Here is a 56,429-nt window from a genome sequence, read left to right on the forward strand (position 1 = left end):
TCGACCTCCAAGCCACCTGGTTCCTGGCACAACATCTTCAGCGCCTATCAGATCGAGCGCCGCCCGCGCGGCGCATCGCGGATAAATCCGCTCCTACAGTTTGTTTCGGGCCAGTCCCTCCTGGGGGGGCACCGCTGTCCGCCTGTTTTGTCCCATTCGAAGGACCGGCACAGGCTTACACTGCAATCCGCTCAAACCAGCGAGGCCGCGCCGCCGGCAGGTGCGGCACCGCATCGAGCAGGGCTCGGGTATAGGGATGGCGCGGCTGCCCGAGCACCTGCGCCACCGCCCCTTGCTCCACCACCCGGCCCCCTTGCATCACCAGCACCTGGTTACTGACCTGCTCCACCACCCCAAGGTCATGGGAGATGAACAGGCAAGCCAGGCCCAACTCCGCTTTCAGTTCCGCCAGCAACGCCAGAATCCGCGCCTGCACCGACACATCCAGCGCCGACACCGGCTCATCCAGCACCAGCACCTTGGGCTTCATCGCCAGCGCCCGGGCAATCGCGATGCGCTGTCGCTGCCCGCCAGACAGTTCCAGCGGACGACGGTCGAGCAGCCCCGCCGGCAACTGCACCCGGTCCAGTAACCTAGCCGCCTCGGTACGCCGCAACCCACGCGGCACACCCGCCTGGGCCAGCGCTTCGGCCAGCACTCGCAACACGGTATATCGAGGATCGAACGAGGCCAGCGGGTCCTGGAACACCACCTGTATGCCCTGTCGTGCCTGACGTTGCTGGACGGCAGACAGCGCCAGCCAGTCTTGCCCGGCCAGCTGCACGCTCCCCTGCTCCGGGCGCTCCAGTCCGAGCAGGATGCGCCCCAGCGTGCTCTTGCCAGAGCCGGATTCACCCACCACGCCGAGTGTCTGACCGGCACGCAATTGCAGTGACACATCGTTCAGCACCTGACGCGCCTGGCCATCCGGCCCGACGAAAGCCTTGTGCAGGCCACGCGCCTCCAGCACCACCGGTTGCTCGTTCACAACAGCCTCCACCAGCGAAAGCGCCGGGACCGACGGGCGCTGAAAATGCACCGCCCGTGCCGCGCTCAGCAGGCGTTGAGTGTAAGGGTCCTGCGGGTCCTGCAGGATCTGTTCGACCGTGCCCTGCTCGACCACCACGCCATGGCGCATCACCGCCACCCAGTCGGCCAGACGCGCCACCACGGCCAGGTCATGGCTGACCATCAGCAGGCTGCTGTCGCGGGCACGCAGGTGTTCAAGCAGGTCGAGGATCTGCGCCTGCACCGTGGCGTCCAGTGCGGTGGTGGGCTCGTCGGCGATCAGCAGGCGCGGCTGGCAGGCGATGGCCGAGGCGATCAATGCCCGTTGACGCAGGCCTCCGGACAGCTGCCAGGGGTACTGCCGGGCGCGAACTTCAGGTTCAGGTACACCGACCTGGCGCAGCAGTTCGAGTACGCGCAAGCGACGCTGCTCGGCGCCCAGGTCGGTGTGCAACAGCAACGGTTCTTCGATCTCGGCCCCCACCCTTCGCAGCGGGTCGAGCGAACCCAGCGCATCCTGCATGACGAAGCCGATGCGCCCACCGCGCAGGCGCTGCCAGTCAGCCCCGCCAAGCCGGCGCAGGTCCTGCCGGGCAAACGCCAGGCGCTGGGCCTGCACCTGAGCGCCGGCACCGGTCAGGCCAACCAGCGTGCGGGCCGTCACGCTCTTGCCCGAACCCGATTCGCCCACCAGTGCCAGGCACTGTCCGGCGTGCAGTTGCAGGTCGACGCCGTGTACCACCGGCACGCCGTTGAAGCTCACGCGCAGGTCGCGGATGTCCACCAAGGGGGCTGGGTGCTGTTCGAAGATGCTCATGGGTTTCTGCCCTCGCTACGGCGCAACCAGTCGCGGCCGATGACGGTGATGGAAATGACGGTCAAGGTGATCGCCAGCGCCGGCCAGGCCATCAGCCAGGGCGCATTGGCCATGAAATTGCGCGCCACGGCCATCATCGCCCCCCACTCGGGCGCAGGCGGTGGTGCGCCGAAGCCCAGGAAGCTCAGCGCGGCGGCGGCGGTGATGGCGCCGCCCAGGCCGATGCAGGCCAGGATCAGCACCGGTTGCACGGCATTGGGCAGCACGTGGGCCAGCACCACCGCCGAGCGTTTGCGGCCCAGCGTGACGGCGGCTTCGACGAAGCCGGCGTGGCGGAGGGTCAGGGTCTGGGCACGGACCAGGCGGGCGTAGCGCGGCACTGAAGCGATGCCGACGGCGAGGATCAGGTTGCTGGTGCCCTGGCCGAACAGGGTGATGATGACCAGCGCCAGCAGCAGGTCGGGGAACGCCAGCAGGACGTCGACGGCGCGCATCAGCAGGTTGTCCAGCCAGGCGGGAGCCAGGCCTGCGAGCAGGCCGAGCGAAGTGCCCAGGCCGAGCCCGACCAGGGTGGCGGCCAGGCCGATGTAGAGCGATGGGCGGGTGCCGTGGATCAGGCGGCTGAGGACGTCGCGGCCGTTTTCATCGGTGCCGAGCCAGAAGGTGGCGTTGGGTGGGAGGTAGGCCAGGCGGGCGTCGGCAGCCAGCGGGTCGGTTGGGGATAGCCAGTCGGGGAAGGCTACGGCCAGCAGGATCAGGGCCAGGATGAGCCAGGCCAGTGTGATACCTGGGCGAAGCCGCGAATTGCTGGTCAGGAGGGTGGGTGGCAGTGCAATCGTGTTCATAACTGTCCTTCTTGGCGCCTTTGCCGGCCTCATCGCGGATAAATCCGCTCCTACAGGGGCACCACAGGGCCCAGGCCTGTGCGGTACTTGTAGGAGCGGCTTCAGCCGCGAACAAGGGCGCAGCCCTTGCCATGCGGGCTACGGGGCCGGGTTGGGAATGCGGCGGTGCACGGCCTGGATCTCGGCCAGCACCTCGTCGGTCAGTTGCACATCCAGTGCACTGAGGTTCTCCTGCAACTGCAGCAAGCTGGTCTGCCCGGTAATCGCACTGGCCACGAACGGCTGGCGAATCACGAAGGCCAGGGCCAGTTGCGCTGGCGTCAGGCCATGCGCCTGCGCAATCTGCACATAGCTGGTGGCTTCCTCGCTGCCATAGCGATTGAACGTGCGATACACCGACGACAACCGCGAACCCTCAGGCCTGGCACCGTTCAGGTACTTGCCGGTCAACGCCCCGAACGCCAGCGGCGAATAGGCCAGCAGGCTGATCCCTTCGCGATGGCTGAACTCCGACAGGCCGTTTTCGTACAAGCGGTTGAGCAGGCTGTACGGGTTCTGGATGCTGGCGATCCGCGCCAGGCCCTTGTGCTCGCTGTGCCGCAGAAACTGCGCCACACCCCACGGCGTTTCGTTGGACACACCGATATGGCGGACCTTGCCAGCCTTGACCTGTTCATCGAGCACTGCCAGGGTTTCTTCGATGGCAATGGTGTCCGGGTGGTCATCGGCATAGGGATACTCGCGGACGCCGAAGAAGTTGCTGGTGCGATCGGGCCAATGCAGCTGGTACAGGTCCAGGTAGTCGGTGTTCAGCCGGCGCAGGCTCCCTTCCAGAGCGGCGACGATGTTCTTGCGGTCGTGGTGCGACAGGCCATCGCGGATATGCGCCTGGCCGCCGGGATCACGCGCCGGACCGGCGATCTTGCTGGCCAGGATGAGCCTGTCGCGGTTGCCACGGGCTTTGATCCAGTTGCCGAGGTAGCGCTCGGTGGTGGTCCAGGTTTCAGCGCGGGTCGGCGTGGGGTACATCTCGGCGGTGTCGATGAAATTGACCCCGGCGGCGATGGCGGCGTCCAGTTGCTGGTGGGCGTCCTGTTCGCTGTTCTGATGGCCCCAGGTCATGGTGCCGAGGCTGAGCAGGCTGACCTGGAGGTCGGTGTGGCCGAGTGTGCGGTAACGCATTGGACATCTCCTGAAAAATACGGAATCTGGACTAAGCGGCGAACTGGTTCACGGCCTTGGGCAAGCCAAGGTGGTCGCGCAAGGTGGTGCCGGTGTACTCGGTGCGGAACAGCCCGCGCTTCTGCAGCAGCGGCACCACTTCCTCGACGAACACCCGCGCGCCCGACGGGAACATGTCAGGCATGATGTTGAAGCCATCCCCGGCACCCGCCAGGAACCACTCGGCCAAGGTATCGGCGACCTGCTCCGGGGTACCGACAGCCAACCGATGCCCCACCAGGATCCGCCGCGACAGTTGGCGAATGGTCAGGTTCTCGCTGCGCGCCAGGTTCAGCTGGGCTTGCAGAAACCCGTGCGAGCCGCGTTCGAAATCCGCCACCGCGCCAATCCGCTCCCAAGGCAACGGCGCATCCGGGTCCAGCTCGCTGGCATCGATGCCGATACGCCCCGCCACCTGCTGCAGCAGGCCATGCTCGCCGTGCCAGGCGTTGAGCTGGTCGAAGCGGGCATGGGCCTCGGCCTCGGTACTGCCGATCACGGTCGACAGGCCGGGCATGATCTTCAGATGCTGGGGGTCACGTCCCCAGGCCTTGGCGCGGGCTTTCATCTCCTGGTAGAACGCCTGGCCGTCGGCCAGGGTGGTCTGGGTGGTGAAGATCGCGTCGGCATAACGTGAACCCAGCGCTTTGCCGCCTTCGGAGGAACCGGCCTGTACCAGCACCGGCCGGCCCTGGGGCGAGCGCGGCAGGTTCAGCGGGCCCTTGACCTGAAAGTGCTTGCCCTGGAAGTCCAGGGTGTGGACTTTGCGCGGGTCGGCGAAACGGCCGGCGACGCGGTCGCCGATGATCGCGTCGTCTTCCCAACTGTCCCACAGCTTCAGGGTCACCTCGACGAACTCTTCGGCTCGCCCGTAGCGGTCGACATGCAGCGGCGCGCCCGCCAGGCCGAAGTTCTGCGCTGCGGCATCACCGGCATTGGTGACCACGTTCCAAGCCGCGCGGCCACCGCTGATATGGTCCAGCGAGGCGATGCGCCGGGCCAGGTTGAACGGTTCGTTGTAGGTGCTGGAGCAGGTGGCGATCACGCCGATGCGCTCGGTGGCGGCGGCCACGGCGGTGAGCAGCACAGTCGGCTCCAGGCGTCCACCGGGTTGTGCGGACACATCCGGCGGCAGTGCCGGGCCGTCGGCGAGGAAGATCGCGTCCAGGCAGCCGCGCTCGGAGATCCGCGCGATGTCGCGGTAGTAATTGACGTCGATATAGGCGTCGAGTGCCGCCTCGCCCTGGCGCCAGGCGCCGGCGTGCGAGCCAAAGCCGAGGATGTTCATGCCCAGGCTCATCTGTTTGCTGCTCATGCGGTTCTCCTGATCAGACTGCGCTGGCTTCGTCGCCGCTGCCCTGCCCTTCACTGGCGGCAGCCTGGCGGGCACGCCAGGCCTGGGCCGGGCTGATGCCGTTGAGGTAGTAGTCGCCCAGCGCCTGCTCGCGGTAGATCGCCGGGTTGTGCGAGGCCAGGGTGCGTGCGTTGCGCCAGTGGCGGTCGAGACGCCGGGTGTTGCTGGTAGCCGAGGCGCCGCCGACCTCGAACAGCAAGGTGCTGGCCTGCAGCACTTGCGGCAGGACGATCTGCTGCGCCTGGAACGCGTGGATCTCGGCGTCGGTGTAGAGCTGCTCGGGCACCTCGCCTTGCTGCCCTGCTTCGAACACCGCCTGCAGGCTCTGGCCCACCGCAACCACCTGGGCCTCGGCGGCGAAAGCGAGGCTCGACAACCGACCGATCACCGCCTGCACCAGCGGGTCGGCGGCCGGTTGCGACTGCCCAGGCACACCAAAGGCGCGGGTGCGGCCCTTGACGAAGGCTACTGCGTCGGTCAGCACCGCACGGCTGATGCCGGCCAGCGTGGCCAGGTGCACCGCCTGGTAGAACGCGGTGAGATACGACTCGGCGCGCAACTCCCCTTTGGCGAAGCGGCGCAACAAATGCTCAGGCTGTACCTTCACTTGCGTGAACCGCGTGGTACCACTGCCGGTCAGGCGCTGGCCGAAGCCATCCCAGTCATCGACCCGCTCCACGCCTGGCGCACCGGTTGGTACCGCCAGGCTGACGAAGTCGTCGCCGTGGTTGGCCACCGCCGCGACCCAATCGGCGTAGAGGGTGCCGGTGCAGTAGTACTTCTCACCGTCCAGGTGGTAAGCGCCCTCGCCCCCGCTGAGCTGCACGGTATTGCCGGTGCTGTCGGTGCGCTCGGCCATGGCCGCGCCCCACAGCTCGCCGGCCGCCACTCGGGCGAACCAGTAGTCCTGGGAAGCGGCGTCGTTGGACGACAGTCGCCCTTCGACAAAGCCGAAGTGGGCGCGGAAGATCTGCGGCAGGTTGGAATCGGCCTGGCCCAGGCGCACCAACTGGCGCAGCAACTGCGGCAAGCTCGCGCCAAGGCCGCCGTGGCTGCGGGGCACGCGCAGGGCGCCAAGGCCGGCTTCGCGCAGCCAGGCCACCGGTTCATGGGCCAGGGTGCGTTGCTGCTCGCGGGCCACTGCGCCTTCGGCAATGCGCGCGTAGATCGGCGCAAAACGCTCATCCAGATCGGCATCGGTAATCGAGGTTTGACTCATGGCAGTTCCTTTCTCGTGAATTCAGGGGCGTGCGGTGCGCGGGTCGATGGCCTGGGTCGCCAGGTCCACCAGCAGGTTGACCAGCACGTAGAGCGCCGCTGCCAGCAAGGTCACGCCGAGCACCAGCGGCACGTCCTTGGTGGCGGTGGCGTCGAGCATCAGCCGGCCGATGCCCTGGCGGCCGAACAACAGTTCGAGCACCACGGCCCCCCCAAGCAGGCTGGCGAACACGTAGCCGGCCAGGGTCACCAGCGGCACCAGGGCGTGGCGCAAGGCATGGCGCAGGCGCACGGCGGTATCGCCCATGCCGCGGGCGCGGGCCTGGGTGATGAAGGGTTGTTCCAGTACCTGCTCCAGCGACTGGCGCAGCACCTGGGCCAGCACCGCCGCAATCGGCAAGGCCAGGGCCAAGCTCGGCAGCACCAGCGAGCGCCATCCGCTTGAGCCAGACGGCGGCAGCACATGGAAGTAGAAGGCGAAGGCCAGCAGCAGCACGGTGCCAATCACGAAATTGGGCGCCGAGGACAGCACCAGTTCGATGCCCGATACCAGCGCGCGCAAGCGTCGCCCGCGGTTGGCGGTGAGCAGCGCCGAAGCCAGTGCCAGCAGCACCGCCAGCAGCGCCGCGCTGGTGGCCAGGGCCAAGGTCGCGCCGGCCTGCTCGGCAATCGCCTGGCCGACCGGAATGCGCAAGCGGTACGATTCGCCCAGCTCGCCCTTGGCCAGCCGCAGCAGGTAATGGCCGTACTGCACCCACAGCGGTTGATCGAGGCCGTACTCGGCACGCACCTGGGCCAGCATGGCTTCGCTCGGCATCGCATCCGGGCCGCCGAGAATCGCCAGGGCGGTGTCGCCACCACTGTGCTGCATGCCGAGGAAGGTCAGGCTCGCCGCCGCCCACAGCACGATCACGCCGTCGCGCAGGCGGCGCAGCAACGTTGCCAGCAATTTCATGGTTGCTCCTTCGCCAGCCACACGCTGGTGAACAAAGGCACGTTGTGCGAACCGTCGAAGAGCACGCCGCCGACCACGTTGCGGTAGGCCAGCAGCATCTGGCTTTCCACCGAGGGCACCGCCGGCACGGTCTCGCCCAGGCGCTGCTGGGCTTGGCGATAGAGCATGCGACGGTGTGCCGGGTGGGTGCTGCGCCGGGCGTCACCGAGCAGCTGGTCGAGGCTGTCGTCGCGGAAGTGGCCGACGTTCTGGCCGATCATTCGGGCGCTGGGGATCGACTGGCTGTGGTAGAGGATGTACAGGCCGTCGGCTGTATTGGTGTGCCAGTAGCCGCCGCCGAGGGCATCGAAGTTGCCGCGGTAGCGCAGTTCCATGACCTTGCTGATCGGCAGCAGCTCGATGCGCAGGTCGAAGCCCACTTTGCGCAGGTCGGCCTGGGCCGCCACCGAGACATTGGCCGGGAATGCCGGGTTGTCGTAGGTCAGCAGCGTCGCCCCGAGGCGCTGGCCGTCGCGGGTGCGGTAGCCCTCGGCATCACGCCCGGTCCAGCCGGCGGCATCCAGCAGCCGGCCCGCTTCGGCGGGGTCGAAGGCCAGGGCATCGCGTGCCACCGGGTCATAGCCGGGAGTGTTCACCGCCAGAAAGTCACCCTTGGCCAGGTACTCGCCGAAGCCGGAGATCCACGCCAGGCCGTCGCGGTCGATGGCCTTGGCCACGGCCTGGCGCACCCGCACGTCATCGAACGGTACGCGCTCGACATTGAAGGTAATGCTGCGCGCCGGGTTGCCCTTGCGAATGCGGTTGCGCAGGGTCAGCTGCGGGTTGGCGCGGATCGCTGCAGCGTTCTGCGCCGGTGCGTCCAGGGCCATGTCGCTGTCGCCAGCTTCCAGCGAGGTGTAGCGGATCATCGCTTCGGGCACGTAGCTCAATTCAATGCCGTCCAGGTAAGCCTCGCCCTGGTGATGGATCGCAGCTGGCGCCCAGTGGTAGCCCGGGCGGCGGGCGAAGCTGGCGCGTTGGTCTCGCACCCAGCCGGTCAATACGAACGGCCCGGTGCCGATCGGCCGACTGGCGATGGTCGCGGGCGCCTCGATGATCTGCCGTGGCGAGATCATCCCCAGCCAGGCTTGCGACAGCACATCGAGAAACGGCGCATAAGGTGCGCGCAAGGTGGCTTCGAAGGTGAACGCATCGACCACCCGGCCGTTCAGGTACGGCGCGATGTAGGCAGCCGCCAGCGGCGAGTGGGTCTTCGGGTCGCGCATGTGTTCGAGGTTGACCCGCACCGCTTCGGCGTCGAAGCGCTCGCCGTCGCTGAAGGTGACGTCGTCGCGCAGGTGGAAGGTGTAGGTCAGGCCGTCGGCGCTGATCTCCCAGCTCTTCGCCAGCCACGGCGTGAGGGTGCCATCCTCGGCCTGGTAGACCAGGCAGTCGAACAGGGTGCGGCCCATCCACTGCATGTTGCCGTGGGACAGCGCATGGATGTCGAAGCTGCCAGCATCAGTCGCTGCCGATACGCGCAAGGTGCCGCCGCGCTGGCCGCGCTGCTGCTCGACGAAGTCGCTGGCCGGGTAGCGCATCACGCCGTTCACCTCACTAACCGCTTCACCCTTGAGGGTGGACTGGGTCTGCGGGGGCGTGGCGGGTGAACAGGCGGCAACTAACAGCGCACTGGCCAACAGGCATGCATTGAATAATCGGACGTTTGGCTGCACAGCAAGCTCTTTATATAGACGGCTACATAAAGTGCTGTTGCAGATGTCATGCCAGCCTTGTTTCCACGTATTTACTGGGCGCCAGCAGCCTTCCAGACGCGCTAACCGCACAAACTGCCCAGTTACTGTTGGAATGCAGACAGTCAGCCAATAGAGGGCCCTGTGGGAGCGGGTTTACCCGCGAATGCGGCGGTGGCCATGCCAGAGCATTCGCGGGTAAACCCGCTCCCACAGGTTCGCCGGCTGATCTGGATATTTGTATATAACCCACACTGTTTCAAATACAACACGGCCACAACAAAACTTGCTGTTTCGTTCATCTTCACACACTCAATTACTTGGCAAAGCCGCAACTTCCGGTCTTTCGTCAGCTGGCACAGAATCTGCTCTTACCGCTTTCGACAGGCCTGACTATTCCCATAGAACGCCGAGGACCTACGATGACTCTCAAGGAATACGACGATGCGTGCGATTCACCCCCACCCACTGCGCCTGGCCATCCGCCACGCTGCTCTGGCCACCCTGCTGGCCCCGGCCACGGTACTGGCCGCTGACCCTACCCTCGGCACGGTGACTGTGCAGGCCGCCAAGCAGACTGAAGTGCAACAGGCCGCCAGCGCCCTCGCCGAGGTACCCGGTGGCACCAGCGTGGTCGACAGCGAAGAAGTCGCCAAAGGCCGTACCGCTACCCTGCAGGACACCCTGGCCTACCAGCCCGGTGTATTCGTACAGTCCACCGGCGGCAACGACGCGGCAAAGATCTCGATCCGTGGCTCCGGGGCCAACACCTCGCCCGGCTACTTCCGCGAAGGCATCAAGTTCCTCTTCGACGGCCTGCCACTGACTGGCCCTGGCGGCACCCCGTACGAATTCCTCAATGCCAGCGGCGTCAACTACACCGAGATCCTGCGCGGCGCCAACGCCTTCCAGTATGGCGCGCTGACCCTCGGCGGCGCGGTCAACTTCGTCAACCACAGCGGCTATAGCGCCCCCGGCCTGCGCGTGCGTGCCGAGGCCGGCAGCTACCACTACCAGAAGCAGAGCATCAGCTACGGCGGTGTGGAAGGTGGCCTGGATTACTACCTGCAGGCCGACAACTACCGCAACGACGGCTACCGCGACTACAGCCTGTCGAAAAGCTCGGGCATCGTCGCCAACGCCGGCTACCGCTTCAACCCGAAGCTGGAAACCCGCCTGCTGCTGCGCTACCGCGACGAGACCCACAACGACCCCAGCGCCACCACCCTCGACAATGCCCTGCACCACCCGCGCCGGGCCAGCGCCACCGCAGAAAGCAGCGGCGCTGGTGCACGCCGCCCGGGCAGCATCTGGGCCGGCAGCAAGACCACCTACACCTTCGACGACGACGCGCGGCTGACCTTCGGCCTGTCGTACCACGACTACCGCCACACCAACAGCCCGCGCAGCCCGAGCAATCCCAGCTACTGGGACTGGCACGACCTTGGCCTGCTGCTGGGCTATGACCGGGTCGACTACCTGTTTGGCCACGAGAGCCGCAGCAATATCGCCTTTACTTCGACCCAGCACCTGCGCGGTGGGGTGGATTCGGCCAACGGCAACAAGGTGTCGCTCAAGCAGGTCAACTACAAGGACTCGTTCGGCCGGGTGATCGCCCTGGGCAACGACATCAACCTGGTCGACAACCTGTGGCTTACCAGCGGCGTGTCGTTCATCAATGTGCGGCGCAAGGTCAACATCGACTACGCGGTCAACCCCAACACCACGACCTTCCCGCAGCATGTCGACTATGACAACTGGAGCGTCGCCCCGCGCATCGGCCTGCGCTACGAGATCAACCCCGAGCTGCAGGTATTCACCAACTTCAGCCGCAGCATCGACCCGCCCGCGTCATGGGAATACTCCGGCTCCGGCCCGACCCTGCCGTACATCCGCCCGTTGGTGGAGCAGAAGGCCAACACCTTCGAAGTCGGCATCAAGGGTTCGCACGGCATCTTCGACGGCAGCCTGGCGCTGTACCGCTCGTGGATCCACGACGAACTGCTGAACGTGCAGATCATCCCTGCTACCTCCACCGCAGCAGCGGTTACCGGCGCGTTCAACGCTTCACCAACCATCCACCAGGGTGTCGAAGCCGGGCTCAATACGCGCCTGTGGGACAACACCCAGGGCGACCTGGTGCGCTGGCGACAGTCGTACACCTACAACGACTTCTACTACCGGCATGACGACACCTTCGGCGACAACCAGCTGCCAGGTGTGCCCAAGCATATCTACCAGGGCGAACTGCAATACCAGGACCACAGCGGCTGGTACACCGGGGTGAACGTGCAATCGGCATCGCGCACGGCGGTGGACTATGCCAACAGCCTGTATGCGCCGTCGTACACGATCTGGGGGGCGAACCTGGGGTATGAGGCGCCGAAGGGCAACTGGAAGGTCTCGCTGGACCTGAAGAACCTGGCCAACAAGGCGTACGTGACGGCGGTGACGCCGGTGTACAACGCGCGCGGGCTGGATACCGCGTCGTTCTGGCCGGGGGATGGGATCGGGGCTTATGTAGGGGTTGAAGTTCGCTACTGATTTTTCCTGTGGCGGCCTGTCGCGGATAAATCCGCTCCTGCACGGAGCAGATTTATCCGCGAACAGGCCGGTACTGGCTTACGCCGTCCGCGGCATCAGCTCGTAGGGATGCTTCCACCCCGGCACCGCCTGAATACGCTGCTTCCACGCCTCGATGTAGCTGAAATCGGTCAGCACGATCCCGGTGTCCTCCGGCATGAACACATACCCCGCCAGCGACAGGTCGGCAATGGTCAGCCGCTCGCCGACCATGAACGGCGCCTTCGCCAGGTGCGCATCGACAATCCGGTACGCCGCCGTGGCCCGCTCCCGCAGGAAGCCGGTCACTTGCGTCTCACCTGTCTTCTTCAGGCACAGCAGGAAACGCAGCGCCGCGTAGTAGCTGGTGAACTTGTGGTTGTCGAACAGCATCCAGCGCCAGATCTCGCGCTTTTCATTGTCGTCACGCGGGCCGAACTGGCCGGTGCGCTCGGCGAGGTATTCAAGAATCAACGCCGACTGGGTCAGCCGCTGCCCAGCGTGCTCCAGCACCGGCACCTCACCCTGCTCGTTGACCTCGTCACGCCATTGCGGGTCGCGGGTCTGGCCGTTGAAGAAATCGACGAACACCGGTTGCCAGTCCTGGCCAGTGAGTTCGAGCATCAGCGCAGCCTTGTAGGCGTTGCCGGATTCGGCGAAGCAATGCAGCGTATAGTCGGGCATGGGCGGACCTTCAGTTTCCTTTGAATGATCGATTTGGGCATTCACGGCAAATCCGTAACGGCGCTCCCACAGATTACACAAAAATAAGCTTAAATTTCCCGATCAACCCGCCAGGAAGGCCTGCAATGCCCTACCCCGATCTGCCTCGTACCCTGTCCACGCCGCGTACCCTGCTGGTCCGCCCGGCGCCGGCGTTTGCCCAGCAACTGCAGCAGGCGCTGCTCGACAGCTACAGCCTGCACCAACCGTTCCTGGCCTGGGCCAAGCCCGACTGGACCTTGAAGGAGGTGCAGGAAACGCTGCAACTGAGCGCCGAGGAGTTCCTCGACCCAGCCAAGGAAAAGCGCTATTTCATCCTCGCACCGGACAGCGGTGAAGTGATCGGCTGCATCGGCCTGCGTCCTGGCGATGACCAGTACGAAGTGGGCTATTGGGCGAGCCAGGCCAGCAGCGGCCAGGGCCTGATGCGTGAGGCGCTGACCTGCCTGCTGGACGCCGTCGATGCCCCGGTGTGGCTGACCACTGATATCGATAACCATGCCAGCCAGCGCCTGGCCGAAAGCGCCGGGTTCGTGCGGGCTGGCAGCCAGCTGACTGAATTCGACCCCAGCACGCCGAGGCCTGTGTACCGACGCGTTCCTGCGGGAAACCGGTGAGCCAACTTCTCCATCGGCTGGAGCAATTCGCCTTTATTTCTTGCGCTGCATCCAGGCGGCCCCAAGGCCACTCAGGCAGATGATGGCAATGCCCAGCAAGCTCGCGCTGTCCGGCACCTGGCCGTAGATCAGCAGCCCCAGCAACCCGGCAAACACGATCTGGCAGTAGCTGAACGGTGCCAGCAGCGCTGGCGCAGCATGGCGGAAGGCCTGGGTCAGCAGCAGGTGCGCGCTCATGCCGAAACCGCCCAGGGCCAGCATCAGCAATGCATGGTCCCAGCGCGGCACTTCCCAGAAGAACGGCACCAGCACACTCATCACCAGGGTGTTGCAAAGCCCCGCGTAGAAGTTGCTGGTGGTCGGGCTGTCGTATGCCGCCAGGATGCGCGTGAGCAGCTGATAGAAGCAGAAGCCCAGTGCCGAACCGAACGGATACAGGATCGCCGGGGTGAACATCGCGCCACCGGGGTGCACCACCACCAGAACACCGATGAAGCCCAATACCACCGCCACCCATTGCCCTGTCGTCACCCGCTCCTTGAGCAAGGGCGCCGAGAGCGCGGTGACCAGCACCGGGGCGAGAAAGTTGACCGAGGTTGCCTCGGCCAGGGGCAGGTATTGCAGGCCGCTGGTGAACAGCAGGCTGGTGCTCAAGAGGCTCAGTGCACGCAAGGTCTGCAGCAGCGGGCGACGGGTGCGCAAGACATTGAGCCCGGACTTGGGCAGGAAAATCCCGGCCATCAACAGCGTGTGCACCACATAACGGGCCCACACCACCATGACGATCGGATACAGCCCACCGAGGAACTTGGACAAGGCATCGTGACTGGCGAACAGGAAGGTCGCCACCACTACCAGGGCAATGCCACGCAGGGGTTGGTTGACTCCGGACAACGGTGTACTGGAACTCATGGCGTTCTCGTCGGCGGCGCGGCTCAGTGCTGCGTCAGGGGCAGGTGCGACAGCACGGATTCTAGAAGAGATACGACAACTTAAGGAAGTTCAATTCCAGGCTTTGCCTGGGACGTTCGCCATTCCGTTCGCTGATCGACCACTTTCTACCCCGACTGCATGGCCTGTGCCTGGCAAAGCGCGCACCATCGCCTGCGGACCCTCGACCTCGAACAAGGAGTTTTCATGCAACGGCTCACTACCCGCAACGGCCTGGACCTGCCCTGCATCGGCCTGGGCACCTGGCCAATGACCGGCGACGCGTGCACCCGCGCCGTGCACCAGGCGCTGGAGCTGGGTTACCGGCACATCGACACCGCCACTGCCTACGCCAACGAAGCCGCTGTCGGCCAGGCCCTGCGTGACAGCAGCGTGCCGCGTGAGCAGATCCACCTGACCACCAAAGTCTGGTGGGACCGCCTTGAGCCCAAGGCCATGCGCCAGTCGCTGGAAGACAGCCTGCGGGCGCTGGGCACCGAGCAGGTCGACCTGTTCCACATCCACTGGCCCGCCAAGGACTGGGACCTGGCCCGCAGCATCGAAACCCTGGTGGCATTGCGCGACGAGGGCAAGGCGCGCTGCATTGGCGTGGCCAACTTCCCGCTCGGCCTGCTGCGCCGTGTGGTCGAGGAACTGGGCGCGCCACTGTCGGCGATCCAGGTCGAATACCACGTATTGCTCGACCAGCAACCGCTGCTCGACTACGCTCGCCAGCATGACATGGTGCTGACCGCCTACACCCCGCTGGCCCGTGGCCGCGCGGCGGAGCAGGCGGTGATCCGCGAGATTGCGCGCAAGCATGGCGTACTGCCGAGCCAGGTGGCGTTGAACTGGTTGCTCGATCAAGCGGGCGTAGCGGTCATTCCCAAGGCCAGCTGCCGGGACAACCAGCTGGCCAACCTGGCGGCGCTGGAGGTGCGGCTGGATGATGCCGACCGCGCGCTGATTGCCGGGTTGCCGAAGGGGCAGCGGGTCGTCAGCCCGGACTTTGCGCCGGACTGGAACAGCTGAGTCCTGACGGGGCCCTCGAACGACTACACACAAACCTGCTTCAGGCGCTCACTGGCCGGCGCCGGCCGCCCGTACAGGTAGCCCTGGAAGTGCGAGCACCCTTCTGCCCGCAGCCGTTGCATCTGTTCTTGCGACTCCACGCCTTCGGCTGTGGTCTTGATCATCAGGCTGTTGGACAGCTCGGTGATCGCACGGATGATCGACATCGCCTCGCGGCTGTCGCACATGTCATGGACGAACGACTTGTCGATCTTGATCCGGTCGAACGGGAACGAACGCAGGTAGCCCAGCGACGAGTAGCCGGTGCCGAAGTCATCCAGCGAAATCGACACACCCAGGTCCTTCAGCGCCCGCAGTGTGCGCACGTTCTCTTCACTGTTGCCCAGCAGCACCGACTCGGTGATCTCCAGCTCCAGGCGCTGCGGTGCCAGGCCCGAGTCGGCCAGGGCCAGGGCCACGCTGTGAACCAGGTTGGCGTTCTTGAACTGTACCGGCGACAGGTTCACCGACACGGTCTGCTCGGTGCCCCAGCTGGCCGCCTCCTGGCACGCCAGGTTCAGCGCCCGGGTACCGAGCTCGTGGATCAACCCGGTTTCCTCGGCGATGGGGATGAAGTCCATCGGCATGACCATGCCGCGGGTCGGGTGCTCCCAGCGCAACAGCGCCTCGTAGCCGGTCACACTGTTGGTCTGCTGGTCCACTACCGGCTGGTAATGCAGGTGCAACTGCCCCAGGTGCAGCGCGGTGCGCAGGTCGGTTTCCACCAGGCGGCGCTGACGGGCGGCGACATCCAGCTCCAGGTGGAAACACTCGTAACGGTTACGGCCGTTGCGTTTGGCCTCATACAGCGCCATGTCGGCGTAGCCGAGCAGTTGTTCGGCCTGGTCGTTGTCGTCGGGGGCGATGGCGATACCGATGCTGAGCCCCACCGAGAACTGATGGCCCTCGATCTGGAATGGCGGGCAGATCGCCTCGATCAGGCGCCTGGCGGTGTTGCAGGCGGCCTCGCGGCTGTCCAGATGGGTCAGCACCACGGCGAACTCGTCACCGCCCAAGCGGGCCAGGGTGTCGTGCTCGCGCAGCTCGCGGCGCAGGCGCTTGCCGAGCGCGCGCAGCAGCTTGTCACCGAAGGCATGGCCGAGGGAGTCGTTGATGTTCTTGAAGTTGTCCAGGTCCAGGCACAGTGCGGCAGTGAGCTTCTCGTTGTCGTGACCGCGCACCAGGGCCTGCTTGAGGCGCTCATGGAACAGGGTGCGATTGGGCAGCCCGGTAAGGGCGTCGTGGTGCGCCATATGGTGGATCTGCGCGTGGGCGGCCAGCTCTTCGGTGGCATCTTCGGCCACGAATAGCACGTAATCTGCCTGGCCGTCACACTGTTGGCTGAGCAGCGCGCGGCTGCGCAGGGTGCGCGGGCCACAGGCGGTGTCGACCCGGGTTTCGGCGGCAAAGCCCTTGCTGCTGCGCGCCCCACGGCTGAGCTGGGTTTCCAGGTAATCTGCCGCGGCCGGTGCCAGGCACTCTGCGGGCGTGTGGCCGATCATTGGCTTGGCGCCACCACCGAACAGGCGCTCGGCCTGTTGGTTGGCGAGCAGGATGCGCTGGCTTTCCAGGTCCTGGACGATGACGCTGGCAGGGATGTTGGCAATCACCGAGTCAAGGAACTGCGACAGGTTGGCCATTTCCTGGCTGTACTGCTCGGCCAGTTCCTTGGCTTGCAGCAGCTCCAGCTCCTGCTGGCGGCGCTCGGAAATGTCGCGGGTGACCTTGGCGAAGCCGACCAGCTGGCCGTGGTCGTCACGTACCGCCTCGATCACCACATGGGCGTGGAAGGCCGTGCCGTCCTTGCGCAGGCGCGCACCGATCTCTTCGAAACGGCCGCTGCTGCGGGCCTGTTCCAGGTTCTGCTCAGGCAGGCCGGCCGCGCGCTGGTCTTCGCTGTAGAACAGCGAGTAATGCTGGCCGACGATCTCCTCGGCGCGGTAGCCCTTGGCGCGCTGTGCGCCGGGGTTCCAGTTGGCGACAATACCGTCGGGGGTGAGCAGGTAGATGGCATAGTCCACCACGCTCTGGATCAACAGCCGGTACATGATGTCGGGGCTTGCGACTAACGACATGAAATTTACCTGAACCTGCGACGCGCACGAAAGAAACCCCGGGCCAGGGCGGCCGGGTCTTGTAAGGCAGTGCTGGCATTATGCCTTGCGAGTGAACTTTGTGAAGTAGGTCACAGAATTTTGCTGCGGGTCAGTGAAAGACGGAGGTCACCTGGTAGGTGAGCAGGTCAGGCTCGTCGGCGGGGAAGATCTGTTGCACAGGCCGGTGCAGGTCGGCCACCACGGCCTTGCAGAACGCCACCGCGATGGGATCCAGGGCGTAGCAACGCAGCAGCCAGTCGCCGGGGCTGGCGAGCAACTGGTTGGCCACGGCACGGCCAATACCCTGGCGCCGATAGCGCTTGAGGATGAACAGGTCGGCCAGTTCCAGCGCGTCGAAACCGGGCAGTTCGCTGCGCTCTACCAGCACGAAGCCGGCGATGAAACCGTCCGCCAGCACCAGGCTGGCGCTCCAGCCTGGGGACTGCCAGTAGCGCTGCAGGTGCTCTTCGTGAATGTAGAAACGGCCGTCCACTTCGACATCTTCCTGCTCCCAGTCGGAGGACTCATAGGCATAGAACTGGTAGAGGTTACGGATCAGTTCGGCCTGATCGGGGGTGGTGGGCAGCAGTTCGATGGGCAGCATGGCTGGAGTGGCTCGGGCAAAACGTCATTCTAAGGCTTTTGTGGTGCCTCTGATGGCCTGTTCGCCGGCTTGGGTGGCATTGGCCAGCGCCTGGCGGGCCTGGCCTGCAAAATCGGGCGGCAGCTGCCCATTGGCATCCTCCCCGCCCTGCCCGGCGATAAACAGCAGGCGGCTGCCGCTGGTGGGCTCGAGTTAGGTACAGGTCAAGCTGTTGTAGGAAACTTCTTTATCGCCGTGCAGAACCTCAACCACGTGTATGTAGGATTGCGCCGCACAGTTCGCTAGATTGCAGTTCCCGGCACGGAGGCCAGCACTGCGGCGTAGCGCCGCTTCACTGAAGGAAAAGCCATGAGCAAGCCCTATGCGTTCCAACTCGCCTACACCATCAGCCCGGTGAACAATGACCATGAAGGTGACGCCGCGATAGCGCGAACCCACCTGCGCGAAGAAATGGGCTGGAAGACCTCCGGCAAAGTCGAAACGACGCTGCACGGTGAGGTTGTCCTGTCACCGGGTACGCCTGACGAAAAGCGCAAAGAAGCCAGCAAGGCGATTCGTACCCGCATCCGTGACGCGTTCAAGGCACTGGAGGTAGAGGACACGGTCAGCTTCGCCGGCAGCCTGATGGTCAGCGGCCTGGACCCGGCCATCAAAATCGGCATCACGCCCGACTGAAGCCACCGGTATCAGGCGCCATGCGCCTGATACCGCCGCCGTCATTTCTCCTCCAGCACCGCCCTGCCCTTCACTGCCCGCGGCCCACGCCAAGCCCAGAACAGCAGCCCCGGGAACGGTGCATAGACCACGAACACAACCCACAGCATCTTGCGCTCTGCGCGCCGATCGCTGCCGATGATGTGCCAGATGGCAAAGATCTCGAGCAGGATGACCAAGGCCGCGACAATGATCCAGATCGTTCCGATTTCCATGAGCACTCTCCCGTTGGCATGTACTGGGTTGGGTTGCTGCCAGCGCTGAGGGTTCAGTTGGATTTGCTGCGTGCGTTCAGTGACAACCCGCGCGTCTCAAGCCGCCGAGTGTCGGGCGGCCTGGACGATGAGGGCGATCAGTTGCGTCACCTGCTCGCTCAAGAGCACGTTGGCATGGTGCACCAGGCCGATGTCGCGATGGAAGGTATGTGGGACGATCTTCATCGCTCAGCTGTACGGCATCGACCTGACGCTATCCCAGCAGATTCTGCTGGATGTCACGATGGTGCTCACCTCCAAAGGCGCCACAGGGGTACCCGGCTTTGCAATCATCACCCTCTCGGCGACATTGGCATCGGCCGGGCTGCCACTGGAAGCGGTGGCACTTGTGGCCGGCATCTTCCGCGTCATCGAAAGCGGTACGACCACGCTGAACGTGCTTGGCAATGCCATTGCGCCCCTGGTCATTGCCCGCTGGGAAGGCGTGGCGTTGAAGGGTGAAGGCGGCCCGCTTCCGCTGCGTAACTGAACGGTCAGAACCCTGTCACAGACAGGGCTCTGACGCATCATCAGTGCGTCGGCACCCCGTCCAGGGCCGCCTTGAGCGCCACGGCATCGGCAAAGGCCTGCTCGCTCACCAGCACCCCATCCTTCAAGCGCAGCCATGAAACCTGCCCCGCCTGCCCCGCATAGCGACTGGCAATACGCCCTTCGCGGTCGAGCAACACCCGGTAGCTGTAATCACGCATCGCCGGAATGGCGAACAGCTTGCTGATCAGCGCCGGCATGCGGTGGATATCGGCGACAAACACCGCATCGCGCGCCTCCAGGTAGCCCTTGGGCGCGTCGGCCAAGGCGGCCTTGACCAGCTTGGCACCCTCCATGTCGCGGGCCACCAGCAGGAGGTGAGTGTCGGTTTTCAGGCTGTAAGGCTGATCGTACTGATCAAGCAGCGTCCAGGGTGCCAACCGCTCGCCTGGCTCCAGGGCGTGGGCCAGCAACGGCAGCAGACCGAACAGTAACGCGATGGCGTATTTCATCGAAGTTCTCCAGACAGAAGCGCCAGCATAGTCCACTTGCCTCAACACGACCTGCACCACGACACGCGCGCGCCGGCGATTGTCTTTCCCGCACGCTGCCGCCACACTCTGCTGGCCAGCCAGGAAGCGGAGTCCAGAGTGCCCACCCCACGTCAGTTCAGCAAGAAGACCAGCACCAGCAACATGCTGCGGCTCAAGGCCAGCGCCGGGAGCCCCGAGGCCCCCTACCGCGTCGACTTCATCCTGCTCGAGCACTTCTCGATGGCCAGCTTCACCGTGGCCATGGACGTGCTGGTCACCGCCAACCTGCTGCGTGCCGACAGCTTTCGCTTCACCCCGCTGTCACTCAAGGGTGACCGGGTGCTCAGCGACCTGGGCCTGGAACTGGTGGCCAGCGAACTGTCCGCCAGCGACCTCAAGGAACTCGACCTGCTGATCGTCTGCGGCGGCCTGCGCACGCCGCTGAAATACCCCGAGCTCGACCGCCTGCTGGATGAATGCGCCGCCCACGGCATGGCCCTGGGCGGGCTGTGGAATGGCGCCTGGTTCCTCGGCCGCGCCGGTGTGCTCGATGATTACGGCTGCAGCATCCACCCCGAACAGCGCGCCAGCCTGTCCGAGCGCAGCCCGCAAACCCGCATCACCCCAGCCAGTTTCACCCTCGACCGCGACCGCCTCAGCGCTGCCAGCCCCAACGGCGCCATGGAGCTGATGCTTGGCCTGGTGCGCCGCCTGTACGGCGACGGCTTGGCCGAAGGGGTGGAAGAAATCCTGTCGTTCTCCGGCGCCCGCTACCGTCAGGTCGGCCCAGGGGCGAAGAAGTCGATGAGCTTGCACCTGCGCACCATTGTCGAGCTGATGGAGAACAACCTCGAGGAGACCCTGAGCCTGGACCAGTTGGCCGCCTACAGCGGTCGCTCGCGTCGTCAGATCGACCGCCTGTTCCAGGCCCAGCTCGGCACCTCGCCGCGGCGCTATTACATGGAACTGCGCATCACCAAGAGCCGCCGCCTGCTGCAGTACTCCGACCTGTCGGTGATGGAGGTGGCAGTGGCCTGCGGCTTCGTCTCGGTATCGCACTTCAGCAAATGCTACGCCGCCTACTTCGGCTACCCGCCGTCACGCGAGCAACGGCTGGGCGAGTAAGCGGGTTCACGCGCGGATGTAGCTGAGCACCACGTCGCAGATCATCTGCCGATGGCGCAGCTTGACCTGCTCGTCGGCCAGGTCGATCTGGAAGATGTCGCCGAAGGTGTGGCGGTTGGACACCCGATAGAAGCAGAACGAACTCATCAGCATGTGCAGGTCGATGACCTCGATGCCCGGGCGGAATACGCCCTCCCTGACGCCACGTTGCAGCGTGCTGCCCAACGCCTGCAGCACCAGGCTGCTCATCTCGCGAATGGCCGGCGACTTCTTGATGTACTCGCCGTAATGGATGTTTTCGGTACACACCATGCGCACGAAATCGACGTTGCGGTCGTGGTGGTCGAAGGTGAACTCGGCCAGCCGGCAAATCGCCTGTTCGGGCGGCAGCGACTCCAGGTCCAGGCTCTGCTCGGTCTTGCGGATATCGCCATACAGCTTGACCAGGCACTCGACGTACAGCTGCTCCTTGCTGCCGAAGTAGTAGTAGATCATGCGCTTGGAGGTTGCCGTACGCTCGGCGATGGCGTCCACCCGTGCGCCGGCCAGGCCCTGCTGGACGAACTCGTTGATGGCGGCCTGGAGGATGTCCTCGCGGGTTTTCTCGGGGTTGTTCTTGCGCGGTTGGCGCGTAGCCGAGGGTTCAGGCGTGCTGAGGGGGGCTACGGGGTTGCTCATGGCGGCTCACGGAGTGTCTTATTGGGATTTGCCGGGATTATCCGTGAGTGGTTCGCCCTGCGGCAAGCGACGGAAGAACAAGGTGATCTGCCCGACCTCCACGCCGAGCGTGCTCATGCGGGTGAGATGTATGGCAGTCTGTGTAGGCCGAAAGGTTTGCAGCGCCTATGAGACCGAGCGCCGCCCGCGCGGCGCTCGATCTCATAGGCGCTGAAGATGTCAGGGCAGGCACCTTTCAGCCCTTACACCCTCTCATGGCAAGCGCCTATCAACCCCGCCCTCCCACTCACAAGCGCCACCTCGCAATCACAGCACCGGCTTGCGCGCCACCCCGCTCCGCCGCTTGGCCATGGCCGCCAGGCGCACCGCGACGTTCGCCGCGCCATACCCGGCATAGCCACCCTTGCGCTGGATGATCTCGAAGAAGAAACGCTCCTCGAACGGCTCGGTATACACATGGAACAGCTCGCCGCCCTGGGCATCACGGTCGTACAGCACGTTGTAGTACGCCAGTTCGCTGAGGAATTCGTCATTGAAATCGAACCGCGCCGCCAGGTCGTCGTAGTAGTTCAACGGGATTTCCAGCAACGGCACACCCGACTCCTTGGCCCGTGCCACTTCGGCGAAGATGTCCGCGCAGTCGAAGGCGATGTGGTGCACACCCGAACCGCGGTAACTGGACAGCGCATGGGCGATGGCGGTGTTGCGGTTCTCCGAGATGTTCAGCGGCAAGCGCAGGCTGCCGCACTGGCTGCGCAAGGCGCGGCTCTTGACCAGGCCATACGGGTCGGGCAGCACCACTTCGTCATCGGCAGCAAAGTCAAACAGGCTCTTGTAGAACAGCACCCAGCTGTCCAGCGACTCGGCAGGCAGCGCCAGGGCCATGTGGTCGATGCGCTGCAGACCGCCAGTGACAGTGGCCGCCGGGTCCAGGCGGAAGTCGGTGTCGTAGAGCGACGGCCCTTCCTTGCCCTGCTCCACCAGGTAGATCAGGCTACCGTCCGGCGCACGCACGGCCGGCACTTCGCATTCGTTGGGGCCGACCAGGCCACGGAATGGCTGGCCGCGGAAGTCGGTGGCGCGTTGCAGCGCGGCGTGCTCATCCTTCACCCGCAGGGCGGTGGCGCACAGCGACGGGCCATGGGCCTCGAAGAAGTTGTGGCCAAACGAGTACGGCTCGGCGTTGAGCACGATGTTGATGTCGTTCTGGCGCAGCAGGCGCACCTCCTTGCTGCGGTGCTTGCCGGCTTCGGCAAAGCCCAGGCGCTTGAGCCAACTGCCCAGGCGCGCGCCGACGGCTTCGTCGACGGCAAACTCAAGGAACTCCACGCCGTCGTAGGCGCTGGCAGCCGGCGGGGTGAACAGCACGCCCGGCTCGAGGGTGGTGCCTTCCTGTTCCAGGCGCAGGCGGGTCTGTTCTTCGAGGTACAGCAGCGAGCGCAGGCCGTCGGCGGCGTTCTGCCGTGGCGGTGCTGCACGGAAGCCATCGTTGAATATTTCCAGCGACAGCGGGCCGCGGTAGCCGGTGGCCAGGATCGGCGCGAGGAAGCCGGCCAGGTCCATTTCGCCCTGGCCTGGGAAGTTGCGGAAGTGGCGGCTCCACTCCAGCACGTCCATGTTCAGGATCGGCGCATCGGCCATCTGCACGAAGAAGATCTTGTCGCCCGGGATGTCGCGGATCGCCGCTGGGTCACCTTTGAGCGACAGGGTGTGGAAGCTGTCGAGGATCACCCCCAGTGCCGGGTGGTCGGCCTGGCGCACCAGGTTCCACACTTGCTGGTAGGTATTGACGTGGCGGCCCCAGGCCAGTGCTTCGTAGCCGATCCGCAGGCCGCGCTTGCCGGCGTGCTCGGCGAGCAGGCGCAGGTCGTCCACCAGGATCTGTTCATCGCCCAGGGCATCGGCCTGGACGTTGCTGCACACCAGCACCAGGTCGGTGCCCAGCTCCTGCATCAGGTCGAACTTGCGCTCGGCGCGGTCGATGTTCTTCTGCAGGCGGTCGCGGCGGCAGCCTTCGAAGTCGCGAAATGGCTGGAACAGGGTGATGGCAATGCCGAGGTCAGCGCACATCTGCCGTACTTCGCGCGGGCTGCCGGCGTAGTACAACAGGTCGTTCTCGAAGATCTCGACGCCGTCGAAACCGGCGGCGGCGATGGCTTCGAGCTTTTCCGGCAGGGTGCCGCTCAAGGACACGGTGGCTATCGAACGCTGCATGAAGAAGTTCCTTGTTATTGGACGGACAACGAGCCGAGAACCCGTTGGGGTTTCTGGCACTGTTGATTATTCGCAGGTAAAGTCGGGCGGGCAATCTGTTTGTACGAAATGGTTAGTTTTGCGTTCGATTACCGCACAAAACCGATTTTGGCGAATTGATTCACTGCCAACCCTAAGCAAACATGGACCCAGACGCAGGCCCACCGACCGCCCTCTTCTGCCCTGAGGGTCGTTTGGCAGAACCTGCGCAGACAAGCCCAACGTCACAACATAATAAGTTCAATAAACCGGGTACCGACCTATGCACACCTCCATCGCCTTGCGATCCGCACCTGCTCGTTCGTCTTCCCTCTGCAGACACCGCCTGCGGTCAATCGCGCTATAACCGCCCTACTCCCGAAAAGCGATCGCACCCCTCTGGCCGCCCCTGGGCGACGCCAGCCGTGCGGCGACCTACAAGAACAACGGAGACAACGATGGCTCACTCAAGCTCTCAAGCCAAGAAAGCGACCGCCAGTGGATGGATTGGCTCGGCACTCGAATACTACGATTTCTTCATCTATGCCCAGGCAGCGGCGCTGATCTTCCCGCAGATATTCTTCCCCAACACCGACCCGAAAATGGCCATCATCGCCTCGTTGGCCACCTACGGTGTGGGTTACCTGGCGCGCCCTGTCGGTGCCTTCGTGCTCGGTCACTGGGGTGACACCCGCGGGCGCAAGAACGTGTTGCTGCTCTGCATGTTCCTGATGGGTCTGTCGACCATGGCCGTCGGCCTGCTGCCGACCTACCACGACATCGGCCTGCTGGCGCCGGCCTTGCTGGTGCTGCTGCGCCTGGTCCAGGGCTTTGCCGTGGCCGGGGAAATCTCCGGGGCCAGCTCGATGATCATGGAGCACGCTCCGTTCGGCCGACGCGGCTACTACGCCAGCTTCACCTTGCAGGGCGTGCAGGCCGGCCAGGTATTGGCGGCGGCGGTGTTCCTGCCGCTGGCCTACTTCATGCCGAGTGAGGCGTTCAACGACTGGGGCTGGCGCATTCCGTTCCTGTTGAGCGCCGTCGTCCTGATCGCGGGCTTCATCATCCGCCGGGAAGTGCACGAAACCCCGGCATTCGTGAAGGAAGAGAAGCAGGACAAGGTCGCCAAATCGCCGATCAGCGAAGCCTTCCGGCACAGCTGGAAGCACATGGTGCTGGTGATGTTCATGGCGCTGATGAATGTGATCCCGGTGGTTGCCACCATCTTCGGCGCCGCCTATGCAGTGCAGCCGGCCTACGGCATCGGCTTCGACAAGAGCGTGTACCTGTGGATCCCGGTGGTGGGCAACATCGTCGCGGTGCTGGTGATTCCGTTCGTGGGCAACCTGTCCGACAAGATCGGCCGCCGCCCGACCATGATCGCCGGCTGCCTGGGCTCTGGCCTGCTGGCCTTCGTCTACCTGTATGCAATCAGCATCCAGAACGTGCCACTGGCCTTCGCCACCTCGATCGTGATGTGGGGCATGGTCTACCAGGGCTACAACGCGGTGTTCCCAAGCTTCTACCCGGAGCTGTTCCACACCCGCTACCGCGTTTCGGCCATGGCCATCGCGCAGAACATCGGCACCATGCTCACCGCCATGCTGCCAGCCCTGTTCGCCCTGGTGGCGCCACCGGGTTCGGACAACATCCCGCTGGTGATCGGTGGCCTGGCCTTCTTCATCACCTGCGTGTGTGCGCTGGCGGCCTACATTGCCCCGGAGACTCACCGTCTGGCGATGGAAGACCTGGGCAATCCGGATGCCAAGCCGATGGACAAGGGCGCCTTCGAAGCCAGCCGCAAAGGCAGCTTTCAGGCGGTGAGCCACTGACAGATCGCTGGGGCCGCTCAGCGGCCCCGGCACCTTCAGCCTTTGACCACTTCCTGCAGGTTGTGCCAAAGCTTTGCCACATGCTCCCGCTCGGTCGGCAGTGCCCCCACCGAAACCCGTACCATCCACCGCCCTTCCAGCGTCGCCGGCGTCACATACGCCACCCCGGACGCATTCAGCCGCTCGGCCCACGCCCTGGTGTGCGTATCCAGCGCCTCTCCTTCCAGCCCCGCCGGCCGATGGCGAATGCACAAGGTCTGCAGTTGCACCGGTGCCAGCACTTCCCACTCCGCCGCCGCTGCAACCTGCTCCGCCAGCCAGCGGGCATTCGCCAGGTCACGGCGCAAGCGCTGCTGCAAGGCCTCCACGCCTTCGCTGCGCAACATGAACCACAGTTTCAAGGCACGGAAGCGACGGCCCAGCGGGATCCCCCAGTCACGCAGGTTCTTCACCTCGCCATCCACCGCCGACTGCAAGTAGCTCGGGTTGGTGCTCATCACCCGGATCAGGTGCTGCGGATCACGCACGTAGTAGATCGAGCAATCGAATGCCACGCCCAGCCATTTGTGCGCGTTGACCACCACAGAATCGGCCAGCTCGATGCCATCCCACATCCAGCGACATTCCGGGAGGATCATCGCCGAACCGGCCATGGCCGAGTCGACATGCAGCCACAGCCCGTTGGCCTGGGCGATTTCGCCGATCGGGCGCAGCGGGTCGAGGGCGGTGGTGGTGGTGGTGCCGGTGGTGGCGACCACCGCACAGGGCTGGTTGCCGGCGGCCAGGTCTTGCTCGATGGCAGCCTGCAGCGCCTGCGGGCGCATGGCGAATTTCTCGTCGGTCGCGATCAGGCGGATGTTGGCGCGGCCGAAGCCGGCCAGCAGTGCAGCCTTGTCCACCGAGCTGTGAGCATGGGCACTGACATAGACGATCAATGGCTTGGCCTCGGCCTGCAGGCCGCCGCGGACCAGCGCATAGTCGGTGGCTCGTTCGCGGGCACTGATCAGCGCCACCAGGGTACTGGTGGACGCAGTGTCCTGGATCACCCCGCTCCACTGGGCCGACAGCCCGAGCAACTGACGCAGCCAGTCGAGGGTGGTTTCCTCCAGCTCGCTCAACGCCGGGCTGGATTGCCACGACAGGCCGAGCACGCCAAGGCCGGTACTGAGGAAGTCGCCAAGCACCGACGACAGGGTGCCGTTGGAGGGGAAATAGCCGTAGAAGTCTGGGTGCTGCCAGTGCGACAGGCCAGGCATGACCCATTGGTTGACGTCGTCGAGGATCGCCTCGAACGACTCGCCTCGCTGTGGGGCGGCCTGTGGCAGCTGCGCCTTGAGGTAGCCGGGCTCGACCTGGGCCATGACCGGGCGTTCGCCGACGGATTGGCGGTAGTCGGCGATCAGGTCGATCAGCTGGTGGCCGTACTGGCGGAATTGTTCTGGGGTCACGCGCGCGCTCCTGAGGGTTATCCAGTGCCCCAAGTCTAGGCGCCTGCGCCCCTGCGAATAACCCCGCTTCGCGCATACCTGCTATGGCAAACCTGCAACCCCGCCCTGCACCCCGAATTGTGACTGGCGCCACTGCTCGAACACCCGGTTGCGCAACCAGCGGTGTTCGGCCGAGGCCTGCAAGCGCTGATGCCACACCACCCAATAGCGCTGGGTATGCTCGACAAACCCTAACGGCCGCCACGCCAGCCCATGCAGGCGGCACAATTGCCGGGCGATGTGCTCGGGCACCGTGGCCAGCGCCTGGCTGTTGCCGATCACCTGCACGGTCGCCGAGAAGAACGGTACTTCCAGGCTGATGCGCCGCTGCAAACCCTGGGCGCGCAAGTGGCGGTCGATAAAGCTGTCCTTGTCGCCGCCACCGGAAATGCGCACATGCTTGCAGGCCAGGTAATCGTCCTGGCCCAGCACGTCCAGCGCGGCCAGCGGGTGGTCCTGGCGCATCAGGCACACCGCGCGGTCTTCACCGAGCAGGCGACCATGCAGGTTGGGCGGCGACTCGTCGAACAAGGTGGTGGCCAGGTCGATCTCGCCGCTGGCAAGCAAGGCGTATTGCCCGGCCTGCCAGGTGCGGTAGTCGATGGACACACCCGGTGCCTCTTGCTCCAAGGCAGCCACCAGCAGCGGCAGCATGTGCTCGGCCACGTAATCGGAGGCGGCCAGGCAGAACCGGCGCTCACAGCGGGCCGGGTCGAAAGCGGCGGGTTGGCGCAGGGCCTGGAGCTCTTCGAGCACCTGGCGCAGGGGCTCGACCAGGGCTTCGGCATACTCGCTAAGCACATAACCGCGGCCTTGACGCACCAGCAGCGGGTCGTCGAAGGCTTCGCGCAGGTGGGCCAGCTGGCGGCTCAGGGCCGATTGGCTGACACCCAGGCGGTCGGCGGCGTGGCTGAGGTTCTTCAGCTGCAGGAGGCAGTCGAGGGTGCGCAGGTGGGCGAGGCTGAGGGAGGCGAAAGTCGGGTTCATGCAGGCTCCCTTGCGTGGTTTTTGCAGGCCCATTCGCGAGTAAACCCGCTCCTACAGGGCATGCACAGGCCTGTAGGAGCGGGTTTACCCGCGAATGGGCCGCAAAGCGGCCCCAGTTTTCAGGCGGTCAGGCCCACGTAGACGTTCTGCACGTCATCGTGCTCGTCGATCGCTTCGAGGAACGCTTCAACTTCAGCCAGCGCCTCGGCACTCAGGCTGGCCGCGCTCACCGGGTTCTTCGGGGTATAACCGATCTTCGCCGATGTGACGGTGAAGCCATGCTCAGGCAGGGCCTTCTGTACCGCATCCAGGTCAGTGGTGTCAGTGATGAACAAGGTCGACCCCTCTTCTTCACCTTCCTCGAAATCCTGGGCACCGGCTTCAATGGCGGCCATTTCCGGGTCGGCATCGCCTTCCGGGGTGGCTTCGATCAGGCCGACGTGGTTGAAGTCCCAGGTCACCGAGCCGCTGGCGCCGAGCTGGCCCTTGCGGAACAGCACGCGGATCTGCGCCACGGTGCGGTTGACGTTGTCGGTCAGGCACTCGACGATCAGTGGCACCTGGTGCGGGGCGAAGCCTTCATAGCTGACGGCATGGTACTGCACGGCATCGCCGTCCAGGCCAGCGCCTTTCTTGATGGCACGCTCCAGGGTCTCACGGGTCATCGAGGCCTTCTTGGCCTGGGCGATGGCCAGGCGCAGGCGCGGGTTCATGTCCGGGTCGGCGCCGGACTTGGCCGCGATCTGGATTTCCTTGGCCAGCTTGCCCATGATCTTGCCCTTGGCATTGGCAGCTGTTTCTCTATGTTTGGCTTTCCACTGTGCGCCCATGTCGACTCTCTTTGTACCAGGCGGCCGGTTCAGGAAGCGACCGGCCAAAAGTGGGTGCAGTTTATACGCCCTCGGGCAGTGGATCGACAAGTAATCTCACGCTTCGTCGGCCTTGCTCGCCGCCCTTCAGGTACGCAGTGGCTTGATCGCCATGCTGGTGTTGGGCGCCACGTCGTTGGCCGCGGCAGTGCCGGCCGGGCGGCTGTTCCAGTGAGGCAGCAGCACCAGGGCCGAGAACAACGCACAGCCGGCAAACACGATGAACACCGTGACGCTGTCGAAGTAGCCCGGCAGCAGGCCGCCGAGCACCGCGCCCACCGAGCCGCAACCGTTGACGAAACCTGCCGCCGTGGCGCCGGCCTTGGCCGTGCCGAAGTCGATGGCCGCCGCGCCGCTGATCATCGAATCCGGCCCGTACAGGGTCAGGCCCATGACGAACAGCAAGGCCACCACCATCACGATACTGCCGCTGTGCATGGCCGCCATGAACGCTGCCAGGGTCACTGTCAGCAGCACCAGGCTGATCACGCAGGCCGGCATGCGCCGGGCGCCGAACAGCTTGTCCGAAGCCAGGCCGATGATGATCGGGCCCAACAGCCCCGCCAGTTCGAAGGCCGTGGGGATGATCGCCGCGCCGACCTTGCCTACCGAAGGCATCTGCTCGAAGACGATCACCGGCCCCCACAGCAGGATGGCGTAGCGCGCGGGCTTGAGCAGGAAGTACGCCAGGCCCAGGGTCAGCACCGTGCGGTTGCGCAGGATTTCGCGCAGCGGCGCCCACACGCTGCACAGGTTACCGGCCGGGGCCATGCTCTGCGGCTCGGGTTCGACCGCAGCAAGGCCGACGTCCTCCGGCTTGTTGCGCTGCAGGAAGAAGAACAGCACGGCCACCCCGGCCACCACCGCGGCACTCGAGAAGAACGCCGCATGCCAGGTGCCGACCAGGGTATAGGCCCACCAGCCAGCGAACGGCGAAGCGACCAGGCCGCCGAAGGCGTAGCACGAACTCCACAGCCCCAGCACCCGGCCGCGCTGCGAAGCCGGGAAGAAGCTGCCGATGTTCTTGCACAGCCCGGCCCAGCCGGTGGACTGCGCCAGCCCCTGGACCAGCATGCAAGTGGCGAAGACCGGGAAGGTCGCCAAGCTGCCCATCACCACGGCCGCCGCCGCCGAGATCAGCAGGCCACCGAGCACCACCACGCGCGGGCCGAAACGGTCGGCGAGCATGCCCCAGGTGAACTGGCCCACGGCATAGGCGGCCAGGTAGATCGCGTCGAGGTTGGCCATGGCGGCCTTGTCGAGCATGAACGTCGGGTCTTCACCGATGCCGAGCTTGGCCACCGAGAAGGCCTTGCGGGTGAAGTAGAAGGCGGCGTAGGCCAGCCAGGTGATCGCGAAAATCTGGATGCGCCAGCGTTTCAACGCAGCGAGTGCTTGATTCATTGATTCTGACCTCTTGCTCAAGTGTGCCGGCAGATTGTTAAAAAACGCCTGTCTTGTTGTTGTGTTGCGCACTGCATGACGAAGGCTCGTCATTTGGTCAGATGGCACCGATGTGCGGGCCATGCCCCGGCCACTGCTTGTGGCGTTGGCCTCGGGTTGAAACCTATGGAAACAGTTGCTGACTGATAAAGAAAATCGATTTATCGTATTTCACACATAAGTCCAGCTTGTTACCGGAGGCGGCATGTCGGTGTCACACGCTCAACTCAAGGCGTTCCATGCAGTGGCCGTGCACGGCAGCTTTACCCGCGCCGCGCAAAAGCTGTTTCTGACCCAGCCGGCGGTGTCCGACCAGGTGCGCAAGCTCGAAGAGCGTTTCGGTGTGCTGCTGTTCCACCGCAACAAGCGCTCGGTGCAACTGACCGACCTGGGCGAGCGCCTGCTGGGCATCAGCCAGCGCCTGTTCGCCTGCGAGGCCGAGGCGCACGACCTGCTGCAGGACTCCCGCGCCCTGCACACCGGCAGCCTGGTGCTGGCAGTGGATGCGCCCGTGCACGTGCTGCCGCAGATCGCACGCTTTTGCCAGCGCTACCCAGGCATCCAGGTCAAGATCGAGACCGGCAACACCGATGAGTCACTGGCCAGGCTGTTCAGCTACCAGGCCGACCTGGCGCTGCTCGGGCGCGATGTCGATGACGAGCGGCTGTACTGCGTGCCGCTGCGCCGCGACCCGATGGTGGCGTTCGTCTCGCACAACCACCCGTGGGCCAGCCGCGGCTCGATCACCCTGGCCGACCTTGACGACACACCGTTGGTGCTGCGCGAGCCGGGGTCGGTGACCCGGCAGACGCTGGAGGAAGAGATGCAGCGTGCAGGCTTGCGGATTCGCCCGGCGATCCAGGTGGAAGGCCGCGAAGCGGCGCGCGAGGCGGTGGTGGTGGGGATTGGCGTAGGGGTGGTGTCGGCGGCCGAGTTCGGCGCAGATGCGCGGGTGTGCGCGCTGCCGATTGTCGACTGCCAACGGCACCTGACCGAGACGCTGGTGTGCCTGAGCGAGCAAAGAAGCCGCCGGGTGGTGGCCACCTTCCTGCAGATGGTTCAGGAAGCGTTGTAGCGCTTGTGCCGGCCTCTTCGCGGCTAAAGCCGCTACAGCCGCGAAAAGGCCGGCACAGGCAATACTGGCGCGGCGGCGACCTCAACAGGTGGCGACGACAAACAGCCGCGGGAACGGCAGCAGCACCTTGCCGTCGGTGGCTGGCGGGTAGTCATGCTGCATGGCCTGCAGGTACATCTGCAGGAAGCTCGCCTGTTCCTGTTCGTCCAGCTTGGCCAGATAAGGCCGCAGCGCCGAGCCCTTGAACCATTCCACCACCGCTTCGGCGCCGCCGGTCAACGGGTGGTGATAGGTGGTGCGCCACACGTCCACCCGCGCGCATAGCGGGCTGAGCAGGTCGTAGTAGAACGCCGCGTTGTGCCGCGGTGGCAACTGGAAGTCAGCGAATTTCTCCGCCCACGGCCCCTCGCTGGCGATCTTGCGCAATTGCCGGTGAGCGGGCTCGTCGAGGTTGTCCGGGGTCTGCACGGCCAGGCTGCCGCCCTCGCTCAGCTGGCGCACCAGGTGCGGGTACAGCGAGCCATGGTCAGGCACCCATTGCAGCGAGGCATTGGCCAGGATCAGGTCTTGCGGTTCGGGGGCGGACCAGTCGCTGATATCGGCAATTTCGCAGCGTACCCGTGGAATATGCAGGCGCTTGCGCTCGCGGGCCTTGTCGATCATGTCCTTGTCGCTGTCCAGCGCCGTTACCTGGGCGTCCGGGCAACGCTGCAGCAGCACTTCGGTCGAGTTGCCGGGGCCACAGCCCAGGTCGGTGGCATGGCGTACCGGCCGCGGCGGCACGGCGGCCAGCAGGTCACGCACGGCGCGGGTGCGTTCGTCTTCGAAGAGGGAATACTGGGTGGCGGACCAGGCCATGGGCGGCTCCTGTTGGCGGACGATGCAATGAGCATACGCCATGTACCCAAGTGCATGCGCCTGAACTGTCGGCCTATGCTTGAAGTCAGTCCCTTTATGCGCATGCCCATGAAGCTATCCTTGGCCTTGGCCATTCTGGCGCTGATCGCCGCCGCCGCCCTGCTCGGTTCGCCCTGGATGAACCAGCGCTTTCACATGCCCGAAGGCAAACACCAGGCCCAACAACGCGAAACGGCCGGGTCCCCAAGGGAGCCGGCCGTTTCCAAGCGCAACTGACGCTTAGTGCTGCTTGCCAGTACGGATCTGGTGCACCACGCCCATGGCCACCACGACAGCCGCGGCGATGCCGGTGGAAATCACCAGGATCTGATAATCAGGCATGAAGGCCATGGTCACCAATGCGGCGATGATGAAGCCGATCACCAGGTAGGTCAGCCAGGGGAACAGCCACATCTGCAGGCGCACTTCCTTGCCTTCGGCGATCAGCTTGCGGCGCATGCGCAGCTGCGAGAAGGCGATCACCAGGTACACCAGCAGGGCAATCATGCCGGTGGTGTTCATCAGGGTTTCCAGCACGTCTTTCGGGCGCAGGGTCTCGCTGAAGTTGATCAGCGCGCAGACCACGGCCACGGCGCAGGAGCCGATGATCGCGTACACCGGTACACCAGTGCCGGCACGGGTGATCTTGAAGAATGACGGCGCGTCGCCACGCTGGGCCAGCGAAAACAGCATGCGCGAAGCGGTGTAGTGGCCAGAGATCAGGCAGCTGCTCACCGAGGTCAGCACCACGAAGTTCATCAGCAGTTCGGCGTGCGGCACGCCCAGCAGCTCCAGGGTCCGGCGGTAGGCGCCATAGCCGGAAACGCCCAGTTGCGGGTCGTTCCACGGTACCAGGCACACGATCAGGAAGATCGAGCCGACATAGAACAGGCACACACGCCATACCACCGAGTTGGTGGCCTTGACGATCTGGGTAGCCGGGTCCTTGGCTTCGGAAGCGGCGATGGTGACGATTTCTGCGCCAAGGAAGGCGAACATCACCCCGAGCAAGGCACCAATGACCGTGGTGATGCCGTTGGGCATGAAGCCTTCGGCAGTCAGGTGGGTCATGCCACGCACTTCACCGAACTGCCAGATGTTCATCACCGCGGCGGTGCACACCACCAGGAAGCAGACGATCGCCACCACCTTGATCAGCGCGAACCAGAATTCGAACTCACCGTAGTGCTTGACGTTGAAGAAGTTGACGGTGATCAGCAGCAGGGTCGTGGCCAGCACGAACACGTTGACGCTGACGTCGGGGAAGAAACCGTGCAGGATCTTGCCCGCCACATAGGCTTCCCAGGCCATCAGGATGACCCAGTACCACCAGTACAGCCAGCCGATGGTGAAACCGGCCCAGCGGCCGATCGCGCGGTCGGCGTAGGTGGAGAACGAGCCGGTGTCCGGCGAGGAAGTCGCCATTTCACCCAGCATGCGCATGATCAGCACCACCAGGATGCCGCCGGCCAGGTAGGCCAGCACTGCGGCCGGGCCGGCGCTGTGGATCACGCTGCCGGAGCCGACGAACAAGGCGCCGCCGATAACCCCGGCGATCGACATCATCGTCAGGTGGCGCGACTTGAGCGAGGCACTGAGCTTGCTCTCGTGCCCGCTTTTCGCGGTGGTGGTTGTGGATGTTGCGTCCATCAGTTGTGTACCCCGTGCTTCTTTTTATCCAAGGAAAACTGTGAAACCCCGATGGCTCTCGGTTTCACCTGTACATCAGTGCTAATGCGGGCAGGATGGTGTGCGCTAACACACGCAGGCCTTCCGTGGCGGCCTGCTGACGCGCCCCAGGGTTGGCACCTGAGGCGAACTGAACATGCTTTATGTGGCGATATCTGACACCTAATGTAAAAATGTCCGACGTAGAGAGCCATGCACAGTGGCATGAATCTCGCACTGCACTGTACAGGCCGCCAATGCAATACACCCGCTGGCGCTTGGCGTTACGCACTCCTGAAGGCCCCGAATGTTCGAATTACACCCAGACTCTTCCACGCCGCTGGTCAACCAGATCATCGACGGCCTGCGCGAGCTGATCGATAACCAGACCCTCAAGCCCGGCACCAAGGTCCCCTCGATCCGCGCCTTTGCCGCGAGCTATTCGGTGAGCACCTTCACTGTGGTCGAGGCCTACGATCGCCTGGTTGCCCAGGGGCTGCTGGTGAGCAAGGGTAATGCGGGGTTCTTCGTCAATCGTGCAGCGAACGAGCTGCTGGAAAGCCAGAACAGCGAGGCCGAGACCGGCCGCCCGACCTTCAATTCCGAGTGGTACCTGCAGCAGATCTTCGAGATTCGCCAACTGCCGTTCAAACCCGGCTGCGGCTGGCTGCCCAATGACTGGATGTACGAAGAAGGCCTGCGCCGCGGCCTGCGCCAGGTCGCTGGCAGCCCGCTGGAATTGTCGGGCTACGGCGACCCGATGGGCTTGCCGGAGCTGCGTGCGCTGACCGCGCAGAACCTGCAACAGGAGCTGTCGATCGTCTGCAACCCGGCGCAGCTGATGCTGACCCACGGCGCCAGCCAGGCGCTGGACCTTGCCGTGCGCACCCTGGTGCGCCCCGGTGACGTGGTGCTGGTGGACGACCCCGGCTACCCCAACCTGATGAGTATCCTGCGTACCCAGGGCGCGACTTTGATCGGAGTGCCACGGACGCCGAACGGTTACGACCTCAATCACCTCGAACAACTGCTGGCGCACCATCGCCCTACCGCGTTCTTCACCCAGCCGCACCTGCACAGCCCGACCTGCTCACGCACCCCGCTGGCGCAGCTGCATCGTTTGCTGCAACTGGCCAGCCAGCACGGTTTCCGCCTGGTGGAGAACAACCTGTACGCCGACATGGTCGCCGAGCCGCAACCGTGCCTGGCCAGCCTCGACCACCTGCAGCAGGTGGTGTACGTGGGCAGCTATTCGAAGAGCATCTCGCCCAATGTGCGGGTCGGCTACCTGCTGGCCAACCCGGAGCTGTCGCAGAAGCTGCTGCACCTGAAGATGCGCTCGGGGCTGACCACTTCGCAGGTGATGGAGCGGGTGGTGTATGCCGCGATCATCGATGGACGCTGGCGCAAGCACCTCAAGCGCCTGCGCCAGCGCTTGGCCGAGGCGCATCAGGAAGTGGGCCGGCATCTGCATCGTTTGGGCTTTGAGCTGTTCACCGAATCGGATGAAGGGATGTATATCTGGACCCGCCACCCGGCGATACCGGACAGTGCGGCGTTGCTGGATGATGCCTTGGAGAAAGGCATCATGCTCGGGCCTGGGCAGTTGTTCATGGTCGATGCCAAGGCCACCGGGTGGATGCGCTTCAATGTGGCGTTCAGTACCGACCCGGCGATGTGGGAGTTGCTGGAGAAGGTGCTGGTCAAGCATGTGCGGCGGGGTGGGATCTAGGGCTTGTCATGGGGCGGGGGGCTTTCCCAGCGCCAGGGACCTCCAGCCCAATGTTGTAGAAAGCTTCTGGATCCACCGTAGGACACCCATTCGAATTGCCCCTCACCAAACTAGTCGAAGCCGTGACTCGTAACTCCCAAGACATGGGCATGCTGGGCCGAGGAGGACGCTCCCCTGGCACAATTAACACGATATAACCACTGCGCAACAGACCAAGCGACTGCTCGTACCTGATATTTTTGCCAGCTATCCAGAATCAAGCCAGTAGGTAATAGTGAGAAGTGCGTCCATTCACGCGCTATCGGTGGGGAGTAGACTATGAATATAGTGGCCTCTGGCGTTGGCTGGCAGGCTTATGGCCCTTACGGCTATCGAAACACCCGTGCCTTGCCAACTGAATCATTGGGCTTCAACGGCGAGTTTTTTTTCATCTCAATGGGGTGTTACGCCCTCGGAAATAGTCACCGACTATATAGCCCAGGCCTGATGCGCTTCATCAGTGCGGACACGCTAAGCCCTTTTTACCGCGGGGGCTCAAACTGCTATGCCTATTGCCTCAACGACCCCATCAACTCACGAGATCCTGGTGGTAAAAGCCGACTCAAGACTGCCGCTATTAAAATCCAAGCAGTCAATAGGTTTAAAAGACCCATAAGACCTAGAGCAGAAGTCGCCAGCCAATGGAAAACCTTACCTAACCTCCAGCCTGAAGAACTGCCACTTGAGCGGTGGGAAGCTGAACAATTGATAGCTTCCGGAGAAGCCCACATGACATTAGTAAAAGGGCCAGGAAGCCTGGAAAGACTGCCAGATACCTTAACACACAAATTTGTATTCACCCGAGACAACAATTTTCTTGTCGGAAGCTTTCCCGCCACAGCGAATATAAGCCACGCCGCCATAGCCGACTTGGGTCAAAGCGTAATCGGCGGACGCATGGAAGTTGTAAGCGCAGGATATGTAACCAAGGGAGAAGGCCCCACGCTAACGCCTATCTCTGGACACTACCGACCTTCAAATGAGCAGCTGAAGCCGGCCAACGACTATCTTGAAAGCTTGGGCGCAAACATAAGACATGGGTAACCGCATATCTGCAAGGGCACCCTATCCTTGTTTATATTATCGACTCTTATCAGGGGCGCCGGCAGCGACACTACCACTGCCGGCATGCATCACTTATCGCCAATTGACCCTGTTCACAAAGAAGGCTTTTGCATTCGCCTCCAAGCTCTCCAGGTGATACCCGCCCTCCTGCACAATCAGGCACGGCAACCGCAACGCCCGGATCCGCTCACCCAGCGCAGAAAACCCTTCCGTCGTTACCGCCACCTTGCTCTGCGGGTCCAGCTCGTAGATATCGAACCCGAGCGACAACACCAGCACCTCGGCCTCAAAATCCTTGACCGCAGCCAGCGCAATCTCCAGCTGCCCCATGAAGTCCGCCTCGCTGGCGCCATGGGCCATCGGCAGGTTGAGGTTGTACCCCTCCCCCGCACCACTGCCGCGCTCATCCTCGAACCCGGCCACACCTGGGTAGAAGTTGGTCGGGTCACCATGGGTCGACACGTACAGCACATCATTGCGCTCGTAGAAGATCTCCTGAATCCCCTGCCCGTGGTGCATGTCGGTATCGAGAATCGCCACCCGGCAGTAACGGCTGCGCAGGGCCTGGGCGGCCACGGCGGCATTGTTGATGTAGCAGAACCCACCGGCCGCATCGAACCGTGCGTGGTGGCCCGGCGGCCGGCACAGCGCGTAGGCCGCCGGCTCGCCATCGAGGATGGCCTTGGCCCCGGCTACCGCGCTCTGCGCCGACCAGTAGGCCGAGCGCCAAGTGTTCTCGCCAACGGGGCAGCTGCCGTCCGCCAGGTAGCGCCCGGCCTGTGCGAGGATGCCGCGCAGGGCGTTGGGCTCACGCACGAAGATGTTCGACATGACCTCGTCGCCCCAGTCCTCGGGCACTTCCTTCCAGCGCGCATGGGCCTCTTCGAGGAACGTCAGGTAGGCTTCGCCATGCACGGCCTTGAGCGGCGCAAGGCCGGCATCGTCGGGCTGGCGGATTTCGAAGCCCAGGTTCTTGGCGGCCTGCAGCAGGCGCTGGGCGCGTTCGGGGACTTCCTGCGGGGTGCGCATGGCACCGCGCGAATAGTAGCTGCGCGGATGGTGCAGCAGCTGTTCGGGGTGGAAGTAGCAACGCATCAGGCTTCTCCTTGTTCGACTCGGCCGGCGCGGGCCAGCACGGCGTTGAGCAGTACATCGACGCCCTGGCGGGCATCCTCGGGCAGCACGTCTTCGGCTTCGTTGTGGCTCAGGCCGCCGACGCATGGGATGAACACCATCGCCGTCGGGCAGTAGCGGGCCAGCAGGATGGCATCGTGGCCGGCGCCGCTGACGATGGACTGCTGGGTGTAGCCAAGGCCGTCCACCGCCTGCTGCACGGCGGCTACGCAATCCGCGTCGAACGGCGTGGCCGGGCTGACCCAGTGGCGCTCGATGCGCACCAGCAGGCCGCGCTGGCTGGCGATGGCCTGCAGCTTCAGGGTCAGGTCGCGCTCCATGGCTTCGATGGCCTGGTCGCGGTGATGGCGCAGGTCGACGGTGAAGCGCAGTACGCCGGGGATGGTGTTGCGCGAAGACTTGGCGATCGACAGTTCACCAACGGTGGTCAGGCCTTCTGGCGCGAAGTCGGCGGCCAGTTGCTCGACCGCCTGGATCATCTGCGCAGCGCCGTAGAGGGCGTCCTTGCGCAGCGGCATCGGCGTGGTGCCGGCGTGGGCGGCCACCCCCTCGACGGTGACGTCCAGCCAGCGGATGGCCTGGCCACCGCTGACCACGCCGATGGCCTTGGCGTTGTCTTCCAGGATCGGGCCTTGCTCGATATGCGCTTCGAAGTAGGCATCCACCTGGCCACCCAGCGGGCGCTGGCCGGCGTAGCCGGTGCGCCGCAGTTCGTCGGCGACAGTGACGCCATCGGCATCACGGATGGCCAGGGCCTGGTCCAGCGCCAGGGTGCCGGTGAACACCGCCGAGCCGAACATGGCCGGGGTGAAGCGGGCGCCCTCCTCGTTGGTCCAGACGGCGATCTCCAGCGGCTTGCGGGTCTGGATGTTCAGGTCGTTGAGGCGGCGCACCACCTCCAGGCCAGCCAGCACGCCATAGACGCCATCGAAGCGGCCGCCTTCAGGCTGGGTGTCGAGATGGCTGCCGATCATCACTGGAGCAGCAGCCGGATCGCTACCGGCGCGGCGGGCGAACAGGTTGCCGATGGCATCCACGCTCAGCGTCAGGCCGGCCTCGCGGCACCAGTGGCTGAACAGTTCACGGCCGGCCTTGTCTTCGTCGCTCAGGGCCAGGCGGCAGCTGCCGCCGCGGGCGGTGGCGCCGATTTCGGCCATGGCCATCAGGCTCGACCACAGGCGTTCGCCATTGCTTTTCAACATGTGCGGGTACTCCACAATCAGAGGAATCGATCAGGCCAGTTCCAGGCGCTGACTACGGGCGTACTGGCGTGCCAGGGCCAGCACGCAGATCAGCGAAATGCTGGCGATCAGGCTGTAGAACACCGCCATCGGCCACCATTGGCCGGTAAAGGTGTGGGCCAGCCAGGTGCCGATCAGCGGTGTCAGGCCGCCCGCGAGGGCGCCGCACACCTGGTAGGCCAGGGAAATCGCGGTGTAACGCACGCGGGTGTCGAACATGCCGCTGACGTAGCCCGCGATCACCGCGTAGAACGAGGCCATGCAGGCCGCCGCCAAGGCGATGCCGAGCACGATCATTGGGCCTTGGCCAGAGCTGACCAGCACGAACATCGGGTACGGCGAGGCCATCGCCAGCAGCGCGACCAGGGCCAGGAAGCGGGTGGCGCCGAGCTTTTCCGACAGCCACGCGGCCAGCGGCTGCACGCAGAACTGGATGATCGCCACGAAGAACAGGCATTCGAGGATCAGCGAGCGCTCCAGGTGCAGTTGCTGGGTGGTGTAGCTGATCATGAAGGTGTTGGTGAAATAGACCCCGGCAATGCCCAGGGTGTTGGCACCGATGCACAGCAGCAGCGGGCGCCAGGCGGTGCGCAGCACTTCCAGTACCGGGGCCTGCTCCTTGCGCTGGACCCTGGCCGCCTGCTCGCGGCTGGCGATGAACTCGGGCGACTCGTTGACGCCCAGGCGAATCGCCAGGCCCACCAGCAGCAACAGTGCGCTGGCCAGGAACGGCAAGCGCCAGCCCCAGCTCATCAGGTCTTCCTCGGGCAGGCGGGTCACTGCGCCAAAGGCCAGCAGCGACAGGATCAGGCCCGCCGGGCTGCCCAGCTGGGCGAACGAGGCGAAGAAGTTGCGCCTGCCCTTCGGCGCATGTTCACCGGCCATCAGCACGGCACCGCCCCACTCCCCACCCACGGCGATGCCCTGGATCACCCGCAGGATGATCAGCAATACCGGTGCGCTGGCGCCAATCTGTGCGTAGGTCGGCAGCAGGCCGATGCAGACGGTGACGATGCCCATCATCAGCAAGGTGATGACCAGCGATTTCTTGCGCCCGATACGGTCGCCCACATGGCCGAACACGATGCCACCCAGTGGCCGGGCGAAGAAACCCACGGCGAAGGTGCCAAACGCGGCCATGGTGCTGAACAGGCTGTCGTCGGAGGGGAAGAACAAGGCACCGAACACCAGTGCGGCGGCGGTGGCATAGATGTAGAAGTCGTACCACTCGATCATGGTGCCGATGAACGCGGCGGCGGCGGCACGGCGCGGCTGGGGCGAAGCGGTGGGCTTCATGGGGGGCTCCTTTGCTTGTTTTTCTGGCAGGAGTTAATGGTCACGGCGACGCTCTTGTGGCGCTTGGCTTTTTGATCGGTGCTACAGGCCTCGATGACTGCGATTTATCGTCCGGGGGCTATGATTAGTCAATTTTCTATTTATTATTCGAACTATTAGCCTTGCTTATCATCGAGCCTGCCATGTCCGACCGCCTGCTCAACGACCGCCTCGACTGGAACCTGCTGCGCACCTTCCGGGTGATCGGCCAGGAGTTATCCATCAGCCGCGCCGCCGCGCGCCTGCATCTGACCCAACCGGCCGTGAGCCAGGCGCTCAAGCGCCTTGAGGAACAGCTCGGCCGCCAACTGATCGCTCGCCGCGGGCCGCGTTTCGTGCTCACCGACATGGGCGAGCAGCTGTTCCAGCTGGCCGGTGAGGTGTATGGGCAAATGTCGCAGATCAGCGGCCTGCTGGAGCAGCCGGCCGATGAACTGGTGGGCAAGGTGCGCTTGCTGATGATCAGCCGCATCGTCAGCGAACGCTTCGATGAGTTCCTCGCGGACTTCCACCGCCAGCACCCGCGGGTGGACCTGGAAATCGACGTGATGCGCAGCTCGGACATCGTCGCCGCCTTGCAGGAAAAGACTGCCACGGCGGGCCTGAGCCTCAATCGCCGGCCGCAGCCACGCCTGGAGCAGCGGCTGTTCCTGCGCCAGCGCTATGCGTTTTTTTGCGGCAAGCACCATGCCCTGTTCGGCTTGGCCGAAGGCGATCTGCAGCGGGAGAACTTCGTCAGCTTCACCAGCGACCAGATTGGCGGCATGCTGTCGCCACTGACCATCTTCCGCGACCAGCAGGGGTTTTCCGGGCGGATCGTGGCGTCATCGCCCAGCCTGGAAGAGGTGCGCCGGCTGGTGATCGCCGGGTTCGGCATCGGCTGCCTGCCCGAGCATGTGGTGGCGCCGGATGTGGCGGCGGGGTTGCTGTGGAAGCTGCCACCGGAGGAAGGGATTGCCGATGTGGATATTCACCTGTTGTGGAACCGCGAACAGCGGTTGAGCCGGGCTGAAGAGGTGTTTATCGAGGCGTTGCAGCAGAGCCTGGCCTAACGCTTTTGAGCCGAGCGATAGACCTCGCCACGCTCACGCTTGCCAACCGAAACAACCACCACGACGATCCGCTCATCCTCGACTCGATAGACCAGTCGATACCCTGGAACCTGGAGCTTGGTCTTGTAGTGGTTCGGCATGTCGCGCAGTGCATCGGCCTGGACCTTGGGTGACTGCAGGCGTTCAGCAAGCTTCTTCTTGATCTGCTCGCGCACGGTGTGGCCAATCTTGCCCCACTCTTTCAGCGCGGACGGCAGGAATTCGAGCTTATAGGTCATCCAGAGATACCGGTACGCCCTTTTCACCCAGCCTCGATTTGGCCAACTCGCTCAGCTCAAGATCTTCCAGGCGCTCCATCATGGCTTCGTACAATTCGGCCGGCACCATGTAACCCATCACTCGGTTGTGATTGAGCACAGCGACGGGCATGCCCGCTGCGCCGGTCATCACGGCGGACGGATTCTTCTTCAGCTCCGACACGCTTACGGCCACGTTAGCGAAGATGTTCTGCATTTTTTTCACCCTTTATAGAGGACCCTATTTTGGTCCATATATAGGATACAAACAACCCGCGACTGCGCCAGCGCATTGCCCGAGGCTCTACGGGTGTTGAAAGATGGCAGCCTCGGCGGTAAATGGGTCACTCGCCTGGATTGAGTTGTTTTTCGGGGTGCCTGGCTTGAGTTCTCTGGCGCCTATGTCGAGCGCCGCGTGGGCGGCGCTCGACATAGGCGCTGAAGATGCTGCGGCTGGCACCTGCCAGCCTTGACACGGTCCTCTCCTGCACTACCCCACATCAACCGTCGTTCCCGCCCAACTTGGATCCCATCTGCTGAAGGAGTATGCTATCGCAATAGCCATATGCCATCACTCCGGTACGCCCCGTACCCGGCCTTCAAGGATGAAGCTCTCGTGCCCAGCCACCCGACCCGCCACACCATCGCCCGACAATGGCAGTTGCTGAAACTGCTGCCCGACCGTCATCCGGGAATGAGCTCCACACAATTGAAGGCCGCACTGGCCAAGGTCGGTCACAACACCAGCAAGCGTACCGTCGAGCGTGACCTCAATGAGCTGGCAACACTGTTCCCTTTGCACTGCAACAGCAAGGGCATGCCGTACGGCTGGTACTGGCAGCCGGGCCTGAGCCTGGATGCGGCCCAGCAGTTGCAGCCCGATGTACTCACCCCCTCGCAACAGATCGAACTGCAGGCCTGGGTTGACGATGGTCTCGCCCGCCGTCTGGTAGACCAGCCGCTGTCCGAGGACATGCGCCTGGCCCCTCACGACAACGGCGGCGCGATGCTCGCGGCCACCGTTGAGGACAGCCGTGCGCTGATGGGCTGGCTGCTATCCCAAGCCGGCTCGATCCGGGTCAAGGCTCCAGAAACACTGCGCATGGCGATGGTCGAACAGCTGCGCCAGAGCCTGGCCCTGAACGACGACGGTTATTGAAGCGCTCGACCCAGCTCCCCCTCAACCAGTGACATCCACCGAGCAAGAACAGTGAATTGTCATACAGCATGAGCCGAACAGCCTTACTGTGAGGTGCTTGCAGCATGAATAGCATCGGCACTCCCTCGATCAAGCGAGTGCCATTGCCATGCATCTGACCCGCCCCAACTGCCCTGCGTTGACGCTGCTATGCGTAACCGTATTCGCCAGCCCTGCGCTGCTGGCCATGCCCCTGACCCGCGACAACGGCGCAGCCGTCGGCGATAACCAGCACTCCCAGACCGCCGGCGCTACTGGCCCGACCCTGCTGCAGGACGTACAGCTGATCCAGAAGCTTCAACGCTTCGACCGCGAACGCATCCCCGAGCGCGTGGTGCATGCCCGCGGCACAGGCGCGCATGGCGAGTTCACCGCCTCCGAAGACCTTTCCGCACTGACCTCGGCGCCGCTGTTCACGCCCGGAGAAAAGACCCCGGTTTTCGTGCGCTTCTCGTCGGTCGTGCATGGCCTGCATTCACCCGAAACCTTACGCGACCCGCGAGGCTTCGCCACCCGCTTCTACACCACTGCAGGCAACTGGGACCTGGTCGGCAACAACTTTCCTACGTTCTTCATCCGCGATGCCATCAAGTTCCCTGACATGGTCCACGCCTTCAAGCCCGACCCCCGCAACAACCTGGGCAACGATGCCCGGCGCTTCGACCTGCTCTCGCACATGCCAGAGGCCACCCGCACCCTGACGTTGCTGTACTCCAATGAAGGTACGCCCAAAAGCTATCGGCACATGGATGGCAACAGCGTACATGCCTACAAGTTCGTCAACGCCAACGGCGAATCGACCTACGTGAAGTTTCGCTGGAAAAGCCTGCAAGGCCAGGAAAACCTCACCCCCAAGGCTGTCGAACAGATCCAGGGCAAAAGCTTCAGCCACATGACCGAGGACCTGGTCAGCGCCATTGCCCGTGGCGACTATCCCAGGTGGGACCTCTATATCCAGACACTGCGCCCTGAGCAGCTGGCAGATTTCGATTTCGACCCGCTGGACGCCACCAAGGTCTGGCCAGATGTGCCGGAGCGTCGGGTCGGGCAGATGGTGCTCAAGCGCAATGTCGGCAATTTCTTCCAGGAAACCGAACAGGTCGCCCTGGCGCCGTCCAACCTGATCAAGGGCATCGAACCCTCTGAAGACCGCCTGCTGCAGGGCAGGCTGTTCTCCTATGCCGACACCCAGATGTACCGGGTCGGCGCCAACGCTGGCAGCTTGCCGATCAACCAGCCGCGGGCAGCCGTCAACAATGGCAACCAGGATGGCGCACTCAACCCCAACCGCAGCAGCGACATGGTCAACTACCAGCCTAGCCGCCTGCAGCCGCGCACTACCACCGACTCGGCACGCTACAGTCAGTTGCGCTTGAGTGGCACGACCCAGCAACAAGGCATCAGCCGAGAGCAGAATTTCAAGCAGGCGGGTGACCTTTACCGCGCTTACTCGAAAAGCGAGCAACGCGACCTGGTCTCCAGCTTTGGCCACTCGCTAGCTGCTGCCGATGACCAGAGCAAGCACATCATCCTGTCGTTCTTGTACAAGGCCGATTCAGACTATGGGACCCGGGTGACAACGATCGCAGGGGGCGACCTGAAGCGGGTCAAGGCGCTGGCAGCCGACCTTCAGGACTAGGGTTGGCCAGCCCGGCCAGCCTGGCCCGATAGCTGCCCGGGCTCTGCCCCGTCCATTTCTTGAACGCCCGGTGAAACGCACTGGGCTCCTGGAAGCCGGCCTGCTCGGCGACCTCGGCGATGCTCAGCGTGCCTTCGCGCAACCGCTCGAAGGCCATCGCCCGGCGCACTTCATCCTTGATCTGCTGGTAGGACCGGCCCTCGCGTTCCAGCTGGCGGCGGAAGGTGCTGGCGCTGACCCCTTGCTGTTCGGCCATCGCCGCCAGGGTCGGCCATTGCCCATAACGGCGTCCACGCAAATGGCGGTAGACCTCGGCCACCAGGCCATTCTGATTGCGAAAGCGGATCACCAGGCCCTGCGGGGCGCTACGCAGGAAAGTCTTCAGCCCTGCCAGGTCCTGCACCACCGGCAAACGCAACCAGGCGCTGTCGAACTCGACTTCGGTACGCCCGCTGCCCAGGCGCAAGTCCGGCCCCCACAGCAGCGGGTCGTCGTCCTGGGCCGGGCGCGCCACCGCCAGCTCCGTACGGTCGATGGCGATGCGCCGCCCGGCCAGCCAGCACAGCAGGCCGATCACCAGCACCAGGTAAGTTTCCTCGGCATACACCTGGGTCAGCGGGTCGGCAATCGTCGACTGCACGCTGATGACCGCACGCCCACCACGCAGCGTGAGGTGGCCGCGCAGGTCGCGCAGGAACAGGGCGAAACTGCTCATGCACTGGCGCAGGGCTTTCTCCAGGTTGGGTTCCTGGATCAAGCCACGGCAGATCAGGGCAAAACTGCCCAACGGCATGCCGTGGCTGTCGAGGCGGAAGAACTCGTCGTCCAGCAGCTCGATCAATTCCAGCCACAAACCGGCGAAGGCCTTGGCCGGCACCCGCGCCTGGGGCTGGCTGAGTACGGCCGGGTCGATGCCCACGCCGCGCAGCCGCGCCTCCAGCACGTCGGGCTGGTCGCGCAGGGTGTGCAACATGGCATTGAGAAAGTACACCGCGACCGAATCGCTATCGCGCATGGCGGAATTCGCTGTCTATGCTGAGTGGCAAAAAATGCCAGGTTGACTGAACAGATCCGGCATAGGCTGCGACAGAGCCTTTGCCTAGACTCGAACCCACCTCGGGATCGCCGGCCATTCTCGCAGAGCCTGGCCCGCTCCCGCCATGCCTTCGCAATCGGAGCCTCTATGAGCAGCGCAGAAATCTACGTCGTCAGTGCCGTCCGTACCGCCATTGGTGGTTTCGGTGGTTCCCTCAAGGACCTGCCACTGGCCGACCTGGCCACCGCCGTGACCCGCGCCGCCATCGAGCGTGCCGGGGTGGCCGCCGACCAGATCGGCCACGTGGTGATGGCCAACGTCATCCCCACCGAACCACGCGATGCCTACCTGTCGCGGGTCGCAGCGATGAACGCTGGCATCCCCAAGGAAACCCCGGCCTTCAACGTCAATCGCCTGTGCGGTTCGGGCCTGCAGGCCATTGTCTCGGCCGCCCAGTGCCTGCTGCTCGGTGATGCCGACGTGGCCCTGGCCGCCGGCGCCGAGTCCATGAGCCGCGGCCCTTACCTGCTGCCCCAGGCGCGCTGGGGCGCCCGCATGGGTGACCTGCAAGGCATCGACTACACCGTCGGCGTGCTGCAGGACCCGTTCGAACACTTCCACATGGGCATCACTGCGGAAAACGTCGCCGCCCGGCAGGGCATCAGCCGCGAAATGCAGGACGAACTGGCCCTGACCAGCCAGCGCCGCGCCGCCCGCGCCCAGGCCGAAGGCCGCTTCGACAGCCAGATCGTGCCGCTGGAGCTGAAAACCCGCAAAGGCACCGTGCAGTTCGCCGTCGACGAGCATGTCCGCGCCGATGTCACCGCCGAACAACTGGCCGGCATGAAAACCGTGTTCAAGAAGGACGGTACCGTCACCGCCGGCAACGCCAGCGGCATCAACGATGGCGCCGCCGGCCTGGTGCTGGCCACCGGTGACGCTGTGCGCCGCCTGGGCCTGAAGCCCCTGGCGCGCCTGGTGGCCTATGCCCACGCCGGCGTCGAGCCGGAGCTGATGGGCCTTGGCCCGATCCCGGCGACCCGCAAGGTGCTGGAAAAGGCCGGCCTGAACGTTGCCGACCTGGACGTGATCGAGTCCAACGAAGCCTTCGCTGCCCAGGCCTGCGCCGTGGCCCGCGAGCTTGGCTTCGACCCGGAGAAGGTCAACCCGAACGGCTCGGGCATCTCGCTCGGCCACCCGGTCGGTGCCACCGGGGCGATCATCGCCACCAAGGCCATCCATGAACTGCAGCGCATCCAGGGCCGCTACGCCCTGGCCACCATGTGCATCGGCGGCGGCCAGGGCATCGCCGTGGTCTTCGAGCGCGTCTGAGAGGCTGAACCATGACGATTGAACAGATTGCCGTAATCGGCGCCGGCACCATGGGCAATGGTATTGCCCAGGTGTGCGCGGTGGCCGGCTACCAGGTCCTGCTGGTGGACGTCTCCGACGCCGCGCTGGAACGTGGCGTGGCCACCCTGAGCAAGAACCTGGAGCGCCAGGTCAGCAAGGGCACGCTTGACACCGAGCGCGCCGAGGCTGCGAAAACCCGTATCCGCACCAGCACCGACTACGCCCAGCTGAGCCGCGCGCAGCTGGTGATCGAGGCGGCCACCGAGAACCTGCAGCTCAAGCAGCGCATCCTGCAGCAGGTGGCGGCCAACGTGGCCGCCGACTGCCTGATCGCCACCAACACTTCGTCGCTGTCAGTGACTCAACTGGCGGCCAGCATCGACCACCCTGAGCGCTTCATTGGCGTGCACTTCTTCAACCCGGTGCCGATGATGGCCCTGGTCGAGATCATCCGCGGCCTGCAGACCAGCGACAACACCTACGCCCAGGCGCTGGTGGTCACCGAGAAGCTCGGCAAGACACCGATCACCGCCGGCAATCGCCCGGGCTTCGTGGTCAACCGCATCCTGGTACCGATGATCAACGAAGCGATCTTCGTGCGCCAGGAAGGCCTGGCCAGTGCCGCGGACATCGACACCGGCATGCGCCTGGGCTGCAACCAGCCAATCGGCCCGTTGGCCCTGGCCGACCTGATCGGCCTGGATACCCTGCTGGCGATCATGGAGGCCTTCCATGAAGGCTTCAACGACAGCAAATACCGCCCTGCCCCGCTGCTCAAGGAAATGGTCGCGGCCGGCTGGCTGGGGCGCAAGAGCGGCCGCGGCTTCTTTACCTACTGAGGAACGCCCGCCATGCCCCCGGTCAATGCCGCCATGCGCTGTGCCAACTTCGAAGAGCGACGCGACCGGGCCATGGCGCTGTTCGCCGAAAAGGGCTTTGGCCAGGTCAGCATGCGCGAACTGGCGGCGCATGTCGGCCTGACCGCCGGCTCGCTGTATCACCATTTTCCCAGCAAGCAGGACCTGCTGTTCGACCTGATCGAGGAGCTGTACGAGGAGCTGCAGGCGACCCTGGAACAGGGGCGCCGGGCCATGGCCCGAGGCGGCTCGGCAATGGCCTGCCTGATTGCCGCGCACTGGCAGCTGCACGCCGAACGGCCGATGCAGTTTCGCCTGGCGGAGCGGGACCTGTGCTGCCTGAGCGAAGCCCAGCAGGCGCGCCTGGGGTTGCTGCGCAAGCGCTATGAGGCGGGGTTGCTGCGCCTGATCGCACCGCGGGCGACGTTGCAGGGCGAGGCGTTGGTGGCGACGGCGCATGTCGTGGCGACGCTGCTGAACCAGTTGCCGGGGATGCTCAAGGGCTTGCCCGAGGAACAGGGGCTGGGGCTGATGGAGAGCCTGCTGGTGGGCGGGATCGAGCGGACCTTGGGTTAACCTGTGCCGGCCTCTTCGCGGGTTTACCCGCGAAAAGGCCGGCACGGGTCAACGCAACAGGGCCTGGATCTGCTCGTGCAGGGTATCGAGGTCGAATGGCTTGGCCAGGATCGGCGCCTTGCGCGCGATCGGGCTGCCGGATTCGAGAATCTCGGCCGGGTAGCCACTGATGAAGATCACCTTCAGGTCTGGCCGCAGCTTCACCGCAGGTTCGGCGATGTCCACCCCGGAAATGCCACCCGGCAAGCGGAAGTCGGTCACCATCAGGTCCAGGTGCGGCTTGCTCGCCAGAATGGCGAACGCCTGTTCACCGTCCTCGGCCACCAGCACGTGGTAGCCCTCACCCGCCAGGTAGTCGCGCAGGATCATCCGGATTGCCGGTTCATCCTCGACCACCAACACTACATCTTGTGCATCTTCACTCATGTCAACGCCTTGAATACTTGCCGTTGGCCAATGTGACCTCAGGCTTACGCGGAGGTTGCCCGCACCTGGTCGTTTTGTTCGTTCACCCCTGCCAGCGGCAACAGCAGGGTGAACGTGGAGCCTTTGCCGACATCGCTTTGTACCTGAATCTGCCCGCCATGGGCCTGGACGATCTGCTCCGAGATATACAGGCCCAGCCCCAATCCATTGCTGGCTTGCTGGGTGGCCACACGCTCGAACTGCTGAAAGATCCGTTGCTGGTTGCTGGCGCTGATGCCGATGCCGTGATCGCGAACCTGCACCGCTGCCATGCCATCGCACTCGAACACCTGCACGTGGACCGGCCGTCGCTCGCCGTAACGCAACGCATTCGACAACAGGTTGGCCAGGACTTGCTCAATCCGGAATTCGTCCCACTCCCCCGTCAACGGTTCACACCGCAGTAGCTCGATGGTGGTCTCCAGTGCCGTGGCCTGGGCCGAGAAGTTTTCTACCAGGCCGCGTACTAACTGGCTCAGGTCGAACACCCTGGGCCGCAGCGACAGCTTGCCGGTGCGAATGCGCGACACGTCGAGCATGTCCTCGATCAGGCGGATCAGGCTGTTGATCTGGCGCTCGTCACGCTCGACCATGGCCTGCAGTTTGTCGGCGCTGAATGCCTCGAGATTGCCACGGGCCAGGTGCATCCTGCGCAGCTGGGTTTCCAGGATCAGGCCGTTGAGCGGCGTGCGTACCTCGTGGGCAACGATCGACATGAAGTCGTCGCGCATACGCACCGCATGCTCCAGCTCGCCTCGCGCCACCTGCAACTGGCCCAGCAGCAGTTCCTGCTCCTGGCGGCTGCGCTCGAGCGCCTGCAGCTGCCGGTCGAGCACCTTGCGCTGGCGGTACAGGTCGACGAACACCGACACCTTGCTCTTCACCGCCAGGGTGTCGAGTGGCTTGTGCAGGAAATCCACTGCACCGCTCTCGTAGCCTTTGAAGGCATAGTTCATTTCACGCGCGGCAGCCGAGACGAAGACGATCGGGATGTTGCGGGTCTTTTCCGTGCCGCGCATCAGCTCGGCCAGTTCGAAGCCATTCATGCCGGGCATCTGCACGTCGAGAATGGCCAGGGCGAACTCGTGTTCGAGCATCAGCGACAAGGCCGCTTCCGCCGACTGTGCCTGGTATACCTCGCGGTCTTCGCCCTGGATCAGGGCGGCGAGCGCCAGCAGGTTTTCCGGCAGGTCATCGACGATCAGCAGTTTGGCAGTGGTGTGGCTTAGCATGCGCTGGGTTCCAGGGTAGCGAGCAACTGCCCGATACCGCTCAGAGAAAGGATAAGGTCGGGCGTATGCCGGGCCAGTGCGGCCTCCGGCATCAGCGCCACCTGTGCATCGCGGGGATCCTGGACCACGGTCCGGCCGCCGCTGTTCTTGATGTAGGCAAGCCCTTCGGCACCATCTTCGTTGGCCCCGGTCAGCAGCACGCCGAGTAATCCAGGGCCGTAGGCATCGGCCGCCGAGGTGAACAGGAAGTCGATGGCCGGGCGCGAAAAATGCACCGGGTCTTCCTGGCTCAGCGACAGGCTGAAGTCAGCTTCCACCGACAGGTGATAACTCGGCCCGGCCACGTAGATCTGCCCCGGGGCAATGACTTCCTTGTCGCAAGCCTGGCGCACCGGCCGCTGCAAGCGCCGCTGCAACACCTCGGCCAACTGGCTGTGCCGGTCGTCCGGGAGGTGCAGCACGCACAGCACCGGAATGGCAAAACCGGCCGGCAACGCACCGAGCACCGTGAACAGTGCCGTGACGCCGCCCGCCGAGGCGCCTATGACCACCGCGCGCACGCCGTTCATGATTTACGGTAGATCCGTTCGGGCTTGACCAGTGGCTCGAAGCGCTCGCTGTAGGCCGAAAAGTCCACCGACTCCTTGCTGCCGAGCACCAGGAAACCACGGTGGCACAAGGACTCGTGGAACAACCCGAGGGCGCGGTCCTGCAGTTCCTTGTTGAAGTAGATCAGCACGTTGCGGCACGACACCAGCTGGGTCTCGGAAAACACGCTGTCGGTGGCCAGGCTGTGGTCGGCGAAGGTCACGTTGTCACGCAGGCTGCTGTCCATGATGGCGTTGCCGTAGGCCGCGGTGTAGTACTCGGCAAAGTCCCGGCGGCCCCCGGCCAGGCGGTAGTTTTCTTCATACTCGCGCATGCTCTGCATCGAGTAGATGCCTTGCTTGGCGCGGTCCAGCGAATGCGGGTTGATGTCGGTGGCGTAAATGATGGTGCGTTCGAGCAGGCCCTCTTCACGCAGCAGGATGGCCATCGAGTACACCTCCTCACCGGTGCTGCAGCCTGCGATCCACACCTTGATCGACGGCCAGGTGCGCAGCAGCGGCACCACCTCCTGGCGCAGGGCCAGGAAGTGGCCAGGGTCGCGAAACATCTCGCTGACCGGGATCGTCAGGTACTGCAGCAACTGCATGAACATGCCCGGGTCGTGCAGCACCCGTTCCTGCAACGCCGACACCGTGAGGCAGTCGAACTGGCGCAGCGCATGGAGGATCCGGCGCTTGATCGAAGCGCCGGAGTAGTTGCGGAAATCGTAGCTGTACTTGAGGTAGATCGCCTCGATCAGCAGCCGGATCTCGATGTCGGTGTTGCGTTCGCTAGTCAAATTCGCTCCAGTTGCGGCAGCCACACACGGATCAACGAGAACAGGCGGTCCAGGTCGATCGGTTTGGCCAGGTAATCATTGGCGCCAGCCTGCAGGCAACGCTGCTGGTCATCCTTCATCGCCTTGGCAGTGACGGCGATGATCGGCAGCTTGCGCCAGCGCGGCTGCTGACGGATCAGGCGAGTGGCCTCGAAACCGTCCATCTCCGGCATCATCACGTCCATCAGCACCAGGTCGATGTCATCGTGCTGTTCCAGGCGCTCGATGGCTTCACGCCCGTTGCGGCCGATCTCGACGATGGCGCCCTTGTGCTCCAGGGCGCTGGTGAGGGCGAAGATGTTGCGCACATCGTCGTCAACCAGCAACACCTTGCGCCCCTCGAACACCTTGTCGCGGCTGCGCGCGGTCTTGAGCATGCGCTGGCGCTCATGGGACAGCTGCGATTCGACTTTGTGCAGGAACAGCGTCACTTCATCGAGCAAGCGCTCCGGCGAGCGCGCGCCCTTGATGATGATCGAGCGCGAATACTTGAGCAGGTCGGCTTCTTCTTCGCGGGTGAGGTTGCGCCCGGTGTAGACGATCACCGGCGGGAACGAACGGATGTCCTCGGCAGTCATGCGCTTGAGCAGCTCGTTGCCGAGCATGTCGGGCAGCTTGAGGTCGATGATCATGCAGTCGTAGATGTTCTCGCGCAATAGCGCCAGGGCATCCTGGGCCATGGCCACGGCGGTGATCTCGACATCCTCGTCGCCGATCAGGCGGGCAATGCTCTCGCGCTGCAGGTCGTCGTCCTCCACCAGCAGGATATGCTTGAGCTTCTGGGTCAACTTGGCTTCCAGGCGGGCGAACACTTCCTTGAGCTCTTCGCGGCTGGTCGGCTTGACCGCATAGCCCACCGCGCCCATGTGCATGGCCGCCTCGACCCGGTCTTCGACCGAAATGATGTGCACCGGGATATGCCGCGTGGCGGCCTGTTCCTTGAGGCGCTGCAACACTGTCAGCCCGGAATGGTCAGGCAGGCGCATGTCCAGCAGGATCGCGTCGGGGATGTACTGTTCGGCCAGCTCGAAGCCTTCATCGGCGCACTGCGCGACCAGGCAGCTGTAACCCAGCTCGTGGGCAAGATCGAAGAGAATGCGGGCGAAGTTCGGCTCGTCCTCGACCACCAGGATGCAGCGGTTGTCGAACGGTGCGCGTTCGCGGTCATCGCTGAAGGCCGGCGCCGGGCGCTTGGCCAGGGCCGGAGCGGCAACCGGCGGCGCCGGTGGCAGGCTGTCGACGGCCGGGCGCAAGCTCAAGGGTTCGACCTCCTCGCTCTGCGACTCGTAGCGTTCCGGCATGGTCAGGCTGAACACACTGCCGTGGCCGAGGCTGCTGTCGACGCTGATCTGCCCGCCCAGCAGATGCGCCAGGTCACGGGAGATCGACAGGCCCAGGCCGGTGCCGCCATAACGGCGGTTGCTGGTGCCGTCGACCTGATGGAAGGCGCCGAAGATCGCTTGTTGCTGGTCGGCGGCGATGCCGATGCCGCTGTCGCGAACCGAGAAGATGATGCCGCTGCCAGCCTGGTAGCCGATGTTCAGGCTGACCTGGCCACGCTCGGTGAACTTGATGGCGTTGGACAACAGGTTCTTGAGGATCTGCTCCAGGCGCTGGCGGTCGGTGAACAAGGTGGCCGGCACCTGCGCTTCGACCGTCACCTCGAAGCCCAGGCCCTTGTGCTCGGCCAGCGGCAGGAACATCCCGCGCAGGCCTTCGACCAGGCGTTCGAGCTGAGTGTTTTCCGGGCGCACTTCGAGCTTGCCGGCCTCGACCTTGGCGATGTCGAGGATGTCGTTGATCAGGTTCAACAGGTCGTTGCCTGCCGAATAGATGGACTCGGCGAACTTGACCTGCTCGGCGCTGAGGTTGCCCTCGCCGTTCTCGGCCAGCAGCTTGGCCAGGATCAGCGAGCTGTTCAGCGGCGTGCGCAGTTCATGGGACATGTTGGCGAGGAATTCGGACTTGTACTTGCTCGACCGCTGCAAGTCTTCGGCACGGGCCTTCAGCTCTTCCTGAGCCTGGCTGAGCTCCTCGTTCTTGCGGTCCAGCGCGTGGGTGCGGTCGGACAACTGCTCATTGGTCTGTTCCAGTTCGGCCTGCTGGGTTTCCAGATGGGCCTGCGACTCCTTGAGCACGCGCGATTGCTCTTCGAGCTCCTCGTTGGCGGTCTTGAGCTCTTCTTGCTGGACTTGCAGTTCCTCGTTGAGCTGCTGGGTTTCAGCCAGCACCTCCTGCAGACGCTGGCGGTAGCGAGCGCTTTCGATGGAGATACCGAGGTTGCCAGCCACGCGCTCCATCAGTTCGTCGTCACGCTCCTGCAAGGGGCGCAGGAAGCCGAGTTCGATCACGCCATTGATTTGGCCGTCGTCAATGGCCGGCATCAACAGCGCGCTGCGCGGCAGGCCGCTGCCAAGGCCGGAGCTGAAGCGATAGTAATCGTCCGGCAAGTTGTCCAGGCGCAACAGGCGCCCTTCGCGCACGGCTCGGGCCAGCAGGCCGTCGTGGTCACCCAGCACCTGCTGGCGGGCCTGTTCTTCGGCCCCCAGGCCATAGCTGGCCACGCGCACCAGGCGGCCGTGCTCGTCACGCACGTAAAGCGCACCGACCACACTGCCCAGGTAGCTGGCGAAGAAACGCAGGATGTTTTCGCCCAGCATCGGCAAGGTCAGCTGGCCCAACACCTGTTCAGACAGCTGTGTCTGGCCATTGCGCAGCCAGGCCTGGTGCTCCAGGCGCTCGGCGAAGCGCTGCTGGGCCTGCAGGTTGTCGCTGTAGCTATCCGACAGTGCCATCAGATCGCGACGGCCGAAGTAGGCGAGCAAGGCGCTAAGGCCGACGATGAGCAGCACGAAGACGGAAATTGCCGTGACAGTAACCGCGCTGACCTTCTCGTTGCGGGCCATGCGCAACTGCTGCTCGGTGTTGATCAGGTTCTCGAACTCATTGCGTATTTCGTCGGTGATGCGCTTGCCACGGCCATTGGCCACCGACTCACGGTAATCCCCACCACTGCGGCGCTGATTGATCATCTCGCTGCCGAAATCGTTCCAGGCGCTCTGCAACGCGATCAACCGGTCGATGCGGTCGACCTGCTGCGGGTTATCCTCGACCATGCCGCGCAGGCTCTGCAGGCTGCCCAGGATGCGTGGCTTGGCCACCTCGTAGGGGTCGAGGAAGCGTTCGTCACCGGTGATCAGGAAACCGCGCATGCCGGTTTCCATGTCGATCGACAGCTTGACCGTCTCGTTGGCATTGCCAATCACCCGATCGGTGTGCTCGACCCATTGCATGGCCGAAAGCAGGTAGTTGATCACCGCGACAAAGGCCACGGCGCCGAGCAGACCCACCCCCAGGGGTAAGCCGATATTGCGGCTCAACAGCTTGCGGAAGCTCTGCTGGTCCATCGAGGCTGCTTGAATCATCTGAAAACGCCCGCGCGAAAAAAGTCCATTGGAAAAGTGTGGCGGCTCAAGCCTGTAGTTGTCTGCCGCTGCGCTCACCGGTCAACAAGCGAGTCTAACCCGCTTGGGCCGCCTCGGCAGGGCATTTAGCCAGTATTTGAAGGCTGCGTGTGAGAATCGTTCCATCGATGTGCAACAGTCCGGTATCCTCGGGAACTTCTGTCACTGCCTGGCGCACAGAGTAGGGACATGCCTTTTTCAAACAGGAAACCAACCATGCACCTTCTGGTAGTCGAAGACGACGACATCGTACGTATGCTGATGGTCGAAGTGCTCGACGAATTGGGCTACAGCACCATTGAAGCGGAAAATGCCACGGCGGCGCTGAAGGTGATCGAGGACGATAGCCAGCAACTGGCCCTGCTGGTGACCGACGTCGGCCTGCCGGATATGCGCGGCGAAGCATTGGCAGCCGAGGCCCGTGCCATGCGGCCGACACTGCCGGTGCTGTTTGCCAGTGGCTATGCCGAGAGTTTCGACGTGCCGCAGGGCATGCACATGATCGGCAAGCCGTTCACCATCGACCAGCTACGCGACACGGTGGTGCAGATTCTCGGTACGCCTTGAAGTCGTCAGCGCCTGCTTCGCGGCTGAGCCGCTCCCACCAGTACGCTGCAAGTTTCATGGCCTGTGACATCCCTGTGGCCGGCTTCAGCCGCGAAGAGGCCGGTACAGCCACCCCACCTCACAGCTCCCGGCGCAACAGGTAGGTATCCATGATCCACCCCTTGCGCGCCCGCTCCCGCTCACGCATTTCCAGTATCCGCGCCTTCACGGCCAGCAAAGGCCCGGCGATCAGCACTTCATCCTCAGTACCCAGGTAAGCGCCCCAGTAGATCACCAGCGCCGGGTCCTCCAGCGCGGCAAATGCACATTGCCCGTCGAGCATCACCACCACATTGTCCACCTGCCCCTGCTCTGCCAGGCGTCGCCCTGGCAGTACGGTCAGCGGCTCGCCTATGCGGTTGAGCGGGATCTGGTGCCGCGCCGCCAGGGCCTGCACACTGCTGATACCCGGAATCACCTGCAAGCGCAGCGCCACGCCGCGTTCGCGAACCAGGTCAAGCATGCGCAAGGTACTGTCGTAGAGCCCCGGCTCGCCCCATAGCAAAAAGGCGCCAATATCCTTGGCGCCCAGCTCTTCGCCGATCAACCGGGCATACAGCGTGGCACGCTGGCGATGCCAGTCGTGCACAGCGCTTGGGTAATCGTCCGCCTCGGCATCGCGCCGCGGGTCCGCCACCTGCACCAG

General features: G+C 64.3%; 50 protein-coding genes and 2 pseudogenes (1 of these 52 running past the window's edge). 18 read left to right on the forward strand and 34 right to left on the reverse strand.

The window, feature by feature from the left end; genetic code table 11:
• Positions 1-175: 175 nt before the first annotated feature.
• The 7 genes from HU738_RS22970 to HU738_RS23000 form a co-directional block, all read right to left on the reverse strand.
• Entirely contained in the window at positions 176-1,825 is a 1,650-nt protein-coding gene (locus HU738_RS22970) for a dipeptide ABC transporter ATP-binding protein (RefSeq protein WP_186604355.1), read from the reverse strand.
• On the reverse strand, positions 1,822-2,670 hold the full coding sequence (locus HU738_RS22975) for an ABC transporter permease (protein WP_186604357.1): 849 nt from the start codon (positions 2,668-2,670) through the stop codon (positions 1,822-1,824). Before HU738_RS22975 ends, HU738_RS22970 begins: the two co-directional genes overlap by 4 nt.
• A gap of 138 nt (positions 2,671-2,808) precedes the next feature.
• Positions 2,809-3,852: an NADP(H)-dependent aldo-keto reductase gene (locus HU738_RS22980; RefSeq protein ID WP_186604359.1), complete on the reverse strand. Its 1,044-nt coding sequence runs from the start codon at positions 3,850-3,852 to the stop codon at positions 2,809-2,811.
• Between the two features lie 31 nt (positions 3,853-3,883).
• A complete protein-coding gene (locus HU738_RS22985) occupies positions 3,884-5,206 on the reverse strand; it encodes an LLM class flavin-dependent oxidoreductase (protein ID WP_186604361.1) in 1,323 nt (440 codons plus the stop codon).
• Positions 5,207-5,219: 13 nt separating this feature from the next.
• Positions 5,220-6,464, reverse strand: a complete 1,245-nt coding sequence (locus tag HU738_RS22990) for an acyl-CoA dehydrogenase family protein (RefSeq protein ID WP_186604363.1) — start codon at positions 6,462-6,464, stop codon at positions 5,220-5,222.
• 21 nt (positions 6,465-6,485) lie between these two features.
• Positions 6,486-7,418, reverse strand: coding sequence for an ABC transporter permease (locus HU738_RS22995; RefSeq protein WP_186604365.1), 933 nt, complete (start codon positions 7,416-7,418; stop codon positions 6,486-6,488).
• Positions 7,415-9,097, reverse strand: a complete 1,683-nt coding sequence (locus HU738_RS23000) for an ABC transporter substrate-binding protein (RefSeq protein WP_437182038.1) — start codon at positions 9,095-9,097, stop codon at positions 7,415-7,417. Before HU738_RS23000 ends, HU738_RS22995 begins: the two co-directional genes overlap by 4 nt.
• Before the next feature lie 498 nt (positions 9,098-9,595).
• Between HU738_RS23000 and HU738_RS23005 the strand changes: the two genes are divergently transcribed.
• Positions 9,596-11,695 (forward strand): TonB-dependent receptor family protein, encoded by a 2,100-nt coding sequence (locus tag HU738_RS23005; RefSeq protein WP_186604369.1) that lies wholly within the window; start codon positions 9,596-9,598, stop codon positions 11,693-11,695.
• Between the two features lie 78 nt (positions 11,696-11,773).
• On the opposite strand, the gene HU738_RS23010 is transcribed toward HU738_RS23005, so the two are convergent.
• Complete coding sequence (locus tag HU738_RS23010; RefSeq protein ID WP_186604371.1) at positions 11,774-12,397, reverse strand: glutathione S-transferase family protein; 624 nt, start codon at positions 12,395-12,397, stop codon at positions 11,774-11,776.
• A gap of 125 nt (positions 12,398-12,522) precedes the next feature.
• Here HU738_RS23010 and HU738_RS23015 point away from each other — a divergent pair, with 125 nt between their 5' ends.
• A complete protein-coding gene (locus HU738_RS23015; protein WP_176507296.1) occupies positions 12,523-13,053 on the forward strand; it encodes a GNAT family N-acetyltransferase in 531 nt (176 codons plus the stop codon).
• Between the two features lie 33 nt (positions 13,054-13,086).
• On the opposite strand, the gene HU738_RS23020 is transcribed toward HU738_RS23015, so the two are convergent.
• Positions 13,087-13,965, reverse strand: coding sequence for a DMT family transporter (locus tag HU738_RS23020; protein ID WP_176507297.1), 879 nt, complete (start codon positions 13,963-13,965; stop codon positions 13,087-13,089).
• Between the two features lie 225 nt (positions 13,966-14,190).
• On the opposite strand from HU738_RS23020, the gene HU738_RS23025 reads away from it, so the two are divergent.
• Positions 14,191-15,015: an aldo/keto reductase gene (locus HU738_RS23025; protein ID WP_186604373.1), complete on the forward strand. Its 825-nt coding sequence runs from the start codon at positions 14,191-14,193 to the stop codon at positions 15,013-15,015.
• Positions 15,016-15,038: 23 nt separating this feature from the next.
• Here HU738_RS23025 and HU738_RS23030 read toward each other — a convergent pair whose 3' ends face one another.
• The 3 genes and pseudogenes from HU738_RS23030 to HU738_RS26080 form a co-directional block, all read right to left on the reverse strand.
• Positions 15,039-17,129 (reverse strand): sensor domain-containing protein, encoded by a 2,091-nt coding sequence (locus HU738_RS23030; RefSeq protein WP_186604375.1) that lies wholly within the window; start codon positions 17,127-17,129, stop codon positions 15,039-15,041.
• A gap of 130 nt (positions 17,130-17,259) precedes the next feature.
• Positions 17,260-17,754, reverse strand: coding sequence for a GNAT family N-acetyltransferase (locus HU738_RS23035; RefSeq protein WP_186604377.1), 495 nt, complete (start codon positions 17,752-17,754; stop codon positions 17,260-17,262).
• Between the two features lie 66 nt (positions 17,755-17,820).
• Positions 17,821-17,943: pseudogene (locus HU738_RS26080) on the reverse strand (RidA family protein); the annotation flags it as partial.
• A 159-nt stretch (positions 17,944-18,102) separates the two neighbouring features.
• On the opposite strand from HU738_RS26080, the gene HU738_RS23040 reads away from it, so the two are divergent.
• Positions 18,103-18,429: a hypothetical protein gene (locus HU738_RS23040; RefSeq protein ID WP_054887291.1), complete on the forward strand. Its 327-nt coding sequence runs from the start codon at positions 18,103-18,105 to the stop codon at positions 18,427-18,429.
• Between the two features lie 41 nt (positions 18,430-18,470).
• Here HU738_RS23040 and HU738_RS23045 read toward each other — a convergent pair whose 3' ends face one another.
• Entirely contained in the window at positions 18,471-18,683 is a 213-nt protein-coding gene (locus HU738_RS23045; RefSeq protein ID WP_054887292.1) for a PLDc N-terminal domain-containing protein, read from the reverse strand.
• A 214-nt stretch (positions 18,684-18,897) separates the two neighbouring features.
• Here HU738_RS23045 and HU738_RS23050 point away from each other — a divergent pair.
• Positions 18,898-19,212 (forward strand): annotated as a pseudogene (locus HU738_RS23050) (cation:dicarboxylate symporter family transporter); the annotation flags it as partial.
• 40 nt (positions 19,213-19,252) lie between these two features.
• On the opposite strand, the gene HU738_RS23055 reads toward HU738_RS23050, so the two are convergent.
• Entirely contained in the window at positions 19,253-19,723 is a 471-nt protein-coding gene (locus tag HU738_RS23055; RefSeq protein ID WP_186604379.1) for an FAD/FMN-containing dehydrogenase, read from the reverse strand.
• Between the two features lie 138 nt (positions 19,724-19,861).
• Between HU738_RS23055 and HU738_RS23060 the strand changes: the two genes are divergently transcribed.
• Complete coding sequence (locus tag HU738_RS23060; protein ID WP_186604381.1) at positions 19,862-20,869, forward strand: GlxA family transcriptional regulator; 1,008 nt, start codon at positions 19,862-19,864, stop codon at positions 20,867-20,869.
• Between the two features lie 6 nt (positions 20,870-20,875).
• Here the strand turns inward: HU738_RS23060 and HU738_RS23065 are convergent, their stop codons facing one another.
• The gene (locus HU738_RS23065) at positions 20,876-21,547 is read right to left on the reverse strand and encodes a TetR/AcrR family transcriptional regulator (RefSeq protein WP_186604383.1); all 672 of its coding nucleotides are present in this window, start codon (positions 21,545-21,547) and stop codon (positions 20,876-20,878) included.
• A gap of 306 nt (positions 21,548-21,853) precedes the next feature.
• Positions 21,854-23,761, reverse strand: coding sequence for a 3-dehydroshikimate dehydratase QuiC (quiC, locus tag HU738_RS23070; protein WP_186604385.1), 1,908 nt, complete (start codon positions 23,759-23,761; stop codon positions 21,854-21,856).
• Between the two features lie 476 nt (positions 23,762-24,237).
• On the opposite strand from quiC, the gene HU738_RS23075 reads away from it, so the two are divergent.
• The gene (locus HU738_RS23075; protein ID WP_176508091.1) at positions 24,238-25,611 is read left to right on the forward strand and encodes an MFS transporter; all 1,374 of its coding nucleotides are present in this window, start codon (positions 24,238-24,240) and stop codon (positions 25,609-25,611) included.
• A gap of 35 nt (positions 25,612-25,646) precedes the next feature.
• Here HU738_RS23075 and HU738_RS23080 read toward each other — a convergent pair whose 3' ends face one another.
• The 4 genes from HU738_RS23080 to HU738_RS23095 form a co-directional block, all read right to left on the reverse strand.
• The gene (locus HU738_RS23080; RefSeq protein ID WP_186604387.1) at positions 25,647-27,059 is read right to left on the reverse strand and encodes a DOPA decarboxylase; all 1,413 of its coding nucleotides are present in this window, start codon (positions 27,057-27,059) and stop codon (positions 25,647-25,649) included.
• Between the two features lie 81 nt (positions 27,060-27,140).
• The gene (locus HU738_RS23085) at positions 27,141-28,085 is read right to left on the reverse strand and encodes a LysR family transcriptional regulator (protein ID WP_186604389.1); all 945 of its coding nucleotides are present in this window, start codon (positions 28,083-28,085) and stop codon (positions 27,141-27,143) included.
• Positions 28,086-28,204: 119 nt separating this feature from the next.
• Positions 28,205-28,915, reverse strand: a complete 711-nt coding sequence (locus tag HU738_RS23090) for a YebC/PmpR family DNA-binding transcriptional regulator (RefSeq protein ID WP_176508088.1) — start codon at positions 28,913-28,915, stop codon at positions 28,205-28,207.
• A 126-nt stretch (positions 28,916-29,041) separates the two neighbouring features.
• Positions 29,042-30,358, reverse strand: coding sequence for an MFS transporter (locus HU738_RS23095; protein WP_186604391.1), 1,317 nt, complete (start codon positions 30,356-30,358; stop codon positions 29,042-29,044).
• 244 nt (positions 30,359-30,602) lie between these two features.
• Between HU738_RS23095 and HU738_RS23100 the strand changes: the two genes are divergently transcribed.
• Positions 30,603-31,472, forward strand: coding sequence for a LysR family transcriptional regulator (locus tag HU738_RS23100; RefSeq protein WP_186604393.1), 870 nt, complete (start codon positions 30,603-30,605; stop codon positions 31,470-31,472).
• 81 nt (positions 31,473-31,553) lie between these two features.
• Here HU738_RS23100 and tam read toward each other — a convergent pair whose 3' ends face one another.
• Positions 31,554-32,330, reverse strand: a complete 777-nt coding sequence (tam, locus tag HU738_RS23105) for a trans-aconitate 2-methyltransferase (protein WP_186604395.1) — start codon at positions 32,328-32,330, stop codon at positions 31,554-31,556.
• A 96-nt stretch (positions 32,331-32,426) separates the two neighbouring features.
• On the opposite strand from tam, the gene HU738_RS23110 reads away from it, so the two are divergent.
• A complete protein-coding gene (locus tag HU738_RS23110) occupies positions 32,427-32,606 on the forward strand; it encodes a hypothetical protein (protein ID WP_186604441.1) in 180 nt (59 codons plus the stop codon).
• Positions 32,607-32,609: 3 nt separating this feature from the next.
• Here the strand turns inward: HU738_RS23110 and HU738_RS23115 are convergent, their stop codons facing one another.
• Positions 32,610-34,019 carry an amino acid permease gene (locus HU738_RS23115; protein ID WP_054883205.1) on the reverse strand — a complete coding sequence of 470 codons (1,410 nt, stop codon included), beginning with the start codon at positions 34,017-34,019 and terminating at the stop codon, positions 32,610-32,612.
• 325 nt (positions 34,020-34,344) lie between these two features.
• Here HU738_RS23115 and HU738_RS23120 point away from each other — a divergent pair, with 325 nt between their 5' ends.
• Both HU738_RS23120 and HU738_RS23125 read left to right on the forward strand, forming a co-directional pair.
• Complete coding sequence (locus HU738_RS23120) at positions 34,345-35,769, forward strand: aminotransferase-like domain-containing protein (protein WP_186604397.1); 1,425 nt, start codon at positions 34,345-34,347, stop codon at positions 35,767-35,769.
• A 318-nt stretch (positions 35,770-36,087) separates the two neighbouring features.
• On the forward strand, positions 36,088-36,852 hold the full coding sequence (locus HU738_RS23125) for an RHS repeat-associated core domain-containing protein (protein WP_186604399.1): 765 nt from the start codon (positions 36,088-36,090) through the stop codon (positions 36,850-36,852).
• Between the two features lie 93 nt (positions 36,853-36,945).
• Here the strand turns inward: HU738_RS23125 and HU738_RS23130 are convergent, their stop codons facing one another.
• The 3 genes from HU738_RS23130 to HU738_RS23140 are packed head-to-tail and all read right to left on the reverse strand — an operon-like array spanning position 36,946 to position 40,544.
• Positions 36,946-37,968, reverse strand: coding sequence for a histone deacetylase family protein (locus HU738_RS23130; protein WP_186604401.1), 1,023 nt, complete (start codon positions 37,966-37,968; stop codon positions 36,946-36,948).
• Positions 37,968-39,209: a Zn-dependent hydrolase gene (locus HU738_RS23135; RefSeq protein WP_186604403.1), complete on the reverse strand. Its 1,242-nt coding sequence runs from the start codon at positions 39,207-39,209 to the stop codon at positions 37,968-37,970. The genes HU738_RS23130 and HU738_RS23135 overlap by 1 nt, the downstream gene beginning before the upstream one ends.
• A gap of 30 nt (positions 39,210-39,239) precedes the next feature.
• On the reverse strand, positions 39,240-40,544 hold the full coding sequence (locus HU738_RS23140) for an MFS transporter (protein ID WP_186604405.1): 1,305 nt from the start codon (positions 40,542-40,544) through the stop codon (positions 39,240-39,242).
• Between the two features lie 182 nt (positions 40,545-40,726).
• On the opposite strand from HU738_RS23140, the gene HU738_RS23145 reads away from it, so the two are divergent.
• Complete coding sequence (locus HU738_RS23145; RefSeq protein ID WP_176508079.1) at positions 40,727-41,635, forward strand: LysR family transcriptional regulator; 909 nt, start codon at positions 40,727-40,729, stop codon at positions 41,633-41,635.
• Here the strand turns inward: HU738_RS23145 and HU738_RS23150 are convergent.
• On the reverse strand, positions 41,632-41,913 hold the full coding sequence (locus tag HU738_RS23150; RefSeq protein WP_186604407.1) for a type II toxin-antitoxin system RelE family toxin: 282 nt from the start codon (positions 41,911-41,913) through the stop codon (positions 41,632-41,634). The two genes, HU738_RS23145 and HU738_RS23150, sit on opposite strands and share 4 nt — an antisense overlap.
• Positions 41,903-42,148 (reverse strand): type II toxin-antitoxin system Phd/YefM family antitoxin, encoded by a 246-nt coding sequence (locus HU738_RS23155; RefSeq protein ID WP_186604409.1) that lies wholly within the window; start codon positions 42,146-42,148, stop codon positions 41,903-41,905. The genes HU738_RS23150 and HU738_RS23155 overlap by 11 nt, the downstream gene beginning before the upstream one ends.
• Before the next feature lie 399 nt (positions 42,149-42,547).
• Between HU738_RS23155 and HU738_RS23160 the strand changes: the two genes are divergently transcribed.
• Together HU738_RS23160 and HU738_RS23165 are read left to right on the forward strand one after the other, a co-directional pair.
• Positions 42,548-43,090, forward strand: coding sequence for a WYL domain-containing transcriptional regulator (locus tag HU738_RS23160; protein ID WP_186604411.1), 543 nt, complete (start codon positions 42,548-42,550; stop codon positions 43,088-43,090).
• 226 nt (positions 43,091-43,316) lie between these two features.
• Complete coding sequence (locus tag HU738_RS23165) at positions 43,317-44,768, forward strand: catalase (protein ID WP_186604443.1); 1,452 nt, start codon at positions 43,317-43,319, stop codon at positions 44,766-44,768.
• Here HU738_RS23165 and HU738_RS23170 read toward each other — a convergent pair.
• Complete coding sequence (locus tag HU738_RS23170) at positions 44,737-45,783, reverse strand: AraC family transcriptional regulator (protein ID WP_186604413.1); 1,047 nt, start codon at positions 45,781-45,783, stop codon at positions 44,737-44,739. The genes HU738_RS23165 and HU738_RS23170 overlap by 32 nt on opposite strands.
• A 168-nt stretch (positions 45,784-45,951) precedes the next feature.
• Between HU738_RS23170 and HU738_RS23175 the strand changes: the two genes are divergently transcribed.
• The 3 genes from HU738_RS23175 to HU738_RS23185 are packed head-to-tail and all read left to right on the forward strand — an operon-like array spanning position 45,952 to position 48,590.
• Positions 45,952-47,136 carry an acetyl-CoA C-acyltransferase family protein gene (locus tag HU738_RS23175; RefSeq protein ID WP_186604415.1) on the forward strand — a complete coding sequence of 395 codons (1,185 nt, stop codon included), beginning with the start codon at positions 45,952-45,954 and terminating at the stop codon, positions 47,134-47,136.
• A gap of 11 nt (positions 47,137-47,147) precedes the next feature.
• Positions 47,148-47,996 (forward strand): 3-hydroxybutyryl-CoA dehydrogenase, encoded by an 849-nt coding sequence (locus HU738_RS23180; RefSeq protein ID WP_186604417.1) that lies wholly within the window; start codon positions 47,148-47,150, stop codon positions 47,994-47,996.
• 12 nt (positions 47,997-48,008) lie between these two features.
• Positions 48,009-48,590, forward strand: a complete 582-nt coding sequence (locus HU738_RS23185) for a TetR/AcrR family transcriptional regulator (RefSeq protein WP_176508064.1) — start codon at positions 48,009-48,011, stop codon at positions 48,588-48,590.
• 48 nt (positions 48,591-48,638) lie between these two features.
• Here the strand turns inward: HU738_RS23185 and HU738_RS23190 are convergent, their stop codons facing one another.
• From HU738_RS23190 to HU738_RS23210, 5 genes are read right to left on the reverse strand one after another with little or no spacing between them, the layout of a single operon-like run.
• A complete protein-coding gene (locus HU738_RS23190; protein ID WP_099814559.1) occupies positions 48,639-49,016 on the reverse strand; it encodes a response regulator in 378 nt (125 codons plus the stop codon).
• A gap of 44 nt (positions 49,017-49,060) precedes the next feature.
• Positions 49,061-50,287 (reverse strand): hybrid sensor histidine kinase/response regulator, encoded by a 1,227-nt coding sequence (locus HU738_RS23195; RefSeq protein ID WP_176508063.1) that lies wholly within the window; start codon positions 50,285-50,287, stop codon positions 49,061-49,063.
• Positions 50,281-50,856, reverse strand: coding sequence for a chemotaxis protein CheB (locus tag HU738_RS23200; protein WP_186604419.1), 576 nt, complete (start codon positions 50,854-50,856; stop codon positions 50,281-50,283). Before HU738_RS23200 ends, HU738_RS23195 begins: the two co-directional genes overlap by 7 nt.
• Positions 50,853-51,674 (reverse strand): CheR family methyltransferase, encoded by an 822-nt coding sequence (locus tag HU738_RS23205; RefSeq protein ID WP_176508061.1) that lies wholly within the window; start codon positions 51,672-51,674, stop codon positions 50,853-50,855. Before HU738_RS23205 ends, HU738_RS23200 begins: the two co-directional genes overlap by 4 nt.
• Positions 51,671-55,138, reverse strand: a complete 3,468-nt coding sequence (locus HU738_RS23210) for a response regulator (RefSeq protein ID WP_186604421.1) — start codon at positions 55,136-55,138, stop codon at positions 51,671-51,673. The genes HU738_RS23205 and HU738_RS23210 overlap by 4 nt, the downstream gene beginning before the upstream one ends.
• A gap of 255 nt (positions 55,139-55,393) precedes the next feature.
• Here HU738_RS23210 and HU738_RS23215 point away from each other — a divergent pair, with 255 nt between their 5' ends.
• On the forward strand, positions 55,394-55,744 hold the full coding sequence (locus tag HU738_RS23215) for a response regulator (protein ID WP_176508059.1): 351 nt from the start codon (positions 55,394-55,396) through the stop codon (positions 55,742-55,744).
• Between the two features lie 118 nt (positions 55,745-55,862).
• Here the strand turns inward: HU738_RS23215 and cobF are convergent, their stop codons facing one another.
• Positions 55,863-56,429 carry the 3' portion of a precorrin-6A synthase (deacetylating) gene (gene cobF, locus HU738_RS23220; RefSeq protein ID WP_186604423.1) on the reverse strand. It continues 183 nt past the right edge of the window, so only the last 567 of its 750 coding nucleotides appear in the window; the start codon falls outside the window, past its right edge; the stop codon is at positions 55,863-55,865.

Source organism: Pseudomonas vlassakiae, from assembly GCF_014269035.2.
Classification (GTDB): Bacteria; Pseudomonadota; Gammaproteobacteria; order Pseudomonadales; family Pseudomonadaceae; genus Aquipseudomonas; species Aquipseudomonas vlassakiae.

What these genes read in the sequence shown, in the direction of transcription:
- HU738_RS22970 (WP_186604355.1), bottom strand. Translation starts at nt 1,825, where the DNA reads ATGAGCATCTTCGAACAGCACCCAGCCCCCTTGGTGGACATCCGCGAC.
- HU738_RS22975 (WP_186604357.1), bottom strand. Translation starts at nt 2,670, where the DNA reads ATGAACACGATTGCACTGCCACCCACCCTCCTGACCAGCAATTCGCGG.
- HU738_RS22980 (WP_186604359.1), bottom strand. Translation starts at nt 3,852, where the DNA reads ATGCGTTACCGCACACTCGGCCACACCGACCTCCAGGTCAGCCTGCTC.
- HU738_RS22985 (WP_186604361.1), bottom strand. Translation starts at nt 5,206, where the DNA reads ATGAGCAGCAAACAGATGAGCCTGGGCATGAACATCCTCGGCTTTGGC.
- HU738_RS22990 (WP_186604363.1), bottom strand. Translation starts at nt 6,464, where the DNA reads ATGAGTCAAACCTCGATTACCGATGCCGATCTGGATGAGCGTTTTGCG.
- HU738_RS22995 (WP_186604365.1), bottom strand. Translation starts at nt 7,418, where the DNA reads ATGAAATTGCTGGCAACGTTGCTGCGCCGCCTGCGCGACGGCGTGATC.
- HU738_RS23005 (WP_186604369.1), top strand. Translation starts at nt 9,596, where the DNA reads ATGCGTGCGATTCACCCCCACCCACTGCGCCTGGCCATCCGCCACGCT.
- HU738_RS23010 (WP_186604371.1), bottom strand. Translation starts at nt 12,397, where the DNA reads ATGCCCGACTATACGCTGCATTGCTTCGCCGAATCCGGCAACGCCTAC.
- HU738_RS23015 (WP_176507296.1), top strand. Translation starts at nt 12,523, where the DNA reads ATGCCCTACCCCGATCTGCCTCGTACCCTGTCCACGCCGCGTACCCTG.
- HU738_RS23020 (WP_176507297.1), bottom strand. Translation starts at nt 13,965, where the DNA reads ATGAGTTCCAGTACACCGTTGTCCGGAGTCAACCAACCCCTGCGTGGC.
- HU738_RS23025 (WP_186604373.1), top strand. Translation starts at nt 14,191, where the DNA reads ATGCAACGGCTCACTACCCGCAACGGCCTGGACCTGCCCTGCATCGGC.
- HU738_RS23030 (WP_186604375.1), bottom strand. Translation starts at nt 17,129, where the DNA reads ATGTCGTTAGTCGCAAGCCCCGACATCATGTACCGGCTGTTGATCCAG.
- HU738_RS23035 (WP_186604377.1), bottom strand. Translation starts at nt 17,754, where the DNA reads ATGCTGCCCATCGAACTGCTGCCCACCACCCCCGATCAGGCCGAACTG.
- HU738_RS23040 (WP_054887291.1), top strand. Translation starts at nt 18,103, where the DNA reads ATGAGCAAGCCCTATGCGTTCCAACTCGCCTACACCATCAGCCCGGTG.
- HU738_RS23045 (WP_054887292.1), bottom strand. Translation starts at nt 18,683, where the DNA reads ATGGAAATCGGAACGATCTGGATCATTGTCGCGGCCTTGGTCATCCTG.
- HU738_RS23055 (WP_186604379.1), bottom strand. Translation starts at nt 19,723, where the DNA reads ATGAAATACGCCATCGCGTTACTGTTCGGTCTGCTGCCGTTGCTGGCC.
- HU738_RS23065 (WP_186604383.1), bottom strand. Translation starts at nt 21,547, where the DNA reads ATGAGCAACCCCGTAGCCCCCCTCAGCACGCCTGAACCCTCGGCTACG.
- quiC (WP_186604385.1), bottom strand. Translation starts at nt 23,761, where the DNA reads ATGCAGCGTTCGATAGCCACCGTGTCCTTGAGCGGCACCCTGCCGGAA.
- HU738_RS23075 (WP_176508091.1), top strand. Translation starts at nt 24,238, where the DNA reads ATGGCTCACTCAAGCTCTCAAGCCAAGAAAGCGACCGCCAGTGGATGG.
- HU738_RS23085 (WP_186604389.1), bottom strand. Translation starts at nt 28,085, where the DNA reads ATGAACCCGACTTTCGCCTCCCTCAGCCTCGCCCACCTGCGCACCCTC.
- HU738_RS23090 (WP_176508088.1), bottom strand. Translation starts at nt 28,915, where the DNA reads ATGGGCGCACAGTGGAAAGCCAAACATAGAGAAACAGCTGCCAATGCC.
- HU738_RS23095 (WP_186604391.1), bottom strand. Translation starts at nt 30,358, where the DNA reads ATGAATCAAGCACTCGCTGCGTTGAAACGCTGGCGCATCCAGATTTTC.
- HU738_RS23100 (WP_186604393.1), top strand. Translation starts at nt 30,603, where the DNA reads ATGTCGGTGTCACACGCTCAACTCAAGGCGTTCCATGCAGTGGCCGTG.
- tam (WP_186604395.1), bottom strand. Translation starts at nt 32,330, where the DNA reads ATGGCCTGGTCCGCCACCCAGTATTCCCTCTTCGAAGACGAACGCACC.
- HU738_RS23110 (WP_186604441.1), top strand. Translation starts at nt 32,427, where the DNA reads ATGCGCATGCCCATGAAGCTATCCTTGGCCTTGGCCATTCTGGCGCTG.
- HU738_RS23115 (WP_054883205.1), bottom strand. Translation starts at nt 34,019, where the DNA reads ATGGACGCAACATCCACAACCACCACCGCGAAAAGCGGGCACGAGAGC.
- HU738_RS23120 (WP_186604397.1), top strand. Translation starts at nt 34,345, where the DNA reads ATGTTCGAATTACACCCAGACTCTTCCACGCCGCTGGTCAACCAGATC.
- HU738_RS23125 (WP_186604399.1), top strand. Translation starts at nt 36,088, where the DNA reads ATGAATATAGTGGCCTCTGGCGTTGGCTGGCAGGCTTATGGCCCTTAC.
- HU738_RS23130 (WP_186604401.1), bottom strand. Translation starts at nt 37,968, where the DNA reads ATGCGTTGCTACTTCCACCCCGAACAGCTGCTGCACCATCCGCGCAGC.
- HU738_RS23135 (WP_186604403.1), bottom strand. Translation starts at nt 39,209, where the DNA reads ATGTTGAAAAGCAATGGCGAACGCCTGTGGTCGAGCCTGATGGCCATG.
- HU738_RS23140 (WP_186604405.1), bottom strand. Translation starts at nt 40,544, where the DNA reads ATGAAGCCCACCGCTTCGCCCCAGCCGCGCCGTGCCGCCGCCGCCGCG.
- HU738_RS23145 (WP_176508079.1), top strand. Translation starts at nt 40,727, where the DNA reads ATGTCCGACCGCCTGCTCAACGACCGCCTCGACTGGAACCTGCTGCGC.
- HU738_RS23150 (WP_186604407.1), bottom strand. Translation starts at nt 41,913, where the DNA reads ATGACCTATAAGCTCGAATTCCTGCCGTCCGCGCTGAAAGAGTGGGGC.
- HU738_RS23155 (WP_186604409.1), bottom strand. Translation starts at nt 42,148, where the DNA reads ATGCAGAACATCTTCGCTAACGTGGCCGTAAGCGTGTCGGAGCTGAAG.
- HU738_RS23165 (WP_186604443.1), top strand. Translation starts at nt 43,317, where the DNA reads ATGCCCCTGACCCGCGACAACGGCGCAGCCGTCGGCGATAACCAGCAC.
- HU738_RS23170 (WP_186604413.1), bottom strand. Translation starts at nt 45,783, where the DNA reads ATGCGCGATAGCGATTCGGTCGCGGTGTACTTTCTCAATGCCATGTTG.
- HU738_RS23175 (WP_186604415.1), top strand. Translation starts at nt 45,952, where the DNA reads ATGAGCAGCGCAGAAATCTACGTCGTCAGTGCCGTCCGTACCGCCATT.
- HU738_RS23180 (WP_186604417.1), top strand. Translation starts at nt 47,148, where the DNA reads ATGACGATTGAACAGATTGCCGTAATCGGCGCCGGCACCATGGGCAAT.
- HU738_RS23185 (WP_176508064.1), top strand. Translation starts at nt 48,009, where the DNA reads ATGCCCCCGGTCAATGCCGCCATGCGCTGTGCCAACTTCGAAGAGCGA.
- HU738_RS23190 (WP_099814559.1), bottom strand. Translation starts at nt 49,016, where the DNA reads ATGAGTGAAGATGCACAAGATGTAGTGTTGGTGGTCGAGGATGAACCG.
- HU738_RS23195 (WP_176508063.1), bottom strand. Translation starts at nt 50,287, where the DNA reads ATGCTAAGCCACACCACTGCCAAACTGCTGATCGTCGATGACCTGCCG.
- HU738_RS23200 (WP_186604419.1), bottom strand. Translation starts at nt 50,856, where the DNA reads ATGAACGGCGTGCGCGCGGTGGTCATAGGCGCCTCGGCGGGCGGCGTC.
- HU738_RS23210 (WP_186604421.1), bottom strand. Translation starts at nt 55,138, where the DNA reads ATGATTCAAGCAGCCTCGATGGACCAGCAGAGCTTCCGCAAGCTGTTG.
- HU738_RS23215 (WP_176508059.1), top strand. Translation starts at nt 55,394, where the DNA reads ATGCACCTTCTGGTAGTCGAAGACGACGACATCGTACGTATGCTGATG.